Annotated in this window: 49 protein-coding genes and 1 riboswitch (1 of these 50 running past the window's edge); of the genes, 9 read left to right on the forward strand and 40 right to left on the reverse strand. The window is 69.9% G+C overall.

What is annotated here, in order from left to right; all coding sequences use genetic code 11:
• From DNK54_RS06045 to gatC, 6 genes are all read right to left on the reverse strand, one after another.
• A protein-coding gene (locus DNK54_RS06045) for an energy-coupling factor transporter transmembrane component T (RefSeq protein ID WP_110206065.1) crosses the window boundary here: on the reverse strand, positions 1-793 show its 5' portion. The gene continues 359 nt to the left of window position 1, outside the view; only the first 793 of its 1,152 coding nucleotides appear in the window; the start codon lies at positions 791-793; its stop codon lies off the left edge, out of view.
• Entirely contained in the window at positions 790-1,665 is an 876-nt protein-coding gene (locus DNK54_RS06050; RefSeq protein WP_110206066.1) for a hypothetical protein, read from the reverse strand. Before DNK54_RS06050 ends, DNK54_RS06045 begins: the two co-directional genes overlap by 4 nt.
• On the reverse strand, positions 1,662-3,275 hold the full coding sequence (locus DNK54_RS06055; protein ID WP_110206067.1) for a prenyltransferase/squalene oxidase repeat-containing protein: 1,614 nt from the start codon (positions 3,273-3,275) through the stop codon (positions 1,662-1,664). The genes DNK54_RS06050 and DNK54_RS06055 overlap by 4 nt, the downstream gene beginning before the upstream one ends.
• Positions 3,276-3,344: 69 nt before the next feature.
• Positions 3,345-3,462, reverse strand: a riboswitch (cobalamin riboswitch).
• A 150-nt stretch (positions 3,463-3,612) separates the two neighbouring features.
• A complete protein-coding gene (gene gatB / locus DNK54_RS06060; protein ID WP_110206068.1) occupies positions 3,613-5,124 on the reverse strand; it encodes an Asp-tRNA(Asn)/Glu-tRNA(Gln) amidotransferase subunit GatB in 1,512 nt (503 codons plus the stop codon).
• Entirely contained in the window at positions 5,121-6,689 is a 1,569-nt protein-coding gene (gatA, locus tag DNK54_RS06065; RefSeq protein ID WP_110206069.1) for an Asp-tRNA(Asn)/Glu-tRNA(Gln) amidotransferase subunit GatA, read from the reverse strand. Before gatA ends, gatB begins: the two co-directional genes overlap by 4 nt.
• A complete protein-coding gene (gene gatC, locus DNK54_RS06070) occupies positions 6,686-7,015 on the reverse strand; it encodes an Asp-tRNA(Asn)/Glu-tRNA(Gln) amidotransferase subunit GatC (RefSeq protein ID WP_110206070.1) in 330 nt (109 codons plus the stop codon). The genes gatA and gatC overlap by 4 nt, the downstream gene beginning before the upstream one ends.
• Before the next feature lie 100 nt (positions 7,016-7,115).
• Here gatC and ligA point away from each other — a divergent pair, with 100 nt between their 5' ends.
• Positions 7,116-9,227 (forward strand): NAD-dependent DNA ligase LigA, encoded by a 2,112-nt coding sequence (ligA, locus tag DNK54_RS06075; RefSeq protein ID WP_110206071.1) that lies wholly within the window; start codon positions 7,116-7,118, stop codon positions 9,225-9,227.
• 16 nt (positions 9,228-9,243) lie between these two features.
• Here ligA and DNK54_RS06080 read toward each other — a convergent pair whose 3' ends face one another.
• Positions 9,244-10,770: a DHA2 family efflux MFS transporter permease subunit gene (locus DNK54_RS06080; protein ID WP_338036273.1), complete on the reverse strand. Its 1,527-nt coding sequence runs from the start codon at positions 10,768-10,770 to the stop codon at positions 9,244-9,246.
• 110 nt (positions 10,771-10,880) lie between these two features.
• Between DNK54_RS06080 and DNK54_RS06085 the strand changes: the two genes are divergently transcribed.
• The 3 genes from DNK54_RS06085 to DNK54_RS06095 all read left to right on the forward strand — a co-directional run bounded on the left by DNK54_RS06085 (position 10,881) and on the right by DNK54_RS06095 (position 14,124).
• Positions 10,881-11,456, forward strand: a complete 576-nt coding sequence (locus DNK54_RS06085; RefSeq protein ID WP_239459951.1) for a TetR/AcrR family transcriptional regulator — start codon at positions 10,881-10,883, stop codon at positions 11,454-11,456.
• A gap of 32 nt (positions 11,457-11,488) precedes the next feature.
• Positions 11,489-13,096, forward strand: coding sequence for a DHA2 family efflux MFS transporter permease subunit (locus tag DNK54_RS06090; protein WP_110206072.1), 1,608 nt, complete (start codon positions 11,489-11,491; stop codon positions 13,094-13,096).
• 92 nt (positions 13,097-13,188) lie between these two features.
• A complete protein-coding gene (locus tag DNK54_RS06095; RefSeq protein WP_110206073.1) occupies positions 13,189-14,124 on the forward strand; it encodes an esterase/lipase family protein in 936 nt (311 codons plus the stop codon).
• A gap of 27 nt (positions 14,125-14,151) precedes the next feature.
• Here the strand turns inward: DNK54_RS06095 and DNK54_RS06100 are convergent, their stop codons facing one another.
• The 12 genes from DNK54_RS06100 to DNK54_RS06155 form a co-directional block, all read right to left on the reverse strand.
• Complete coding sequence (locus DNK54_RS06100; protein WP_239459952.1) at positions 14,152-15,171, reverse strand: methionine synthase; 1,020 nt, start codon at positions 15,169-15,171, stop codon at positions 14,152-14,154.
• Positions 15,168-16,271 carry a tRNA 2-thiouridine(34) synthase MnmA gene (gene mnmA, locus DNK54_RS06105; RefSeq protein WP_204164442.1) on the reverse strand — a complete coding sequence of 368 codons (1,104 nt, stop codon included), beginning with the start codon at positions 16,269-16,271 and terminating at the stop codon, positions 15,168-15,170. Before mnmA ends, DNK54_RS06100 begins: the two co-directional genes overlap by 4 nt.
• Complete coding sequence (locus DNK54_RS06110) at positions 16,268-17,458, reverse strand: cysteine desulfurase family protein (RefSeq protein ID WP_110206075.1); 1,191 nt, start codon at positions 17,456-17,458, stop codon at positions 16,268-16,270. The genes mnmA and DNK54_RS06110 overlap by 4 nt, the downstream gene beginning before the upstream one ends.
• Before the next feature lie 48 nt (positions 17,459-17,506).
• The gene (gene proB / locus DNK54_RS06115) at positions 17,507-18,631 is read right to left on the reverse strand and encodes a glutamate 5-kinase (protein ID WP_110206076.1); all 1,125 of its coding nucleotides are present in this window, start codon (positions 18,629-18,631) and stop codon (positions 17,507-17,509) included.
• Positions 18,628-20,190: a GTPase ObgE gene (obgE, locus tag DNK54_RS06120; protein ID WP_110206077.1), complete on the reverse strand. Its 1,563-nt coding sequence runs from the start codon at positions 20,188-20,190 to the stop codon at positions 18,628-18,630. The genes proB and obgE overlap by 4 nt, the downstream gene beginning before the upstream one ends.
• Before the next feature lie 97 nt (positions 20,191-20,287).
• The gene (gene rpmA, locus DNK54_RS06125) at positions 20,288-20,542 is read right to left on the reverse strand and encodes a 50S ribosomal protein L27 (protein ID WP_110206078.1); all 255 of its coding nucleotides are present in this window, start codon (positions 20,540-20,542) and stop codon (positions 20,288-20,290) included.
• A 69-nt stretch (positions 20,543-20,611) separates the two neighbouring features.
• Positions 20,612-20,920, reverse strand: a complete 309-nt coding sequence (gene rplU / locus DNK54_RS06130) for a 50S ribosomal protein L21 (RefSeq protein WP_110206447.1) — start codon at positions 20,918-20,920, stop codon at positions 20,612-20,614.
• Positions 20,921-21,104: 184 nt separating this feature from the next.
• Entirely contained in the window at positions 21,105-22,352 is a 1,248-nt protein-coding gene (metX, locus tag DNK54_RS06135) for a homoserine O-acetyltransferase MetX (RefSeq protein WP_420846361.1), read from the reverse strand.
• Positions 22,258-23,541: an O-acetylhomoserine aminocarboxypropyltransferase/cysteine synthase family protein gene (locus DNK54_RS06140; protein ID WP_110206449.1), complete on the reverse strand. Its 1,284-nt coding sequence runs from the start codon at positions 23,539-23,541 to the stop codon at positions 22,258-22,260. The genes metX and DNK54_RS06140 overlap by 95 nt, the downstream gene beginning before the upstream one ends.
• A 142-nt stretch (positions 23,542-23,683) precedes the next feature.
• Complete coding sequence (locus DNK54_RS06145) at positions 23,684-27,034, reverse strand: Rne/Rng family ribonuclease (RefSeq protein WP_110206079.1); 3,351 nt, start codon at positions 27,032-27,034, stop codon at positions 23,684-23,686.
• A 312-nt stretch (positions 27,035-27,346) separates the two neighbouring features.
• Positions 27,347-28,054, reverse strand: coding sequence for a TIGR03936 family radical SAM-associated protein (locus tag DNK54_RS06150; RefSeq protein ID WP_110206080.1), 708 nt, complete (start codon positions 28,052-28,054; stop codon positions 27,347-27,349).
• A 29-nt stretch (positions 28,055-28,083) separates the two neighbouring features.
• Entirely contained in the window at positions 28,084-29,265 is a 1,182-nt protein-coding gene (locus DNK54_RS06155; RefSeq protein WP_110206081.1) for a winged helix DNA-binding domain-containing protein, read from the reverse strand.
• A gap of 78 nt (positions 29,266-29,343) precedes the next feature.
• On the opposite strand from DNK54_RS06155, the gene DNK54_RS06160 reads away from it, so the two are divergent.
• From DNK54_RS06160 to DNK54_RS06170, 3 genes are read left to right on the forward strand one after another with little or no spacing between them, the layout of a single operon-like run.
• Positions 29,344-29,946, forward strand: a complete 603-nt coding sequence (locus DNK54_RS06160; protein ID WP_110206082.1) for a hypothetical protein — start codon at positions 29,344-29,346, stop codon at positions 29,944-29,946.
• 1 nt (position 29,947) lies between these two features.
• Positions 29,948-30,748 (forward strand): DUF4190 domain-containing protein, encoded by an 801-nt coding sequence (locus tag DNK54_RS06165; protein ID WP_110206083.1) that lies wholly within the window; start codon positions 29,948-29,950, stop codon positions 30,746-30,748.
• Between the two features lie 49 nt (positions 30,749-30,797).
• Positions 30,798-32,033, forward strand: a complete 1,236-nt coding sequence (locus tag DNK54_RS06170) for a CynX/NimT family MFS transporter (protein WP_239459954.1) — start codon at positions 30,798-30,800, stop codon at positions 32,031-32,033.
• 199 nt (positions 32,034-32,232) lie between these two features.
• Here the strand turns inward: DNK54_RS06170 and DNK54_RS06175 are convergent, their stop codons facing one another.
• Positions 32,233-34,266 (reverse strand): TIGR03960 family B12-binding radical SAM protein, encoded by a 2,034-nt coding sequence (locus tag DNK54_RS06175; RefSeq protein ID WP_110206085.1) that lies wholly within the window; start codon positions 34,264-34,266, stop codon positions 32,233-32,235.
• Positions 34,267-34,428: 162 nt separating this feature from the next.
• Between DNK54_RS06175 and DNK54_RS06180 the strand changes: the two genes are divergently transcribed.
• Positions 34,429-36,186, forward strand: a complete 1,758-nt coding sequence (locus DNK54_RS06180; RefSeq protein ID WP_204164443.1) for a hydroxysqualene dehydroxylase — start codon at positions 34,429-34,431, stop codon at positions 36,184-36,186.
• 21 nt (positions 36,187-36,207) lie between these two features.
• Here DNK54_RS06180 and rodA read toward each other — a convergent pair whose 3' ends face one another.
• The 13 genes from rodA to DNK54_RS06245 form a co-directional block, all read right to left on the reverse strand.
• Positions 36,208-37,386, reverse strand: a complete 1,179-nt coding sequence (gene rodA, locus DNK54_RS06185; protein WP_239459955.1) for a rod shape-determining protein RodA — start codon at positions 37,384-37,386, stop codon at positions 36,208-36,210.
• A complete protein-coding gene (gene mrdA, locus DNK54_RS06190) occupies positions 37,383-39,518 on the reverse strand; it encodes a penicillin-binding protein 2 (protein WP_110206086.1) in 2,136 nt (711 codons plus the stop codon). The genes rodA and mrdA overlap by 4 nt, the downstream gene beginning before the upstream one ends.
• 4 nt (positions 39,519-39,522) lie before the next feature.
• Positions 39,523-40,035 (reverse strand): rod shape-determining protein MreD, encoded by a 513-nt coding sequence (gene mreD / locus DNK54_RS06195; RefSeq protein WP_204164444.1) that lies wholly within the window; start codon positions 40,033-40,035, stop codon positions 39,523-39,525.
• A complete protein-coding gene (gene mreC, locus DNK54_RS06200) occupies positions 40,032-40,958 on the reverse strand; it encodes a rod shape-determining protein MreC (RefSeq protein WP_239459956.1) in 927 nt (308 codons plus the stop codon). The genes mreD and mreC overlap by 4 nt, the downstream gene beginning before the upstream one ends.
• Positions 40,958-41,986, reverse strand: coding sequence for a rod shape-determining protein (locus DNK54_RS06205; protein WP_110206087.1), 1,029 nt, complete (start codon positions 41,984-41,986; stop codon positions 40,958-40,960). The genes mreC and DNK54_RS06205 overlap by 1 nt, the downstream gene beginning before the upstream one ends.
• A gap of 126 nt (positions 41,987-42,112) precedes the next feature.
• Complete coding sequence (locus DNK54_RS06210) at positions 42,113-43,039, reverse strand: hypothetical protein (protein ID WP_110206088.1); 927 nt, start codon at positions 43,037-43,039, stop codon at positions 42,113-42,115.
• Between the two features lie 53 nt (positions 43,040-43,092).
• On the reverse strand, positions 43,093-43,500 hold the full coding sequence (gene ndk, locus DNK54_RS06215) for a nucleoside-diphosphate kinase (RefSeq protein ID WP_110206089.1): 408 nt from the start codon (positions 43,498-43,500) through the stop codon (positions 43,093-43,095).
• 117 nt (positions 43,501-43,617) lie between these two features.
• Positions 43,618-44,202, reverse strand: a complete 585-nt coding sequence (locus tag DNK54_RS06220) for a hypothetical protein (RefSeq protein WP_110206090.1) — start codon at positions 44,200-44,202, stop codon at positions 43,618-43,620.
• Positions 44,199-45,968, reverse strand: a complete 1,770-nt coding sequence (locus tag DNK54_RS06225; RefSeq protein WP_110206091.1) for an alpha/beta hydrolase — start codon at positions 45,966-45,968, stop codon at positions 44,199-44,201. Before DNK54_RS06225 ends, DNK54_RS06220 begins: the two co-directional genes overlap by 4 nt.
• On the reverse strand, positions 45,965-46,267 hold the full coding sequence (locus DNK54_RS06230) for a hypothetical protein (protein ID WP_110206092.1): 303 nt from the start codon (positions 46,265-46,267) through the stop codon (positions 45,965-45,967). Before DNK54_RS06230 ends, DNK54_RS06225 begins: the two co-directional genes overlap by 4 nt.
• Positions 46,267-46,761, reverse strand: coding sequence for a hypothetical protein (locus tag DNK54_RS06235; protein ID WP_110206093.1), 495 nt, complete (start codon positions 46,759-46,761; stop codon positions 46,267-46,269). The genes DNK54_RS06230 and DNK54_RS06235 overlap by 1 nt, the downstream gene beginning before the upstream one ends.
• 66 nt (positions 46,762-46,827) lie before the next feature.
• Positions 46,828-47,223: a DUF4233 domain-containing protein gene (locus DNK54_RS06240; RefSeq protein WP_239459957.1), complete on the reverse strand. Its 396-nt coding sequence runs from the start codon at positions 47,221-47,223 to the stop codon at positions 46,828-46,830.
• A complete protein-coding gene (locus DNK54_RS06245) occupies positions 47,220-48,596 on the reverse strand; it encodes a bifunctional folylpolyglutamate synthase/dihydrofolate synthase (protein ID WP_110206094.1) in 1,377 nt (458 codons plus the stop codon). The genes DNK54_RS06240 and DNK54_RS06245 overlap by 4 nt, the downstream gene beginning before the upstream one ends.
• A 75-nt stretch (positions 48,597-48,671) precedes the next feature.
• On the opposite strand from DNK54_RS06245, the gene valS reads away from it, so the two are divergent.
• A complete protein-coding gene (gene valS / locus DNK54_RS06250) occupies positions 48,672-51,329 on the forward strand; it encodes a valine--tRNA ligase (RefSeq protein ID WP_110206095.1) in 2,658 nt (885 codons plus the stop codon).
• Between the two features lie 145 nt (positions 51,330-51,474).
• Here the strand turns inward: valS and DNK54_RS06255 are convergent, their stop codons facing one another.
• The 7 genes from DNK54_RS06255 to DNK54_RS06285 all read right to left on the reverse strand — a co-directional run bounded on the left by DNK54_RS06255 (position 51,475) and on the right by DNK54_RS06285 (position 57,627).
• On the reverse strand, positions 51,475-52,227 hold the full coding sequence (locus DNK54_RS06255) for a hypothetical protein (RefSeq protein WP_110206096.1): 753 nt from the start codon (positions 52,225-52,227) through the stop codon (positions 51,475-51,477).
• Positions 52,228-52,365: 138 nt separating this feature from the next.
• A complete protein-coding gene (gene clpX, locus DNK54_RS06260; RefSeq protein ID WP_110206097.1) occupies positions 52,366-53,634 on the reverse strand; it encodes an ATP-dependent Clp protease ATP-binding subunit ClpX in 1,269 nt (422 codons plus the stop codon).
• Positions 53,635-53,717: 83 nt separating this feature from the next.
• Positions 53,718-54,323, reverse strand: a complete 606-nt coding sequence (locus tag DNK54_RS06265; protein WP_110206098.1) for an ATP-dependent Clp protease proteolytic subunit — start codon at positions 54,321-54,323, stop codon at positions 53,718-53,720.
• A gap of 3 nt (positions 54,324-54,326) precedes the next feature.
• Complete coding sequence (locus DNK54_RS06270; RefSeq protein ID WP_110206099.1) at positions 54,327-54,917, reverse strand: ATP-dependent Clp protease proteolytic subunit; 591 nt, start codon at positions 54,915-54,917, stop codon at positions 54,327-54,329.
• 70 nt (positions 54,918-54,987) lie between these two features.
• On the reverse strand, positions 54,988-55,464 hold the full coding sequence (locus tag DNK54_RS06275; protein ID WP_110206100.1) for an SRPBCC family protein: 477 nt from the start codon (positions 55,462-55,464) through the stop codon (positions 54,988-54,990).
• Between the two features lie 32 nt (positions 55,465-55,496).
• A complete protein-coding gene (locus DNK54_RS06280; protein ID WP_110206101.1) occupies positions 55,497-56,642 on the reverse strand; it encodes an esterase/lipase family protein in 1,146 nt (381 codons plus the stop codon).
• A 55-nt stretch (positions 56,643-56,697) separates the two neighbouring features.
• Positions 56,698-57,627, reverse strand: coding sequence for a hypothetical protein (locus DNK54_RS06285; RefSeq protein WP_110206102.1), 930 nt, complete (start codon positions 57,625-57,627; stop codon positions 56,698-56,700).
• Between the last annotated feature and the right edge of the window lie 44 nt (positions 57,628-57,671).

Consider the following 57,671-nt stretch of genomic DNA (forward strand, 5'->3'; position numbering starts at 1 on the left):
GCCACCAGGGCGACGTGCCGTCGAGGAAGCCGTAGACGCCCGCGCAGACGCCGAGCAACCCGGTCAGCATCACCGCGCCAGTGAGCCGTCGCTGTGCCGGTGGTGCAGCGCCGGGGCGCCCGTAGCCACGGGTATCCATGCCCGCCGCCAGCGCCAGCGAGCGCTCGAAGGCATCTTCCAGGACCGGCACCAGAAAGCGTCGAAGTCCGCGGATCCGGCCCGGCGGCCCGCCGCGCAGCTCCTGGGCGGCGCGAACCCGCTTGGCGCTGTCGGCCAACTGCGGCAGCACCGTCACGGCGACCACGAGCGCAGTGCCGATCTCGTAGAGCGCCGGAGGCAGGGACTTCATCAGCCGCTTGGGGTTGGCCAACGCGTTGGCCGCCCCGACGGCGACCACGATCATGCCCAGCCGCATCCCGTCGTACAACCCGGCCAACAGTGCCTCACGGGTCACCGGGCCGAGCAGGCTGATGCCCGCCGCCCAGTCCGGGAGCGGGATCTCCGGGAGATCGAGCAGGACGTGGCCGGCCGTTCCGCTGCCGAGTACCACTCGGAAGAGCGTCCGGGTGATCACGATGACCACGCCCAGCGCCAGGTAGAAACGGAACGCCCGCGCCCACACTCCATCACCCCGGCACGCCATGACCACGGCGCAGACCACAGCGCCCAGCAGCAACAACAGCAGCGGGTTGGTCGTGAACGTCGCCGCCGCGGCCAGCCCGATCGCCCACGCCCACCACGCGCCGGGATGGAGCTCTCGAGCCAGCCGTGGGCGCGCGACGCCCGCGCTCACCCTGCCCTGCGCCGTACGGCGACCGCACCACCCGCCGCACCGACCAGCACGACCGCGACGATCGGGATCCACAGCGGAAGTCCGTCGTCGCCGCCGTCGGCACCGTCGACGGTCCCACCCTCCGGCGGACCATCGGTGATCTCGTCGACCGTCGGTACGTCGCTGCTCGTGTCGTCGCTGGGTGCGGCGGAGCCCGACGGCTCACCCGAGGCGCTCTCCTCCGACGACGACTCCGTCGGCTCGGCCGACGTCGTGGACTCCGTGGGGGTTGCGGTCGACTCAGCCGCCGAAGGCGCGGTGGTGGAGGGCTTCGCCGGCTGTTGCGAGGCGCTCTTGGTCGGCTTCGGCGTCGGCTTCTTCGTCGGCTGCGGGGCCGGCGTGCTGCGCTTGGGTGTGACCCCCGGCGGCTTCGCGTTGCCGCTTCCCTCGTGCCAGGCGAAGGCCACGTAGCTGCCTTCGGGGACCCGGAGCTGCGTGACACCCCGGGTCGCGTAGGTCCACGTTCCGCTGGTGGGGCCGGCGTACCAGAGGGACCAGTACGCGTCGGCCGGCGGCGCGGAGGTGCAGGAGGCGTCAGCCGGCACCCCGGCGACCCGGCACACCATGCCGACCCCGGGACCGCGGTCGACGTAGCTGATCGCGAACCCGGCCTGGGTGAAGGCAGTGCTGGCGGTGCCGCCACCCGCACCGGAGGCGCATCCGGCCTGGATGCCTCCCTTGTCGCCGTAGTCGACGACGACCGTCACACCGGTGTTACCGGTGCAAGCGGCTGCTGCAGCTGGATGGCCGAACGAGCCGGGCAGTACGGCACCCACCGCCGCGGTCAGCAGGACCGCGGCGGTGGAGCCGAGCAGGCGACGGATCCGACTCATCGCACCCGGAAGGTCGTCGCACCCTTGCGGTTGGCGAACTGACCGGTCGCCTGGAGCTTGACCTTGCCGGCCTTCTTCGGAGCCTTCACCTTGGCCTTGAAGGTTCCCTTGGCGTTGGCAGTGCCCTTGGCGACAGCCTTCTTGCCCAGCTTCAGCTTGACCTTCTCGCCTGCGGCGAGGCCGGTGACCGTGACCTTGTTCTTCTTGCCCTTCTTGACGGCCGCCTTCGCCGCCTTGACCTTGAGCTTCGCCTTGCCGAGCACGGAGACGGTGGTCTCGGCGCTGTCATCGGCCGTGACCAGCGTCAGGGTGCGGACGCCGGTGCTGGCGGGCAGCGTCACCGTTGCCGTGCCGGGGCCCGTCGCGGTCACCGCGGCCTTGCCTCCGACCACGCAGACCCGCTCCCCGGCGGCCACGCCGGTCAGCGTGACCGCGGTGCGCGAGCCGCCGGCGAGATAGCCGTTCTTGCCCTGCACGCCGAGGGTGCCCTCGGCCGCGGGGGCCAGCGTCAGCAGCGGCAGCGCCTGCGCGGCGGAGCGGACGTAGATGCCACGCTCAAGGTCGCCGATGCCGTCCTGGGCGGCAGCGGTCAGGTCGTCGTCGTTGTAGGCGATCGCTCCGGCCTCGGCGCCCGTGCCGGGCTCGCAGGCGTCGATCCCGGTGAGCTGGTGCGCGCGCACCCAGATCGCGGCGCGGGTCGCCGCCTCGTCCTCACCCAACTCCGCGAGGACGCTGCCGGCCAGACCCGTCGAGTTGGCATTGGCGCCCTCGGTAGTGGCGCCTCCGCCGAACGAACCGTCGGTCTTCTGCAGATCCAGCAGGTAGTCGGTTCCCTCCTCGATCGCCGCGACCACGTCGGGGTCGGAGCTGTCGAGGGAGTCCAGCGCCTTGAGGGCGCCGGAGGTGGCGTCGGTGGTCGCTTCGGCGGGGTCGGTGCAGCCCGCGTCCTGGCTGTTGAAGTTGAGCCGGAAGCCCCCGTTGTCACACTGCTGGAGCAACAGGAAGTCGGTCACCGCGGCGGTGGCGGTGGAGTCGGTCGCACCAAGCCCGCGTACGGCGAAGCTCTGGCCGACCACGTTGGCGTAGTCACCGTAGGAGCTGTCGTCCGCGATCCTGCCGCTCGCGGTCACCCGGGCCTCGAGGGCCGCTACCAGGTCGACGCCGCCGAAGTCGCGGGGGTCTGCGCCGAGCTCGGTGGCCGCGGTCAGGGTCTTGGCGGTAGCGCCGGCGTAGTGGCCCACCTGGACGAAGTCGAACGGCTCGGTGAACCCGTACTCGTCGCCCTGGATGTAGCGGCCCGCTGCGACCTCGGCTGCCACCGCGTCACGGATCTCGGTGACTGTCGCGTCCTGGCCGCCCGCTGCCTTCAGCGCAAGCGCGACGTCGATCGACAGGCCCTGGTCGACGAACTCGGAGACCTGGCCGTTGAACTCGCTCTTGACGGTCACCAGACCGTCGACCGGCTGGGCGGCCAACCAGGTGGCCCCCAAGGCTGCGGGCCGGGCGTCGGTGGCCGCGTGCGCGGCGGTGATCGGAAGCGCCAGCGTCAGCCCGGCGGCGAGCGCGCCTGCTCCGGCGAGGGCGACTGCGCGACGTACCTGCGTCGTCAAGGTGTGTCCTTCCCGCTGCGATGAACGGGAGGGTTCGAGGCCCCTGCCCGCTGCACTCCACGACAGCGTTCGTCTAGGCGTCGCGAGGCAGGTGCTCCGGCTGTCCCCCCGACGAGCAGGAGGGTCACGGTTGCGGGTCAGCGCCGGAGTCTCACCGGCTTCCCCCACCAGACGACGTAGTCATCGAATTGTGTGCGCCGACCGTGCCGGCCGGCACCCCACGGTACCCCGGTTCGGACGGTCCCACCGAAACCGCCCGCTCACGGGACGCACCGAGGTGCGGCGCCTTATGCAGGGGCCGCACCTCGGCAACGTCACCGTGGTCGCTGTGCGATGGTCAGGCGAGCTTCTCCAGCACGAGCTCGCGGACCCGGCCGGCGTCGGCCTGGCCACGCATCTCCTTCATCACGGCACCGATGAGGGCGCCTGCTGCGGCGACCTTGCCGTCGCGGATCTTGTCGGCGATGTCGGGATTCTCAGCGATGGCCTTGTCGACCGCGGCCGAGAGCGCACCATCGTCGGAGACGATCTCCAGGCCGCGAGCCGCCACGATCTCCTCGGGCGTGCCCTCGCCGGCAAGCAGACCGTCGAAGACCTGGCGGGCCAGTTTGTCGTTGATCGTGCCACCCTCGACAAGCCTCTGCACCGCAGCGACCTGCGCAGGCGAGACGCCGAGCTCGGCGACGTCGACGCCGGTCTCGTTGGCTCGGCGGGCCAGCTCGGTCAGCCACCACTTGCGGGCCGCCTGCGGTGCGCTGCCTTCGGCGATGGTCTGCTCCACGAGGTCGAACGCACCCGCACCGACGGTGTCGCGCATCTCCAGGTCGGAGAAGCCCCACTCGGCCTGCAGACGTGCCCGACGCACCCACGGCAGCTCGGGCAGCGTGCCGCGCAGCTCCTCCACCCACTCCCGCGACGGCGCCACCGGCACCAGGTCAGGCTCCGGGAAGTAGCGGTAGTCCTCGGCGTCCGACTTCTCGCGGCCGCTGGTGGTGACACCCGTGTCCTCGTGCCAGTGCCGGGTCTCCTGCAGCACCTTCCCGCCCGCATCGAGGACGGAGGCGTGGCGCTGCATCTCGTAGCGCACCGCGCGCTCGACCGAACGCAGCGAGTTGACGTTCTTCGTCTCGCTGCGGGTGCCCAGCACGACCTCCCCGGCGGTCGAGCCCGCCGGGGCCTTCGGTGCCAGCGACAGGTTGACGTCGGCCCGGATCGAGCCCTGGTCCATCCGCGCGTCGGAGACACCCAGGGCGACGATCAGCTCGCGCAGGGCGGCGACGTAGGCCTTGGCGACCTCCGGTGCCCGCTCCCCTGCGCCGAGGATCGGCTTGGTGACAATCTCGATCAGGGGGATCCCGGCCCGGTTGTAGTCGATGAGCGAGTAGTCCGCGCCCTGGATCCGGCCGGTCGCACCGCCCACGTGGGTGGCCTTGCCGGTGTCCTCCTCCATGTGCGCGCGCTCGATCTCGACCCGGAACGTGTCACCGTCGACGTCCACGTCCAGGTAGCCCTCGAAGGCGATCGGCTCGTCGTACTGCGACGTCTGGAAGTTCTTCGGCATGTCGGGGTAGAAGTAGTTCTTCCGCGCGAACCGGCACCACTCGGCGATCTCGCAGTTGAGCGCGAGACCGATCCTGATCGCCGCCTCGACGCCCTTGGCGTTGACCACGGGCATCGCTCCGGGCAGGCCGAGGCAGGTCGGGCATACCTGGGTGTTGGGCTCGGCTCCGAAGGCGGTCGGGCAGCCGCAGAACATCTTGGAGTTGGTGTTGAGCTCGACATGCACCTCCAGACCCATGGCCGGGTCGTAGGAGGCAAGCACCTCGTCGAAGCTGGGCAGCGCGCTCATCGGGCGGCTCCTTCGGTCGCGGCGGACTCGAGCGAGGCGAGTGTCGGGTTCTGGGCCAGCAGCGGACCGCCCCACTTCTTCTCCAGCAGCGCCTCCAGCGCGCCGCCGACGCGGTAGAGCCGCGCGTCCTCGGTAGCGGGCGCGAGGATCTGGAAGCCGACGGGCAGGCCGTCCTCATCGGCCAGTCCGGCCGGCAGCGACATCCCGGGGACGCCGGCCAGGTTGGCCGGGATGGTGGCGAGGTCGTTGAGGTACATCGCCAGCGGGTCGTCGAGCTTCTCGCCCAGCTTGAACGCCGTGGTCGGCGCGGTCGGCGAGACCAGCACGTCGACCGACGCGAAGGCGGCCTCGAAGTCGCGGGAGATCAGCGTCCGCACCTTCTGGGCCTGGCCGTAGTAGGCGTCGTAGTAGCCGCTCGAGAGCGCATAGGTGCCGAGGATGATGCGGCGCTTCACCTCGTCGCCGAAGCCGGCGTCGCGGCTGGCTCGCATCACCTCCTCGGCACTCGGCGCGTCGACGCCCTCGGGCAGGACCCTCAGGCCGTAGCGCATCGCGTCGAACTTCGCGAGGTTGGAGGACGCCTCGCACGGCATCACCAGGTAGTAGGTGGCGAGCGCGTGCACGAAGCTCGGGCACGAGACCTCGACGACCTCGGCGCCCGCGCCGACCAGCAGCTCGACCGCCTCGTTGAAGCGCGCCAGGACGCCGGGCTGGTAGCCCTCGCCCGCCAGCTCCTGGATGACACCGACCTTGAGACCGGAGAGGTCACCGAGCGCGCCTTCCCGCGCAGCCGCAGCCAGCGCGGGCACCGGGGCGTCGATGCTGGTGGAGTCGAGCGGATCGTGCCCGCCGACCAGCTCGTGGAGCAGCGCCGCGTCGAGTACGGTGCGCGTGACCGGGCCGACCTGATCGAGCGAGTTCGCCATGGCCACGAGGCCGTAGCGGGAGAGAGCACCGTAGGTCGGCTTCACGCCGACCGTGCCGGTCACCGCGCCGGGCTGGCGGATCGAGCCACCGGTGTCGGTGCCGAGCGCCAGCGGCGCCTCGTACGCCGCCACTGCGGCCGCTGAGCCACCGCCGGAGCCGCCGGGGATCCGGTCGAGGGCCCACGGGTTGCGGGTCGGCCCGTAGGCGGAGTGCTCGGTGGAGGAGCCCATCGCGAACTCGTCCATGTTGGTCTTGCCCAGGATCGGCAGGCCTGCCGCCTTGAGCTTGCGCACGACAGTGGCGTCGTACGGCGGCACCCAGCCCTCGAGAATCTTCGACCCGCAGGTGGTCGGCAGTCCCGTGGTGGTGAGCACGTCCTTGACGGCGACCGGGACACCGTCGAGCTCGCTCAGCGGCTCTCCCGCGGCCCGGCGGGCGTCGGAAGCGGCGGCCTCGGCCAGCGCTCCTTCGGTATCGACGTGCAGGAAGGCGTGCACGCCCGCCTCGGCGTTGCCGTCGACGGCCGCGATCCGGTCGAGGTGTGCCTGCGTCAGCTCCACCGAAGTCACCTCACCGGCAGCCAGTGCCGCGGCCAGCTCCGCCGCGCTCTTGGTCAGCCATGCGCTCTGCGTGCTCACTGCTCGTCTCCCAGGATCCTCGGCACCATGAACCGCTGTTGCTCGCTCTGCGGCGCCATCGCCAGCGCCTGCTCCGCGTTGAGGCCCGGCACCGCGACGTCGTCGCGAAAGACGTTGGTCAGGGGCATCGGGTGCGAGGTCGGCGGTACGTCGTCACCCGCGACCGCGCTGATCGAACGCACGGAGTCGAGGATGACGGACAGCTGCGGGGCAAGGTGGTCGAGCTCAGCGTCGGAGAGATCGATCCGCGCCAGGTTGGCCAGGTGGGCCACCTCGTCGCGGGTGATCTGCGCCGACGCCTCGGCGTTCTCAGGCGTTTCGGGCATGGAGTGAATCCTAGTGCTGGGCTGCGACGCGCCGCCGAACGGCTGGCAAGGCTCGCTACTCCCCGGGGCTTCGTCGGAGCGGCACGGCAAACTAAGCACCATGAGCAACGAGGTCGAGTCCGCCATCCCGGAAGCCCGTGATCGGCACCAGCAGCTGACCGAGGAGATCGAGGACGCGCGCTGGCGCTACTACGTCCTCGACGACCCGACGCTCTCCGATGCCGACTTCGACCAGCGGATGCGGGAGCTGGAGAGGTTGGAAGAACAGCACCCGGAACTGCGTACCCCCGACTCCCCGACCCAGAAGGTCGGTGGCGCCGTCTCCACCGACTTCACCGCCGTCGACCACCTGCAGCGGATGGAGAGCCTCGACAACGCGTTCTCCTTCGAGGAGCTCGACGGCTGGTACGCACGACTTCTTCGCGACGGGCTCGACGCCCCGGCCCTGCTGTGCGAGTTGAAGGTCGACGGCCTCGCGATCAACCTGCTCTATCGCGACGGCCGCCTGGTCCGTGCGCTCACCCGCGGTGACGGCACCACGGGCGAGGACGTCACTCCCAACGTCAAGACCATCGCCTCCATCCCCCACCGCCTGAGCGGCACCGACGAGTTCCCGGTGCCCACGCTGGTGGAGGTGCGTGGCGAGGTGTTCCTCCCCGTCGCCGCCTTCGAACGACTCAACGAGTCGATGCTCGACGCCGGCAAGCCTGCCTTCGCCAACCCGCGCAACGCTGCCGCCGGCTCGCTGCGCCAGAAGAATCCCCGGGTCACCGCCTCGCGCGCGCTCGGCATGGTCTGCCACGGCATCGGCGCGCGCGAAGGCTTCGAGCCCGTCTCGCAGTCGGAGGCCTACCGGGCGCTCGCCGCCTGGGGGCTGCCGACCTCCGACCGCGTCGAGGTCGTTGCCGATCTTGCCGCGGCTCGCGCCTACATCGACCACCACGGCGAGCATCGGCACGACGTCGAGCACGAGATCGACGGCGTGGTGATCAAGGTCGACGACGTCACCTCCCAACGTCGTCTCGGCTCCACGAGCCGGGCTCCCCGCTGGGCGATCGCCTTCAAGTACCCGCCCGAGGAGGTGAACGCCAAGCTGCTCGACATCGGAGTGAACACCGGGCGCACGGGGCGGGTGACGCCGTACGGGATCATGGAGCCCACCAAGGTGGCCGGCTCCACGGTCGAGCGGGCAACCCTCCACAACGCCCACGAGGTACGCCGCAAGGACGTCCGGCCCGGCGACACGGTGATCCTCCGCAAGGCGGGCGATGTGATCCCGGAGATCCTCGGACCGGTGCTGGGCCTGCGTCCGGACGGGCTGCCGGAGTGGGAGATGCCGACCGTGTGCCCTTCGTGCGGCACCGGCCTGGTGGAGCAGAAGGAGGGCGACAAGGATCTGCGCTGCCCCAACCACCGCTCGTGCCCGGCACAGCTGCTCGACCGCGTCTTCCACGTGTCGGGGCGCGGGGCCTTCGACATCGAAGGGCTGGGCACGGAGGCCGCGGCAGCCCTCCTGGAGGCAGGCCCCGAGGTGCTGGTCGACGAGGGTGACATCTTCGACCTCACTGCCGAGAAGCTGCTCCGCACCAGCCTCTTCACCCGGGCCCCCAAGAAGGGCGAGGAGGGCCTCCAGCTGACCGCCAACGGCGAGAAGCTGCTCGCGAACCTGGCCGAGCGTCGCCAGGTGCCGCTCTGGCGCGTGGTCGTGGCACTCTCCATCCGCCACGTCGGTCCGACCGCGGCGCGCGCGCTGGCGACGGCCTTCGGGTCGATGGAGGCGATCAAGGAGGCCGACGAGCAGCGCCTCGCCGAGGTCGAGGGGGTCGGGCCGACGATCGCGGCCGCGGTGCGCGCCTGGTTCGACGACGTCGAAGGCGGCGCCGACTGGCACAACGCGATCATCGACAAGTGGGCCGCGGCCGGTGTGACGATGGCCGACGAGCGTGACGAGTCGGTGGCCCGCACGCTGGAGGGGCTCACCATCGTCGCCACCGGATCGTTGGTCAACTACACCCGTGACTCGGTCAAGGAGGCGATCATCAGCAGAGGCGGCAAGGCGTCCGGCTCGGTGTCGAAGAAGACCGACTTCGTCGTCGTCGGCGACAACGCCGGTTCCAAGGCAGACAAGGCAGCCGAGCTGGGCCTGCCGATCCTCGACGAGGAGGGCTTCGAGCGGCTCCTCGCGGGTGGACCGGAGGCCGTCGCGGACTGACTCCCCGCCGGAGGGCTCAGTCGACGACCGGGACCACTGGCGCCTTCCGTTCGTGGCTCGGCGCCTGGAAGAAGAGCACGGCGACCAGGCCCAGCAGCAGCACGGCGGCAGGCAGCAGCATCGATTGCGACATCGCCCGTGAGAAGCCGTCGTGCAGGAACTCCGGCAGCTGCTGGATCGGGCCGTCGCCCTGCGTCTTCACACCGGGTAGCTCCGCGGCCAGACGAGCCTGGATCAGCGCCGCGACACCCGCACTGCCGAGCACCGCGCCGACCTGACGCGTCGTGTTGTAGACCCCCGCGCCCGCACCGGCGGAGGCCATCGGCAGGTTGCGGGTGGCGGTCACGCTGAGCGGCGCCCAGAGGAACGCGCTCGAGGCACCCAGCAACGCCATCGCAGCCAGGATCTCCCAGGTCGCCGAGTCCGGGGTCATCACCCGGCTGATCCACCACAGTGCGAACGCCATGCCGGCGAACCCGCCCAGGGTGAGGGGGCGGGGGTGCAGCTGGTCGACGAGCTTGCCCACGACGGGCGCCAGGGCCCCCGAGACCACCGCCATCGGCACCAGCAGCAGTGCGGACTCGGTCGGAGAGAGGCCGCGCACCGCCTGTGCCCAGAACATGAACGGCAACGCCATCGCGGTCACCGCGAAGGAGACCGTGCTGATGCCGAGGTTGGCGAGCGAGAAGTTGCGGTCCGAGAAGAGCGCCAGGGGCACGAGCGGCTCGCGGGGGTTGCGGCTCTGCCAGAAGAGGAAAGCCGCGATGACCAGGATGCCGCCGACGATCAGGCCGGGGACCGAGACGACGGCGGCGAGGAACCCACTCAGGTCGAGGCCGTCGAAGCGACCCCAGTCGTTCTTCTCCCCCTCCTGGATGCCGAAGGTGAGCAGGAAGAGGCCGACCGCGCTGAGCGCCACGCCCGGCAGGTCGAAGCTGTGGTTGTGAGTGACCAGCCTCGGCACCCAGCGGAAAGCCAGCACCCCGCCGAGGATCCCGACCGGCACGTTGATGATGAAGATCCACTCCCAGCCCGGGCCGTCGACCAGGACGCCGCCCAGGATCGGGCCGACCAAGGTGGCCACACCGGCGGTCGCGCCCCACAGCGCCATTGCCTGCCCGCGACTGTGCGCAGGGAAGGTCCGGGTGATCACCGCCATCGTCTGGGGCGTCATCAGCGAGGCACCGACCCCCTGGAAGATGCGCGCCAGGATCAGCTGGTCGACGGTGCCGGTCAGTCCGCACCACAGACTGGAGAGCGTGAAGATGGTCAACCCCAGGAGGTAGACGTTCTTCGGACCGAACCGGTCACCGAGCCGACCGGTCACCGGCAGCGGGACGGCGTACGCCAGCAGATAGGCGCTGGTCACCCAGATCACCGAGTTCACGTCGGCGTCGAGCCCGTCCATGATCGCGGGCGTCGCCACCGAGACGATCGTGGAGTCGACGAGGATCATGAAGAAGCCGATCACCATCGCCCACAGCGCGGGCCAGGGCTGGTAGCCGTCGGGCAGGTCGGTCTGGGGCTGCGCAGTCGAACTCACGAGCGTTGAACCTACTCCCCACCTCCGACATTCCGTCTTTTGCGGATGCGCTCCGAGGAAGCTGGCGAGCGAAGTTGAATGAAACGAAACAGTTTCGTACCATCGAGTCCGTGACCGCCGAGCCGACCCGTCCCCGTGTCACCGGGGAGCGCGAGCGCGAGATCCTCGATGCCACGCTCAGCACCCTGCGGGAAGTGGGCTACGACCGGCTGACGATGGACGCCGTCGCCACCGCAGCCAGGGCCAGCAAGGCCACCTTGTATCGCCGGTGGGAGAACAAGGCCGCGCTCGTCCTGGACGCCCTGTTGCTCGACCGGCACGAGGAGCTCGAGCCCGAGGACACCGGCTCGCTGCGCACCGACCTCATCCGCTTCGGCTCTCGGGCCCTTACCGGACCCAAGCCCGTGGCCACGCTTGCTGCCGTGGTCACCGCCGTCCAGTGCGACCCTGGGTTCGCCGCCGCCTTCCGCCAGCACTTTCTCGGCCCCAAGGTGCGTGCCATGCATCTCATCTACGACCGGGCCCGCGAACGCGGCGAACTACGCGACGACGTGGATCTGCACGTGCTGGGCCCGGCCATGGCAGGGATCGTCCTGCACCGCACCTTCTTGATGGGTGAGACTCCGACCGAGGAGCTGATCACCCGGGTCGTCGACCAGATCATCGTGCCGGCCGCCTGCCGGTAATCCCGAACCAGACCTTCGACAGCGAGTCCTCCATGTCTGAATCCGTCCTGCCCCGCGACGAGCAAGCCCCCGCCCAGCGACACCTGGGCTGGGCCCTCGTGCTGATCTCCACCGCCCAGCTGATGGTGGTGCTCGACAGCACCATCGCCAACATCGCCCTCCCCCACATCAAGACCGACCTGCACTTCAGCGACGCCAATCTCCAGTGGATCGTCACCGGCTACGCGCTCGCCTTCGGCGGATTCCTGCTGTTGGGCGGCCGCCTGGGCGACCTCTACGGGAGGCGCCGGATCTTCATGACGGGCGTCACCGTCTTCGCCATCGCCTCGCTGCTCGGCGGCTTCGCCCAGAACGAGCTCATGCTGCTCGGCTCCCGCGGGCTCCAGGGTCTGGGCGCCGCCATGGCCAGTCCCGCTGCCTTGGCGCTCATCGCCACCACCTTCCCCGCCGGTCCGGCCCGCAGCCGAGCCTTCGCCGTGTACGCCGCGGTCTCGGGAGTCGGTGGCGCCGTCGGTCTGCTACTGGGCGGCTGGCTCACCGGCTCCGACCTCTCCGTCTTCGGCCACCACCTCTCCGGGTGGCGGCTGACCTTCCTCTTCAACGTGCCGATCGGCCTGGTCGCCGCGGCCATGGCCCCGCGCGTGCTGCCGGAGTCGGAGCGGCACACCGGTTGGCTCGACGTGCCGGGCGCCATCACCGCCACCCTCGGTCTGCTCTCCATCGTCTTCGGGCTCTCCCGCGCGGCCGAGGCGGACTACGGCTGGGACGCCCCCTCCACCTGGCTCTTCCTGGCTGTCGGTGTGGCTCTGCTGGTCGCCTTCCTGATGCTGGAGACGCGCCAGGAGCACCCACTGCTGCCGTTCCGGGTCTTCTCCAACCGGACCCGCGCCGCCAGCTTCGTCGCGATGATGTTCATGCCGGCCGCGATGTTCGCCACCTTCTACTTCTTGAGCCTCTTCATCCAGGACGTCGTCGGCTACAGCCCGCTCAAGACCGGCTTCGCCTTCCTGCCGTTCCCGCTCGGCATGGTCATCGCCGCCACCGCATCCTCGAAGCTGATCGGCCGCGTCGACCCGCGGTTCCTGGCGGGCCCCGGCACCCTGGTGGCCGCGTTCGCCATGTTCATGTACTCACGGATCACCGTCGACGACAGCCCCGCTCACCTCGCCAAGGTGGCCCTGGACGGTGGCCACCTCGGCGCCGACACGATCAACTACTGGACCGACCTGCTGCCCTGGATCTTCCTGATGGCGCTGGGCATGGGCTTCACCTTCATCCCCCTCACTCTCACGGCGGTCCACCACCTGCGGCTCGAGGACACCGGCATCGGCTCCGGCGTGCTCAACACGATGCAGCAGGTCGGCGGTGCGATCGGCCTGGCGACGCTGGCGACCGTCTCTATCCATGCGGCGACCGACTGGTTCTCCGGTCTCAAGCCCGCGCCCCAGGGGCAGGATCCCGCGCTGATCCACCGGTTCCAAGAGGTGGCCGGACAGGCCGCGTTCACCCAGGGAGCGACCACCGCCTTCCTGGCCGGGTCGGTGCTGGTGCTGATCGCCTCCGCCGTCGTGTGGAGCACTCTCAACGTCAAGCACACCGAGCTCGCGACGGACGGCCCCGGCGCCGCCGCGCCGCACTGATCCCACCCGCTGCTCCCTGACCGCCCGGCGTCACCTCGACGCCGGGCGGTCGTTCTCCCGGTGGAAGATCCACCACCTGGGGAGGGGAACCCATGCGCCGTGTCCTGAGCACCTTGATCGGTGTCCTGGCCCTGCTGACAGCGACCGTCGGCAGCCCGGTGGCGTCGTACGCCGCGGAGGAGCTGCCGGTCAACTACAACTTCCTCGGTGGCGCCGTCGCCGGCGGCATGCAGCTGAACTCGCATGCTCCCGGCACCAACGACTGGGCGTGCAAGCCGACGAAGCGGCATCCCCGGCCGGTCGTGCTCGTGCACGGCACGCTCGGGAACCGGAGCACGAACTGGCAGGCGTACGGGCCGCTGCTGAAGAACCACGGCTACTGCGTCTTCGCACTCACCTACGGTGTCACAGCGAAGATCCCGGGCGTGGACCTCTTCGGTGGGCTGGGAGACATCCGCGGCAGCGCCGAGGAGCTCGCCGGCTTCGTCGACAAGGTGCTGCGCCGTACCGGGGCCAAGAAGGTCGACATCATCGGTCACTCGCAAGGCACCTACATGCCGCAGTACTGGGTGAAGTTCCTCGGCGGTCGCAAACTGGTGCGCAACTACATCTCGCTCGCACCACTGTGGAAGGGCACGAAGGCCACCGACCTGCTGACCGCGGCGGCCGGCATCTTCGGCGCGGAAGGGTCCCTGCCCGTCTGCACGTCGTGCCCGCAGATGGGCTCCTCCTCGGCCTTCCTCAAGAGGCTGCGCAAGGGTGGCCTCGCGATCAAGGGCATCCGCTACACCAACATCATGTCGCGCTACGACGAGCTCGTGATCCCGTGGCACTCGGGCCGCGAACCAGGCATGAAGAACATCGTGCTGCAGGACGTCTGCAGGACCGACTACACCGAGCACTTCGAGATCGCCGCCGACCCGGTCGGCGCCCACCTCGCCCTCAACCGGCTCGATCCCAAGCACCCGGTCAAGGTGCCCTGCCCGGTCGTGCTGCCCTTCACCGGACCGGTCGGCCCGCTGAACTGACCAGCAGACGGGACTCGGCTTCGCCGGTCAGAAGGTGGCGGCGGCCTCGCGGCAGGCGGTGAGGCGGCGGCGTACGTCCGCGTGGTCGGGAGCACCCGAGGTGTCGACGCTGCCGGCGAGACCACAGGCCGGGGTGAGCACGACCCGGTCGGTGGGCTCGAGGCCGATCATGTCGAACATGCGGGAGACCGTCTCCACGACCTGCTTGGTCGAGACCTGCCCCGACGTCGGCGCGGCGCCGAGCAGCACCCGATCACCCGCCTCCACGGCCTCCGCCAGCTCATCGAGCCCTGTGGCCGCGAGGCGCGCCAGGTCGACCGCGATCCCCGCGGCGCCTGCACGGCGGAGCAGGGCGATCGGGGCGTCGGCGGCACAGCAGTGCACGATCGGCTCTGCGCCCGCCGCACGGACCGCGGCACACACCCAGCCCAGGGCGTCGGACGCCTCGGGCAGGTCGATGGTGCGGTGACGCCCGTAGCCCGAGGCGGTCGGCACCCGACCGGCGAGCACCGCAGGCAGCGCTGGCTCGTCGAGCTGGAGCAGCAGCTCGGTGGCGCCGGGAAGACGCCGCCGGAGGTCGCGCACGTGCTCGATGAGCCCCTCGGCCAGGGACTGGGCCAGCTCCCGTCGGGCACCGTGATCGGCAAGCACCTTGTCGCCGCGAGGCAGCTCCAAGGTGGCCGCCAGGGTCCAGGGGCCGATGACCTGCGCCTTGAAGGGCCCTTGGTAGCCGTCGGTCAGCTCCTCGACGACGTCGAGGTCACGGCCGAGCAACGACCGGGCGCGGCGCTCGTCCACGCCGGGCGCGTCGGTCAGCCGCCAGCCGGCCGGTTGCAGGTCGGTCGCGAGCCCGGCGAGCAGGGCGGCACCGCGGCCGGTCATCCCGGCTCCCGCGCCACGGCCGGGGAGCTCGGGCAGGTGTGGCAGGTCCGGCAGCTCGCCGAGAACGATCCGCGTGGCCTCGGTGAAGCTGCGGGCGTTCTCCTCCTCGGCAGCCAGCGGATCACCGCCCGGCATCGAACCGATGCCGGTCGCCGACAGCGTCACCGCAGCGCCTCGCTCCGGGCCGTCGCCGAGATCGTCGCCGAGCCCACGACGCGCGTCCCGTCGTAGATGACCGCGGCCTGCCCCGGTGCGATCCCCTCCGCCGGATCGACCAGCTCGATCTCGACGGTCTCGTCGATGACGCGGACGACGGCGCGGTGCTCCGCGCCGTGCGCACGCAGCTGGACGCTGCCCTCGAGCCGCTCCGGCACGGTTCCACACCAGCGAGCCTTGATGCCGCTGATCCGGTCGACGCGCAGCCGCTCCCGCGGGCCGACGGTCACGGTGCCGCTGACCGGCTCGATGTCGAGCACGAACCGCGGCTTGCCGTCCGCAGCGGGACGCCCGATCGCCAGCCCCCTGCGCTGGCCGATCGTGTACGCCGTCGTGCCGCCATGGCGGCCCAGCACCTCCCCGGTTGCCTGATCGACGATGTCGCCTCCGTCGTTGGGCAGCCGGTCTCCCAGCTTCTCGCGCAGCCACCCGGCGTTGTCGCCGTCGGCGATGAAGCAGATGTCGTGGGAGTCGGGCTTGTGGGCGACCATCAGCCCCCGGCGCTCGGCCTCGGCACGCACCTGCTGCTTGTGAGAGTCGCCGAGCGGGAAGAGCGAGTGGGCCAGCTGGTCCTGGGTGAGCACCCCGAGCACGTAGGACTGGTCCTTGCCGGGGTCCTCCGCGCGATGCAGCTCGAACAGCCCGTCAGCGCCGGTGCGCAGCTTCGCGTAGTGGCCGGTCGCCACCGCGTCGAAGCCCAGGGCGAGAGCACGGTCCAAGACAGCGGCGAACTTGATCTTCTCGTTGCAGCGCAGGCAGGGATTGGGCGTGCGCCCCGCCGCGTACTCCGCCATGAAGTCCTCGACCACATCGTCGTGGAAGCGGTCGCTCATGTCCCAGACGTAGAAAGGAATGCCGATCACGTCGGCCGCCCGCCGGGCGTCGTTGCTGTCCTCGATCGTGCAGCAGCCGCGGGCACCGCTGCGGTAGGACTTCGGGTTGCGCGAGAGGGCGAGGTGGATTCCGGTCACCTCGTGGCCCGCCTCGGCCGCTCGAGCCGCAGCCACTGCCGAGTCGACGCCGCCCGACATCGCGGCGAGGACCTTCACCGGAGCCCCCGCGGCTGCGCTGCGGCCCGGGCCCGCTCGACGGCCGGCCCGATCGCTGCCGCCAACCGCTCGACGTCGTGCGCGGTCGAGGTGTGCCCCAGCGTGAAGCGAAGCGAGCTGCGCGCCTCGGCCTCGGAGCATCCCATCGCCAGCAGCACGTGCGAGGCCTGCGGCACTCCGGCGTTGCAGGCCGAGCCGGTGGAGCACTCGATGCCCTGGGCGTCGAGGAGCATCAGCAGTGAGTCACCCTCGCAGCCGGGGAAACGCAGGTGGGCATGGCCCGGGAGCAGCTCGGCCGCCTGCCCACTCACCTGCACGTCGGGCACGGCCGCCAGGACGCGGCGTACCAGCTCCGTCCGAAGCTCGGCGAGGTGCGCTGCGCGCTTCTGCTGGTCGGCGACGGAGGCCTCCACCGCTCGGGCGAAGCCGGCGATGGCCGGAGCGTCGATCGTGCCGGAGCGCACATCGCGCTCCTGGCCGCCGCCGTGGACCAGCGGGACCACGGCGAGCTCCCGCCGGACGACGAGTGCGCCGACCCCGAAGGGACCGCCCACCTTGTGACCGGTGAGCGTCAGCGCATCGACCCCCGAGGCGGCGAACGCGACCGGCAGGATGCCGATCGCCTGCACCGCGTCGGTGTGCACCGGAATGCCGTGGCGGTGGGCGATCTCGACGACCTCGGCGACCGGCTGCACAGTGCCGACCTCGTTGTTGGCCCACATCACCGAGGCCAGGCTCACCGAGTCGGGATCAGCCTCGATCGAGGCCTCGAAGGCGTCCAGGTCGAGGCGTCCGCTGGCATCGACGGGCAACAGCTCGACCGCGGCACCGCGCTCCGCGAGCCAGTGCAGCGGGTCGAGCACGGCGTGGTGCTCGACCGCCGTCGTCAGGATCCGCGTGCGTACGGCGGCAGCGCCGTTGCGCGCCCAGTGCACGCCCTTCAGGGCGAGGTTGTCGGCCTCGGTGCCGCCGGAGGTGAAGACGACCTCGCCGGGGCGGCAGTCGAGAGACTGGGCGATCCGCTCCCGCGACTCCTCCACAACCCTCCGGGCGTCGCGGCCCGAGGCATGCAGCGATGAGGGATTGCCGACACGGCCGAGGAGGGCCGTCATCGTCTCGATGGCCTCCGGCAGCATCGGGGTGGTCGCGGCGTGGTCGAGGTACACCCGCTCAGGTGCGTCAGTCATTGCGGATCAAGAGTACGAGATCGGCCATGATCCCTCCGTCGCGGTAGGTCACAGCACGACCAGGCCGTCGCGGTGGACGACCTCGCGCTCGTACTCCTCCCCCAGCTCGGCGCGCAGCACCGAGGACGACTTGCCCGCCAGCTGGGGAATCTCGTCGGCGTCGAAGTTCACCAGACCTCGGGCGACCGGGGTGCCGTCCGGACCGACCAGGTCGACCGGGTCACCGGCGCTGAAGTCGCCCGACGCCCCGAGGAGCCCGGCCGCGAGCAGCGAGGCGCGGCGCTCGACCACGGCACGCACCGCGCCCGCATCGAGCAGCAGCTGGCCCTTCGGCTCGGTGGCGTGCCTGAGCCACAGCATCCGGGTGGGCCTCTTGCGGCCGGTCGGGTGGAAGAGCGTGCCGATCGGCTCCCCGGCAAGCGCCGCGGCGGCGTTGGCCGCCGAGGTGAGCACGACGGGGATGCCCGCGCCGGTGGCGATCTGCGCCGCCTCGACCTTGGTCGCCATCCCGCCGGTGCCGACGCCCGCGGCGCCGGCCGAGCCGATGCTCACTCCCGCCAGGTCGGCCTGCCCACGTACCTCGCTCAGCAGCGAGGTCCCGGGTCGAGCGGGGTTGCCGTCGTAGAGCCCGTCCACGTCGGAGAGCAGCACCAGCAGGTCGGCGTGCACCAGGTGAGCGACAAGCGCGGCGAGCCTGTCGTTGTCGCCGAAGCGGATCTCCGAGGTGGCGACCGTGTCGTTCTCGTTGACGATCGGCAGCACGCCGTACTCCAGCAGCTTCGCGAAGGTCTGGTAGGCGTTGCGGTAGTTGGCCCGCCGGGTGACGTCGTCGACGGTCAGCAGCACCTGCCCGGTCGTCAGGCCGTGCCGGGCAAGCTCCTCGGTGTAGCGATGCACCAGCAACCCTTGGCCCACCGAGGCCGCCGCCTGCTGGCCGGCCAGACTGCGCGGGCGCCGGCGCAGGCCGAGCGGAGCCAGCCCGGCCGCGATCGCGCCTGAGGAGACGAGCACCACCTCGGCACCGCGCGCGCGGACGCCGGCGATCACGTCGACCAGCGTCGCCACCCGCTCGGGGTCGATCCCACCCGCCGCCGTGGTGAGCGAGGACGAGCCCACCTTGATGACGACACGCCGGGCGCCGAGGACCTCGGGGCGGCGTACGACGGAGCTCATGTCTGGGAGTCCGGGTCGAACTCTTGCCAGTCCGGGTCGTCGGCGGAGCCGATCTCATAGGCGACCGGTCCGGCCGGGTCTCCGTCGTCGATGCGGCGGGCGACGTCGGCACGCGCCTCGTTCTCAGCACGCGACTCCATCGCGTCGTCGATGCGCCGCCTGCGCTCCGCGGCCGGGCGGTGCTCACCGAACCTCTGGTCCTCACCACGGCGCCCGAGCATCTCGACGCCGGCGTCGATCCCAGGCTTGAAGTCGAAGACCACCGCGTTGTTCGGGTCTCCGATCAGCACCGCATCGCCCTCCACAGCACCGATCTCGAGCAGCCTCGCCTCGACGCCGAGCCGGTTGAGGCGGTCGGCCAGGAAGCCCACGGCCTCGTCGTTGCTGAAGTCGGTCTGGCGCACCCAGCGCTCCGGCTTCACACCCCGGACCCGCCAGGCGCGCTGGCCGGCTCCGGCCCCGTCCGTGGTCTCGGTGATCGCGAACTCCGCGCCGCCGGCGACCGCCTCGGGGCGCAGCACGATGCGGGTTGCCTCCACCACCGGGCGTTCGGCGCGGGCGCCGGTGACGATCCGGGCCATCGCGAAGGTGAGCTCCTTGAGACCCTCGCCGGACGCCGCACTGACCTCGAACACCTCAAGCCCGCGCTCGCGCAGCTCGTCGATCACGAAGGAGGCGATGTCACGCCCGTCCGGCACGTCGATCTTGTTGAGGGCGACCAGCCGCGGCCGGTCCTCCAGACCGCCGTAGCGCTGCAGCTCGCCCTCGATGATGTCGAGATCCTCGACGGGATTGCGGCCGGGCTCGATGCTCGCCGTGTCGATCACATGCACCAGCGCCGCGCAGCGCTCGATGTGCCGCAGGAAGTCATGGCCGAGACCACGACCCTCAGCTGCGCCCTCGATCAGGCCCGGGACGTCGGCAACCGTGAAAGTCGTGTCTCCTGCACGCACCACGCCGAGGTTCGGCACGAGCGTGGTGAAGGGGTAGTCGGCGATCTTGGGTCGTGCCCGCGAGATCGCGGCGATCAGGGAGGACTTGCCGGCGCTCGGGAAGCCCACCAGGCCGATGTCGGCGACGACCTTGAGCTCAAGCACCACCTCGAGCTCGTCGCCGGGCTCGCCGAGGAGGGCGAAGCCCGGCGCCTTGCGCTTCGCCGAGGCGAGCGCCGCGTTGCCGAGACCACCACGGCCCCCCTGGGCGATGACCATCTCGGTGCCGGGCCCGACCAGGTCGGCGAGGACCTTGCCTTCGGCGTCGCTCACCACGGTGCCGTCAGGCACCGGGAGCACGAGATCGGAGCCGTGCCCGCCGTTGCGGTGGCCACCGGCCCCCTGGCCGCCGTTCTCGGCACGCCGACGCGGGCTGTGGTGGTAGTCGATGAGAGTGGTGACGTCGGGGTCGACCCGGAGGATCACCGAACCCCCTGGGCCGCCGTTGCCCCCGTCCGGGCCACCGAGCGGCTTGAACTTCTCGCGGTGCACGGAGGCCACGCCGTTGCCGCCACGGCCGGCGGCGATGCTCAGCCGGACCTGGTCGACGAAGGTGGGGACGGCCATAGGGGTTCCTTTCCGCGCGGCTCGTCACGAGCCGCAAAAAGCGAAGGCGCCCCTAGATCCTAGGGACGCCTTCGACGAAGCTGCTGAACGCGGAGGCTCAGGCCTCCGGGACGATGTTGACGACACGCCGACCGCGGCGGGTGCCGAACTCGACGGCGCCGGCAGCAAGGGCGAACAGGGTGTCGTCGCGACCTCGGCCCACGTTGACGCCCGGGTGGAACTGGGTGCCGCGCTGGCGGACCAGGATCTCGCCAGCGTTGACCGCCTGGCCACCGAAGCGCTTCACGCCCAGGCGCTTGGCGTTGGAGTCACGACCGTTCTTGGTGCTGGAAGCACCCTTCTTACTTGCCATGGTTGATGTCCTTCAGGATCGGATGAGGCTCAGGTCGGTAAGCCGACCGGATCGAGCGGTCGAGCTGGATCAGGCGGTGATCGCGGTGACCTTGACCTGGGTGTACTTCTGACGGTGACCCTGGCGCTTCTTGTAGCCGGTCTTGTTCTTGTACTTCTGGATCACGATCTTGGGACCCTTGGTGCCACCTAGGACCTCGACGGTGACGGAGGCGTTGCCGAGCGCCGAGGCGCTGGAGGTCACGGCCTCACCGTCGACCAGGAGCACCACCGGGAGCTCGACGGACTCGCCGACCGCGGTCTCCACCTTGTCGATCTCGATGACGTCGCCCACGGCAACCTTCTGCTGGGTGGCGCCTGCGCGCACGATCGCGTACACCGCGGTCTCCTTCGTCGTGTCCATCTAAAAGCCTGCTGTCTCCGGTGCTCGCCGACCGACTCTGTCGATCAGTCGGTCGGGGCCGACACGGAGTAGGCGTGCTGCTGCACACCGAGGGTCCATCTTACGGATCCACTACCCCGCACGCAAAACGACGGCCCGAGCGATGGCGTGAGGTAGGTCATCAGCGCACCTCCGCGCGTTCCACAACGGGCTGCGGCAGGTCCTCGACGAACGAGCGGATCGCATCGTGGTACCCCGGCGGTTCCAGCAGGAACGAATCGTGCCCGTGCACCGAGTGCAGTTCGTCGAAGTCGACCGCGACACCGAGGCGGCGCAGCTCGTCGACCATCCGTCGCGACTGCGCCGTGTCGAAGCGCCAGTCACTGTCGAAGGACAGCACCCGGAACCGGGTCGCGGTGCCACGCAACTGCGTCTCCGTATCCGGATCGGCGAAGGGGTCGAAGTAGTCCAGCAATCTCGAGAGATAGAGGTAGGAGAGCGCGTCGAAGCGATCGAGGAAGACGTTGCCCTGGTGCTGCAGGTAGTGCTCGACAGCGAAGTCCGGCGCCATGGTCATCTCGCCGGGCGCGGAATCCCGCTCGTGGCCGAACTTCTTCGCCAGCGCGGCGGCGGACACATAGGTGATGTGCGCCATCATCCGGGCCACCTTCTGGCCATGCGCGGGCACGACACCATGCTCGGCATAGCGACCGCCATGGAACTGAGGGTCGTTCATGATCGCCTCGCGCCCGACCGCGGAGAAGGCGATGTTCTCGGTGGTCAGTCGCGACGATGCCGCAACGACGACAGCACGTTCGATCTCCTCCGGAGCATCGATCGCCCACTGCAGCACCTGCATGCCGCCCAGCGAACCGCCAACCGCCGCGTGCAGCCGGTCGACCCCCAGGTGGCGCATCAGCGCCCGGTGCACGGTCACCAGGTCCGACATGTGCAGGAGCGGGAAGTCCATCGCGTACGCCGCCCCGGTGGCCGGATCGATCGAGAGGGGGCCCGTGGTGCCCGAGCAGCCACCAAGCAGGTTCGCGCTGATCACGAAGAAGCGCTCCGTGTCGATCGCCTTGCCGTGGCCGATCAGGTTGTCCCACCAGCCGCGCTTCTTCGCTCCGAGGTGGAGACCCGCGGCATGCGCATCACCGGTCAGGGCGTGGCAGATGAAGATCGCGTTGTCGCGCTCGGGTGAGAGTTCGCCGTAGGTCTCGTAGGCGACCTCGACGTGGCGCAGCACTCCGCCACCACGCAGTCGCAGCGGGTCGTCCTCTCCAAAGAGGACGACCCGCTGCGTCTCGACGTAGCCAGTCGCGATGGTGCTCAGCTCACTTGCTGGCGGCCAGCGCCTGGTCGAGGTCGGCGATGATGTCGTCGATGTGCTCGATGCCGATCGACAGGCGCACCATGTCCTCGGGCACACCCGCAGCCTCCAACTCCTCAGGAGTCAGCTGGCTGTGCGTCGTGGTGGCGTTGTGGATCGCCAGCGACTTGGCGTCGCCGATGTTGGCGAGGTGGCTGAAGAGGTTCAGCGCCTCGACGAACTTCTTGCCGCCCTCACGCCCCGCCTTGACCCCGAAGCTGACCAGGCCGCCGTACCCGCCCTTGAGCGTGCGGTCGGCGACCTCCTTGTAGGGGCTGTCAGCCAGACCCGGGTAGCTGACCCAGGCGACATCGTCGTGCTGGTTGAGGTACTCCGCCACCTTGAGGGCGTTCTCGCTGTGGCGCTCCATGCGCAGGTGCAAGGTCTCCAGCCCCTGGAGGAAGAGCCAGGAGTTCATCGGAGTCGTGGCCGCGCCCGTGTTGCGCAGCAGCACCGTGCGAGCCCGGATGATGTAGGCGAGGTTGCCGACGGCCTCGGTCCAGACCACCCCGTGGTAGGCGGCGTCGGGCTTGGTGAGGCCCGGGAACCGGTCGCTGTGCGCTGCCCAGTCGAAGTTCCCGGAGTCGACGATGATGCCGCCGATGGAGGTGCCATGGCCACCGATGTACTTGGTGGCCGCGTGCACGACGACGTCGGCGCCGAGCTCGAACGGCTTGCACAGCATCGGCGACGGAGCGGTGTTGTCGACGATGAGCGGCAGGCCCAGCGCGTGGGCGGCGTCGGCCCACGCTCGGATGTCGACCACGTTGATCTTCGGGTTGCCGAGGGTCTCACCGAAGACGAGCCGGGTGCGCTCGTCGACTGCGGCAGCCAGTTCCTCGGGCTTCTCCGGGTCGACGAAGCGCACCGTGATGCCGAACTGCGGCAGCGTGTGCGCGAAGAGGGCGTAGGTGCCGCCGTACAGGGTGGAGAGCGCGACGATGTTGTCGCCCGCGCCCGCCAGGTTGAGCACGGCGTACGTCGTCGCGGTCGACCCCGAGGCCACGGCGAGGGCACCCACACCGCCTTCGAGCTGCGTCATCCGCTGCTCGAACACGTCCTGAGTCGGGTTCATGATCCGGGTGTAGATGTTGCCGGGCTCGGCGAGCGCGAAGAGGTTGGCCGCGTGCTCGGTGTCGTTGAAGACGTAGGAGGTGGTCTGGTAGATCGGCACGGCCCGCGAGTTGGTCGCGGGGTCGGCCTGCTCCTGGCCGGCATGCACGGCAAGGGTCTCGGGACGGTAGGTCATGTTCACACTCTTCCTCATCGAAGGTGATCCAAAGTCGACTGACTTGATAGACATTACTAGCAGGGCCCAGCCGGGCCACGAACCGTCCACATTCTGACGTGGAGGAGACCCCTTTCCCGGGGTGTCCTCCACGTGAGACGGATCAGCGCTTGCGCGTGCCGCGCTTCTTGATCGGCACGTGCAGATCGGCGCCCTCGTCGGCCTTCTGCTCCGGCGTGACCGGATCGGTCGAGACCAGGTCCGCCGCGGCGGGCTCCGCCTTGCCACGTCGGCGCGATCGCGTCGTCACCTTGGGCGGCGCCGCAGCCGTCACCGGGGCAGCGACGGGCGTGCTCACCGTGAGCACCACGGGCTCGCCCTGTGTCGGGGTGATCACGCCGCTGCTGCGCGCGGAGCGGCGGGTCCGGGTCACTGTGCTGACCCGGGGCGCGGAGTCCGGAACGCCGTTCGACGGCTCGGCGGCAGCGGGCTCCGCAGCCTCCGGAGAGCGCTGCTTCGTGGCGCCCTGCTCGACCGGAGCACTCGCCGGCACCGGCGTCGTGTCGCGCGACGCCGCGACGCCTGCCACTGCGGCGAGCGGCTCCGCGGCCTCTGCCGCCGGCTGCTCGCTCGGCGTCTCCGCCGCGGGCGTCGGCTCCGGACGGCTCCAACCGGACGGCTCCGCGGCAGCGGGGCGCTCTGCCTTCGCAGCAGACCGCGCATCGGTGACCGGGGGCTCGTCGAGCGCCTCGGCCTCGGGGCGCGTGCTGCCGGCCAGGTCCTTGGGTGAGGGAGCGACCGGCTTCGGAGCCTGCTTGCCCTCAGGCTTGCTCTGCTCGGACTTCTGCTGGTCGGACTTCTGCTCGCCTCGGCCCTTGCCTCGGCGGCCGCCCCCGCGCCGGTTGTCGTCCTCGGAGCGACGCGGCTCGATCGGCATGTCGTGCACCACGAGACCGCGGCCCTGGCAGTGCTCGCAGTTCTCGCTGAACGCCTCCAGCAGACCGGTGCCGATCCGCTTGCGGGTCATCTGGACCAGGCCCAGGGAGGTCACCTCGGCGACCTGGTGGCGGGTCCGATCGCGGCCCAGGCACTCGACCAGCCGACGCAGCACCAGGTCGCGGTTGGACTCCAGCACCATGTCGATGAAGTCGACGACGATGATGCCGCCGATGTCGCGCAGCCGGAGCTGGCGCACGATCTCCTCGGCCGCCTCCAGGTTGTTCTTGGTGACCGTCTCCTCGAGGTTGCCTCCGGAACCGGTGAACTTGCCGGTGTTGACGTCGACGACCGTCATCGCCTCGGTGCGGTCGATGATCAGCGAGCCACCCGACGGCAGCCACACCTTGCGGTCCAGCCCCTTGGCGATCTGCTCGTCGATCCGGAAGACGGAGAACGAGTCCCCACCTTCGGTAGGCACGAACCGCTCGACACGGTCCAACAGGTCCGGCGCGACGTGCTCGACGTAACCGTGCACCGTCTCCCACGCCTCGTCACCCTCGACGACCAGCTTGCTGAAGTCCTCGGTGAAGAGGTCGCGCACGACCTTGAGGGTCAGGTCCGGCTCGCCGTACAGGAGCTTGGGCGCGCTGCCCTGGGTGGACTTCTTCTCGATGTCCTCCCAGCGTGCCTTGAGCCGCTCCACGTCGAGCGTGAGCTCGTCCTCCGACGCGCCCTCGGCCGCCGTACGCACGATCACGCCGGCAGAGTCGGGGACGATCTCCTTCAGCAGGCTCTTGAGTCGCGCCCGCTCCGTGTCGGGAAGCTTGCGGGAGATGCCCGAGGTCGTCCCGTCCGGCACGTAGACCAGGAAGCGGCCGGCCAGACTGATCTGGCTGGTCAGCCTGGCGCCCTTGTGGCCGATCGGGTCCTTGGTGACCTGCACCAGGACGGACTGGCCGCTGGAGAGGACAGACTCGATCTTGCGCGGCTGACCCTCCTTGTGCCCCAGCGCCGACCAGTTGACCTCGCCGGCGTACAGCACCGCGTTGCGACCCTTGCCGATGTCGACGAAGGCCGCCTCCATCGAGGGCAGCACGTTCTGGACGCGACCGACGTAGACGTTGCCGATCAGAGAGTTCTGCGACTCTCGAGAGACGTAGTGCTCCACGAGGACCTTGTCCTCGAGGACGCCGATCTGGGTGAGCTCGCCCTTCTGGCGCACCACCATGACCCGGTCCACCGACTCCCGGCGAGCCAGGAACTCGGCCTCACTCACGATCGGGGCCCGGCGGCGTCCGGCCTCGCGGCCCTCGCGGCGACGCTGCTTCTTCGCCTCCAGGCGCGTAGAGCCGGAGACGGCGGTGATCTGGTCCTCGGGCGAACGGGTCGCCCGAACCCGGGTCACCGTGTTGGCCGGGTCGTCGTTGGCCTCCCCGGAAGCCTCACCGGCCCGGCGACGGCGGCGGCGACGACGTGAGCCGCCCTCGCCCTGCTCCTCGTCGCTCGCGCCGTCGTCGTCGCTCTGACCCGATGCGCCGGTCGTGTCGGCTTCGGCCGCCTCGCCCTCCGCCTCGGCGTGCTCGCCGCCCTCGGCGTTGCCCTTGCGACGACGTCGGCCACCCCGACGGCGGCGACGACGGCCACCGCCCTGGCCAGACTCCTCGTCGTCGGTGGCGGAGTCGTTCTCCTCGCCGGTCTCAGCCGGCGCCGTCTCGGTGGGCTCAGTCTCGGTGGGCTCGGTCTGGGGCTGCGTCGTCTCCGCCTGCTCCGTGTCTCCCTGGCCGGGGGCGTCCTGCGCCTCCTCAGCGTCGACCGGCGCGGCCTCGTCGACAGCAGGCTCCTCGACCGCCGGAGCGGCCTTCTTGCGACTACGGGTCCGCTTCGGCTTCTCCGGTGCCTGGAAGAGCGGCACGGCGACGGCGGGCTCGGTGCCCTCGTCGTCGGCAGAAGCCGCCTCCGCTCCGGTGGGCGCTTCGGCGACCGCCGGGGCAGGCTCAGCGGCCTTGCGAGCACGGGTGCGGCGAGTGGCCGCCTTCTTGACCGGGGCAGGCTCCGCGGACGGCTCTGTCACGGCAGCCTGCTCGACGGCCCGGGTCTCCACCGACGGGTCGACTGGCTCTGCCACCGGGTCCGCTGGCTCTGCGACCGGGGCCACAGCCGCCTTCTTGGCGGTCTTGCGCGGCGCACGCTTGGCGGCCTTCTTCACCGGCGCCGGGTCGGCGACCTCGGGGGCGGCCTCGGGGGCAGCTGCCTCCCCGATCTCGGGAGCAGGCTCCTCCACCGACGCTTTCTTCGCCGCCGTCTTCTTGGCGGTGGTCTTCTTCGCCGCCGTCTTCTTGGCGGCGGTCTTCTTCGCCGCCGTCTTCTTCGCGGCCTTCTTCACCGGCTCCGCCGGCTCGCCCGTCTCGGCAGTTGCATCGTCGAGCAGCGAAGGCTGCTCGGGCTCCGGGGCAGCCTTCTTCGTGGTCTTGCGCGGCGCACGCTTGGCGGCCTTCTTGGCCGGTGCGGCATCGCTGGGCTCCGGGTTGCTCTCCGGGGTGTTCTCCGGACCGGCAGTGGGGTTCTCGTCGAGCATGGTCACGCTCCTCGGTGCGCCCAGAGGCGGCACCTGGTCACCGTCTCCCGACACAAGTGCCGGAGACGTCAAGCTTCAGGTGGCGACGAGCCCTCCGCGTCGCGTCACTGGTGCAACCGTGTCCACCCGCCGCGGTCGCAAGACCTTTGCGCTGCTGTCACCAGCGCAGGCCACGTCGCGGTCCGTTGGTCGCCGTCGTCACTCAGTGTGCCGAACCTGGCGGCCCGGCGAGAACGTCGTCGGGTCGGGGTGCCTGGCAAGCCACAGCACGACGACCTGTGGGGAGTATCGCACACCGCCGGCCGCAATCGGTCATTGCGAGAGCGGGTCGCCGACCGTGCCGTCGTCACCCAGGGGTCCTTGAGCAAGACGGGTGAGGAGCACTCGCTCCCCCAGCGCAGCCCCGCTCACCTCGCTGAGAGCGGTGAGGAGGTCGTCGGGGCGCACACTCGGCGTACCGTGTCGCAGCACCAGGTCCAGGCGAGTGCCGGAGCCGTCCTCAGCCACGGCCAGGGAGAGCACGGCGGCCCGACAGTCGAAGGTGCGCAGGCCCTTCTTCGTCATGCGTTGAACCTCGACCTCGTCACGGGCGAGGAACTCTGCGACCGCCGCACCGACCGTCTCCGCCGGCTGCGGCACATCGAGTCGCCAGTGACTTGCCTCAAGGCGGTCGGCCAACGATCCCGGACCTGCCTCGACCACGGTCAGGACGTCGAGTCCCTCCGGCATCACCTCCGCCAGCTGTCCGACGACCGCCGCTGGATCCAGCACCTCAGCAAGGGCGATCTCGAGGAACTCCGCCTCGCTTGCCGAGCCGGTCGGCGCCGCTCCGGCGTACGAGATCCGCGGGTGCGGGTTGAAGCCCGAGGAGTAGGCCATGGGCAGCCGGGCCCGGAAGACGGCGCGCTCGAAGGCACGACTGAAGTCTCGATGGCTGGTGAAGCGCATCCGGCCGCGCTTGGCGTAGCGGATCCGGAGTCGTTGGACGGGCGGGGCTTGCTGCTGGGGCTGTTCGCGCACGCCGGCACGATACCGGCGCGACGAGGTTCTCAGCGCCCCAGCGCGGCCCGCATGGCGTGGGAGACCCAGATCGAGTTGACCGGGACCCCCTCGCACCACGCCGCAATCCGCTCCCCCTCCGCCTCGAGTGCCCTGCGAGCAGACGCCGACACATCGCGCAGGTAGGAGATCCGGACGGACGCGTCGGGCTCCTGCACCCAACAGCCCACCGGTCGGCCGTCGACCCAGGCGGTCGAGCCGGCATTGCCCCGGCCGTCGAAGAGCGGCTCCTCCCACTCACCGAGCAGGAAGCCACGCCGCTTCCAGCCCATCACCGTGGGATCGAGCGGCGGCAGCAACGCCACCCAGGAGTCGCCCTCCGGCGTCTGCTCCAGGTCGTCGGGAAGCACCCAGCCGATGCTGCCGTCATCGAGCGAGACCTGGACAGCCGCCGCGTCGGCGAGCGCGCGGCGTACGGCTGCCTTGGTGGCGCCGAGCCACCACACGATGTCGTCCTCGGTGCCTGGCCCGAAGGTGCGCAGCCACCGCTCGACCAGGATCGCGTACCCGGTCGACTGGTCGATGCGCTCCAGCGGAGCGCCGAGCCAGGAGTCCATCGACGCCCAGGTCGGCTTGTTCAAGCGCCAATGGTGGGTCTGCCGGGCGCGCACCACGTCGCCGGCCGCACTGAGCACGGTCAGGACACGAGGCGCGACAGGCGCGTCGCCGCCGTACGGCTTGCCCGGCGCCATCTGGAGCACCCCCGCGACCTCGGGCACGGCTGCCCGCACCTCGGTTGCGGTGTGCTGTCGGCCATCGGCCAGGAAGTCGCGCACCGCCGCTTCGGCCTGGCGCAGCCAGCCGCTACCGTCGCGCGCGAGCTCACAGCGCTCGACGTCCTTGATCAGCGCCTTGCGCTGGACATCCGCGACCCGGATGCCTGCACTGCCGACCACGGCCGGCAACAACTCCCGCGGCACCGCGAAGAGCGTGCGGCGCATCGCGAGCTGGCGCACCAGGGAACGTCGCGTGTGCAGCATGTCGTCGATCTGCGCCACGGTCACGTCGCCGACCCGGGCCAGCAAAGCCAGATGGACGGTCCCGCTGTCAGTAGCGTGGAGGACCGTCATCGCCGAGGCAGCAAGGTCAGGATCAGCGTGGCGGGCGGCGGGATCCAGACCATGCCGCACCCGAATCCGCCGCAGGCGCTCCGCGTCCGAGATATGGGGCATGAGGGCCAGTGTGGCGGTGCGATCGTTGCCGGGCCAGCCCGGGTAGCCTGACCGCCACGACGCGCGGGAGGAGGGCAGATGGCACGTCACCGCGCCACTCCACCTCCTCGCCCCGAGGACGACCCTGCGAACCAGCCCCTCTGGCGGGGGCAGCTCGCGCCCGTCGAAGGTGCCGAGCCGGAGACCGCGCGCGTCCGTACGCCGCTCACCTGGCGCCATCCCTTCGTGCGCATTCTGGCCGGCTTCCTGGTGATCGGCCTGGTGACCGCGGGCGCGATCCTCTACAACCGCAGCCTGGTCGACGAGCCGCTAGCACTCGACGAGATCGAGGCAGGTATGTGCCTGACCAGCGCCGGCTTGCGCGCAGCGACCACGCGTGTCGACGACCTCCGCAGCGTCTCGTGCGATCAGGCACACGATGCGGAGGTGTTCGCGATCCTCCTGGCCGGCTCGGAGACGACTGAACTCGCCCAGGCTGGCAGGCGCTGCAGCGAGGCGCTGGCCGGTCGGGGTTCGAGCCTCGAGGAGATCACCCAAGCCGGGTTGGAGGTTCGACCGCTCGCGCCGGAGGGAGAGATTTCCGCGGATACCCGGGTGGCGTGTTTCCTACGCAGCAGGACAGGAGAGAAGATGACCGGCATGGTGGTGGCCAACACCACCGAACCGCACGCAGAGGACTGACATGAGCCAGCCACCTTCCTACCCCGGCTCCGGGGACAATCCCGAGAACCCGGGCGAGTACCCGCCGCCGCCGACCCACCAGAGCTACGGCTCGGGTCCATCGGGCCAGGAGCAGCCCGCCTACGGCCAGCAGCCGTCAGCTCCTTGGCAGCAACAGCAGCCAGGGCAGTTCGGCCAGTACCAGAACTGGCAGGGAGGCAACGACGCGAGCCGCCCCACGGACGGCGTCTCTATCGCAGCGTTCGTGCTCAGCCTCACCTGCTGCCTCTCGTTGATCGGCCTGATCCTCGGCTTCGTCGGCCTGAGCCGCACCAAGAACGACCAGCGCAAGGGCCGCTGGGCCGCCGTCACGGCGATTCCGGTCGGCATCATCGGCACGCTCATCCTGGGTGGCGCCATCGTCGGCATCGTCTGGTACGCGGGGAAGGTCGTCACCCCCGACAACGCCGAGGTCGGCCAGTGCGTCAACATCGAGGACGGCGACGACAACACGATCACGTTGATGAAGTCCGACTGCGGCGACGACCACGACGCCCAGATCTACGCGGTTGAGAAGCTCTCTGCCGAGGACGCCAAGGAGATCGACGACAACGGGGGCCGCGCGAGCGTCAACACCTGCCTGAGCGGCATGGAGAAGCTCAGCAAGTACAGCCCCGACGGCACCGGGCACCTCGATCTCGACGGCAAGCGAGCCACGATGGGCTGGGCCACCGAGGATCCGAAGGACCCCAAGGCCGGCGACACCGTGATCTGCTACTTCGAGGCCGACTCGGGCGATCTCAACAAGAGCTACGTGGACTGAGCAGACCCCGAAGCATGGCCCCGGGCGGGGTCGGGAGACGATGGATCTTGTGTCTGTTTCCCGGCCCCGCCCCGCTCTTTCTGCCCAGCGTCTGCTGGTCCTGGTCGGCATCCTGACCGTCTCGGTGAATCTGCGCCCTGCCGCCGTGAGCGTCGGACCGGTGCTGGAGGAGGTCACCGACGGCCTGGATATGTCGCACACCGTGGCCGGCGTCCTCACCTCGCTGCCGGTGCTGGCCTTCGCCGGCTTCGGTGCGCTCGCCCCCTGGGCCGCAGCGAGACTCGGGGTGCATCGCGTGACGCTCCTCGCGCTCGGATGCGTGGTGGCGGGCCTCGGCGGGCGCTCGCTGGTCGACTCCGCGGCGCCCTTCCTCCTCCTCACCATGGTGGCCCTCGCCGGCATGGCAGCGGCGAACGTGCTGTTGCCGTCGCTGATCAAGCTGCACTTCCCGAACCGCATCGGGCTGATGACGGCCGCCTACACGACCTCGCTGGCCATCGGCTTGACGGCCTCGCTGATGCTGACCGTCCCCATCAGCGACGCCTTCGGAGGCTGGCGCGCCGGTCTCGGTGTGTGGGCCGTCCTCGCCGCGGTGTCAGCCCTGCCCTGGCTCTCCCTGATCGTGCACGACAAGCACGTCGAGCGGGCCCGGCACGAGATCTCCCTGACCGACATCGCCCGCACCAGGCTCGGCTGGCTGATGGCCGTCTTCTTCGGCCTCCAGTCGCTGCAGGCGTACTCGATCTTCGGCTGGTTCGCGCAGCTGTGGCGTGACTCCGGCTACTCCCCCACGATGGCCGGCAACCTCGTCGGGGTCGTGGCCGCGGTCAGCATCCCGCTCTCGCTCTGGCTCCCGGCGGCGGCTGCACGTCGCACCGACCAGCGCGGGATCCTCCTCTGTGTGATGGCGTGCTACCCACTCGGCTACCTCGGCCTGATGGTCGCACCGCACTCCCTTGCCCTGCCCTGCGCGATCCTCGTCGGTATCGGCGCCTGCACCTTCCCGCTGGTGCTCACCATGATCGGCCTACGCACCCGCACCCCCGCCGGCACCGCCGCACTCTCCGGCTTCACCCAGTCCGTCGGCTACATCCTCGCCGCCGTCGGCCCCTTCACCATGGGCGCCCTGTACGACGCCACCGGCGGTTGGCAGGTCCCCCTCTGGTTCCTCGTCGCCCTCACCATCCCCCAGCTCTTCGTCGGCCTACGCGCCGCCCGCCCCGGCTTCGTCGAAGACCAACTGCCCCACCCGCCTCATGTTTCCCCGCCCGGGCGGGGAAACTGACACTTGGTGTGCGTAGCTACGCACACCAAGCAACCAATTTCCACGGCAGGTGGGACGCCTGAGGAGTCACGCGGGTACGTCGCTTCTGTCATCCTCCACGGCACAACTGGCGCACTGTGTCACCTTTTTGTGCGCTTGTAGGCCGTAGCTACACACACCAAGCGACTAGTTCCCCGCCCGGGCGGGGAACTAGTCGGTGTCAGACGACGGAAAGGGGGAGGAGCTTCTGGCCGGTGGGCCCGATCTGGATCTCGGTGCTCATCTCGGGGCAGACGCCGCAGTCGTAGCAGGGGGTCCAGCGGCAGTCCTCGATCTCGATGTCCTCACCGTCGGCAGCGGCGAGGGCGTCCTCCCAGTCGCCCCACAGCCAGTCCTTGTCGAGACCGGAGTCGAGGTGGTCCCAGGGCAGGATCTCGTCGTAGCCCCGCTCGCGGGTGGTGAACCACCACAGGTCGACGCCAGTGCCCTCGAGCGCGCGCTCGGCGGCCTGCTGCCAGCGCTCGAAGCTGAAGTGCTCGCTCCAGCCATCGAACCGGCCACCGTCGCGCCATACCTCCTCGATGATCCGGCCCACCCGCCGGTCACCCCGTGAGAGCAGGCCCTCGATCAGTCCCGGCTTGCCGTCGTGGTAGCGGAAGCCGATGGCGCGACCGAAGCGCTTGTCGTTGCGCACCTCGTCGCGGAGCTTGCGGAGCCGCTCGTCGGTGGTCTCGGGATCGAGCTGCGCGGCCCACTGGAACGGGGTGTGCGACTTCGGCACGAAGCCTCCGATGGAGACGGTGCAGCGGATGTCGTTGCGACCGGAGACCTCGCGTCCCTTGGCGATCACCTTCTTGGCGAGGTCGGCGATGCCCAGGACGTCCTCGTCGGTCTCGGTCGGCAGCCCACACATGAAGTAGAGCTTCACCTGCCGCCACCCGTGGGAGTACGCCGCCGCGACCGTGCGGATCAGATCCTCCTCGCTGACCATCTTGTTGATGACCTTGCGCATCCGCTCGGAGCCACCCTCGGGGGCGAAGGTGAGACCGGATCGGCGACCGTTGCGGGAGAACTCGTTGGCGAGCGAGATGTTGAAGGCGTCGACACGGGTGGAGGGCAGCGACAACGAGACGTTGGAGCCCTCGTAGCGGTCGGCCAGCCCCTTGGCGACGTCACCGATCTCGGTGTGGTCGGCGCTGGAGAGCGAGAGCAGTCCGACCTCCTCGAAGCCGGACTTGCGGATGCCGTTCTCGACCATGTCACCGATGGTGGTGATCGAGCGCTCCCGCACCGGGCGCGTGATCATGCCAGCCTGGCAGAAGCGGCAGCCACGGGTGCAGCCGCGGAAGATCTCCACCGAGAACCGCTCGTGGACGGTCTCCGCAAGCGGCACCAGCGGCTTGGCGGGGTAGGGCCACGCGTCGAGGTCCATCAGGGTGTGCTTGCGTACCCGTGCCGGAACACCGGCGAGCGCGGGCACCACGCCCGCGATCTCGCCGGTTGTCTCGTCGTAGCTGACGTCGTAGAACTTCGGCACGTAGACGCCCCCGGTGGCGGCGAGCCGGAAGAGCAGCTCGTCGCGCGGCGTACGACCACTCTCGAAGTGGCCGCCGTTGGCGGCGCTCTCCTGCTTCCACTCCCGCACGACTTCGGAGATCTTGAGCACGACCTCTTCGCCGTCGCCAGGGACGGCGGCGTCGATGAAGTCCGAGATCGGCTCCGGGTTGAAGGACGCGTGGCCGCCGGCGATCACGACCGGGTCGCCCTCACCGCGGTCCACGGCGTGGAGCGGGATCTGCGCCAGGTCGATGGCGTTGAGCAGGTTGGTGTAGCCGAGCTCGGTGGAGAAGCTGATGCCGAAGAGGTCGAAGGCACCGACCGGGCGGTGGGCGTCGACGGTGAACTGCGGGATCGGGCCCTGCTCGTCACCCTCGCGCATCACCTTCTCGAGGTCCGGCCACACCGAGTAGGTCCGTTCGGCCAGGATCCAGTCACGCTCGTTGAGCACCTCGTAGAGGATCTGCACACCCTGGTTGGGCAGTCCCACCTCGTAGGCATCGGGGTACATGAGCGCCCACCGCACGGTGGTGCCGCCGTCGGTATCGGCGCCACACTCCCAGGCCTTGACGGTGGAGTTGAGCTCGCCACCGACGTACTGGATCGGCTTCTGCACCGAGGCGAGGCGGGGTTCGAGGCGCGGGAAGACGGACTCCGGCTCGGACTGGACACGCTGGTCGGGACCTGTCGTGGTCACAGGGGGTCACACCTCGGCAATCGGGGAAACAAGGCCAAAGGAAAGGGTACGTCGCACGGCGCGGTGTTGCGGAACCGAAGCACCGCCCAACACATCCATAACCCAAACCATGACAGCATCGTTGTCACAGTGACTTTGTCGGCGAGCACGCGAGGAAGCCACGTGAGCAATGCACCCGTCCCTCCCCACCTCTCCCGTCGAGCGGTGCTCGGCAGCAGTGCCGCAGCCGGCCTGGCGCTGACCGCCGCTCCTGCGTTCGCACGCCGGCCGGGCCGCAAGGCCGTCGTACTGGGAGGCGGCATGGCCGGCCTCACCGCGGCCCACGAGCTGATCGAGCGCGGCTACCGGGTGACCGTCTTCGAACCCAGTGCCTGGGGCGGCAAGGCCCGGAGCATCCCGGTGCCCGGCACCGCCCGCGGAGGACGCCGCAACCTCCCCGGCGAACACGGTTTCCGCTTCTTTCCCGGCTTCTACCACCACGTCCCGAACTCGATGCGGCGGATCCCCTTCGGCAAGGGAACGGTCGGCGACCATCTGGCGGCCGCCACGACCGGCAAGTTCCTGCGCGCCAACGGCCGCGCCGACGGCTTCGTCTTCGGCATCGGTCCGGACCCGGAGCAGCTGCTCACCCCGGAGGGCTTGCGGCGCTACCTGATGGACACCCTCCGCGGATCGACGGTGCCTCCCCATGAGCTCGTCTGGTTCGTCGAGCGCCTCCTGGTCTTCCTGACCAGCTGCGACGAGCGCCGGATGGGCCAATGGGAGCACCGCAGCTGGTGGGACTTCATCGGCGCCTCCACGCGGTCGAAGGAGTACCAGACGGTGCTCGCCTCCGGCCTGACCGGCAGCCTGGTCGCGGCGCGCGCCGACCTCGCCAGCACCCGCACGATCGGGAACATGGGCGAGGCGTTCGTCCTCAACATGCTCAACCGCGGCAACGACGGGGAGCTCGACCGCGTGCTCGACCTGCCGACCAACGAGGCCTGGATCAACCCATGGATGAAGCACCTGCGCCAGCTCGGCGTCCGGTTCGTCCGCGGGCAGGCCCTGGAGCGGTACGTCGTCAAGGGAGGCCGCATCGAGGCCGCAGTGCTGCGCAGCGCGTCCGGCAAGCGCAAGCGCGTCGAGGCCGACTGGTTCGTCAGCGCCATGCCGGTGGAGCGGGCCCGGGAGACCCTGACCGCTCCAGTGCTGAAGCGTGCGCCGTCGCTGCGCCATCTCGACAAGCTGCGCCCCGACTGGATGGTGGGCATCCAGTACTTCCTCACCGAGCGCGTCGACCTGGCGCACGGCCACATCAGCTTCATCGACGCGCCGTGGGCGCTGACCGCCCTCACTCAGGCACAGTTCTGGGGCGGACGGAACCTGCCGAAGGACTACGGCGACGGCAAGGTCAAGGACATCCTGTCGGTAGACATCTCCAACTGGGATGCCCCCGGCATCGTCTACGGCAAGCCCGCCAAGCGGTGCACCCCGCAGCAGATCGCCACCGAGACCCTGGCGCAGATCCGTGCCCACGACACCGCCGGCGCGAAGCTCCCCGACCGGATCTTCCACTCCTGGTTCCTCGACCCAGGGGTGAAGTGGAACCCGCGCACCCGTCGCAACAGCAACGCGACGCCGCTCCTGATCAACACCGTCGGCTCCTGGCAGCACCGCCCGGAGGCCGTCACCGAGATCCCGAACCTCTTCATGTCGGGCGACTTCGTCCGCACCGACATCGACCTCGCCACCATGGAGGGGGCCAACGAGTCCGCACGGGCCGCCGTCAACGGCATCCTGGAGGAGCACGGGTCGAAGGCGGAACGGGTGCAGACCTTCACCCTCTACAACCCGCCGGAGTTCGAGCCGCTCAAGGCGATCGACCGGCAGCTCTACCGCGCGGGCCTGCCCAACGCCTTGGACCTCCCGCTGCTCTGACCGGGTGACGTGCCTAGGGCCCTAGCGGGAGACGAGGTGCCGGGTCGGCTCGGTGAAAGTCCCGGGCACTCCCGAGCTGGATCGCAGGTGGATGTTCTGCAGCAGACCGACGGCGAGCAAGACGGCGAACATCGAGGAGCCGCCGTACGACACGAGCGGGAGCGGGACGCCGGTCACCGGCATGATGCCCAGGCACATGCCGATGTTCTGGAACGCTTGGAAGCCCAGCCAGCAGGCGATGCCGGACGCCGCCACGCGACCGAACATGTCCTGTGCGTTGGCCGCGATCGCCAGCGCCCGCCAGACCACGAGTCCCAGCAGCAGGACCAGCAAGCCGGCACCGACCAGGCCGAGCTCCTCCCCCGCCACGGTGAAGATGAAGTCCGTCTGCTGCTCGGGCACGAACCCGGAGCGGGTCTGCGACCCGGAGAAGAGGTGCTGGCCGAAGATCCCACCGTTGCCGACGGCGATCCGGGCCTGCACCGTGTTGTAGCCGGCTCCAGCCGGGTCGAGATCCGGGTTCGTGAAAGCCATGAACCGGTCGATCTGGTACTCCTTGAGGAAGCCACCGAGCACCGCCGCTGTCGCGGCCACCACTCCCCCGAGCGCCAAGCCACCGAGCCAACGCCGCTGGACACCGGCAACCGCCAACACTCCGAAGACCGTCGCGGAGAGCACCAGCATGGTGCCGAGGTCGGGCTGGAGCATGATCAGCGCACCGGGCACCGCGGCGATCGCGAGCATCCCGATGACGTCGAGGACACCCGTACGCCGGCCCCACTCGGTGCGTTCGGCCGCCCACAGCGCCATCCCGGCCACCACCGCGAGCTTGGCGAACTCCGACGGTTGGATCGACATCCCGCCGACCATCAGCCAGGAGCGGGAGCCGTTGATGGTCGAGCCCATCACCAGCACCAGCACCAGCCCCGCGGCAGAGGCCAGGTAGAGCACCGGCGTGAGCAGCCGGAGCCAGCGATGGTCGGTGGCCAGCACCAGCACCATCAGCACCAGCCCGATCGCCACGTTGACCAGGTGCTTCTTGAGGAACGCCGTGCTGTCGCCTCCGGTCAGCAGGTCGCGGTTCGCCGTCGCCGACCAGACGAGCAGCGTGCCCAGCACCAACAGGGCGCCGGTGGCGGCCATCAGGATCCAGTCGAGCCCCGGCGTACGGCGTCGCGCCAGCTGGCTGACCCGGCTCACCGCTCCGCTCCGTCACGCTCGTTGCGGACCGGCGGGAGGATGGCGCCGTCCGGTGCGAAGACCGGAAGCTCCTTGCCGGCGACCACGCCGGGGATCGCTGCCTTCACGGGGCGCACCTGCTCGCCCTCGATGCCGTAGAGCGCCTCCCAGATCGCCCGGATCGCCGGACCCGAGGTGCCGGAGCCGGTGCCGCCCTGGCTGACCATCATCACCACGACGTAGTCGTCGCTGTAGGAGGCGACCCAGGAGGTCGACTGCTTGCCGTAGACCTCGGCCGATCCGGTCTTCGAGCGCACCTGCACCTGATCGAGCGGGAAGCCTCCCATCCGCCATGACATCGTGCCCTGCCGGGTGACGCCCTTGAGCGCGTTGTCGATGTAGGTCAGCACCGAGGCCGGGACCTTGACCCGGGCCTGCTTCTTCGGCGGGATCCGCTTGACGACCTTGCCGTCGGGATCCACGATCGCCTTGCCGATCCGGGGCTCGTAGAGCACGCCGCCGTTGACGAAGGCCGCGTAGGCCCGCGCGAGCTGGAGCGGCGTGACGATGGTGTCTCCCTGGCCGATCGCGAAGTTGACGGCGTCTCCTGCGCGGTAGGCGAAGCCCTCGACGCAGAACTCACGGGCGAAGCGGCGCAGGAAGTCGCTCGCATCGGCAGGCGGGTCATCGGCAACGCCGCAGTAGTAGTCCTTCTGCGACTCGTAGTAGGCGCGCTTCCACTTGCGGTCGGCGATCCGACCGGCGGCCTCGCCGGGGAGGTCGATGCCGGTCTTCTTGCCGAAGCCGAACATCTTGGCCTCGGCGACCAGCGGGTCCTGGGCGTGGACGTCGCTGACGTCGGAGCCGAGGCGGCGCCAGAAGTCATAGCCGATCCGGTAGAAGAACGTGTTGCACGAGACTTCGAGGGCCTTGTCGAAGCCGATCATCCCGTAGGCGCCGGACTCATAGTTCTTGAAGGCCCGGTTGCCGACCTGGAACGACGACGAGCAGGCCAGGCGGGTGTCGGGCGTGTAGCCGTGCGTCAGCGCACCGGCGGTCATCACCGGCTTCCAGGTGGAGCCGGGGGCGAACTGTCCCTGGCTGGCCCGCGAGAGCAGTGGCGTGCCTGCCTTGGCGGAGTAGAGCCGCGCCAGCTCGCTGGAGCTGATGCCCCCCACCCACACGTCGGGGTCGTAGGTCGGCTGGCTCGCCATCGCCACCACGCGCCCGGTCTGCGCCTCGAGCACGACGGCGGCGCCCGAGTCGGCGACGTAGTTGCGTCCGGTCACGGTGTCGCGGGTGGCCCGGGCGGTCTTGATCGTCTCGGCGAGCTGCTTCTCCACGACCGACTGCACCTTCGCGTCGAGCGAGGTGACGAGGGTGTCGCCGGGCCGGCCGCTGTCGACGCTGTGCTCGCGCAGGACCCGGCCCATCGAGTCGACCTCGACCCGCTGGTAGCCGGGCATGCCGCGCAGCCAGGCGTCGTACTCCTTCTCGACGCCGGCGCGGCCCACCCGGGATGCTCCGTTGACCGACGTGTCCTTCTCCGCCTCGGCGGCCTCCATCTCCCCTTCGGTGATGGGGCTGAGGTAGCCGAGCAGATGCGCCGCGTTGACCCCGAACGGACGCGGGTAGGTGCGCAGCGACTGCTGTTGGGCGACGACCGCCGGATAGTCCTCGGCCTGCTCCAGGATCCGCAGCGCAACGTCCTGGTCGACGTCGTCGGCGATCGGCACCGGCTGGTAGGGCGAGCCGTTCCAGCAGGTTCCGGCGACGCTGCCGGTGCGGCCGCAGTCGAGCAGCATCGCCCGGATCCGCTTCGGCTTCACCTCGACGGCACGCGACAGTCGTCGCAGCAGCGTGTCCGCCTCGTCGTCGGGGAGCTTGCCGAGGGTGGTCCGGTCGACCGAGACCACCCAGGAGCTGCGGTTGGCGACCAGGGGGCGGCCCTGGGCGTCGACGATCAGGCCCCGGTCGGGTTGCAGCACGATCTCCCGTACCGACTGGGAGGCAGCCCGAGCCTGGTAGGCCTCCCCACCCGCGACCTGGAGGTACCAGAGACGTGCGAAGAGCGTTCCGAAGAGGCTGAGCACCAGGCACTGGATGACGATGAGGCGCATCCGGCTTCGCCGTACGCCGTTCAGGGTCGGCATCGGATCACCACGCAGCCCGCGCCGGACTGAGGCGATGCAGGAGCACCACCAAGGCCGGTACGGCGATGCTCGCCACCAACACGTCCCAGGCCATGCCGACTCCGATCACCTGCAGCATCTCCAGGACCGGCACGGCGGCGTCGCGCAGCACCAGGCCCGAGAGCGCGAAGACCGAGGAGCCCACGAAGGAGCAGGCGAGCACGGTCAGCATGACCGAGCCCCAGGTCGGCCGGACATCCTGCCGGGCGCGCCCGGCGACGTACCCGGCAACGAGCAGGGCCAGGGCCCATCGGCCGGCGACGTGGTCGGCAGGCGGGGCGAGGTCGGCCAGCAGCCCGGCAGCGAAGCCGAGCACCGCGCCGAACTGCGCACCGTGCACGAGCCCTCCGGCTACGACCACCAGAAGTGCCAGGTTCGGCACCACGCCTTCCCACGCCAGGTGGGAGAAGACGCTCACCTGGAGCACCAGAGCCACCGCGACGAGCGCGGCGAGGATCAGGTTGCGGGTGGCGGTCACTTCTTCTCCGCCTGCAGTACGCCGCGGTCCGAGCGGGTGCCTCCCTTGACGACGACCCCGACCAGGTCGAGGGAGGTGAAGTCGACGAAGGGTCGCACGAGCGCGCGCCTACTGGTCTCACGGGGACTGCTGCTCACCGAGACCACCGTGCCGACCGGGACGCCGGCGACATAGGGACCAGCACCCTGACTGCCCCAGGTGGTGACGACGTCACCGGCGACGACCTGCGCCGCAGCGTCGACGAGGTCGAGCTCGAGGGTGCCGTCGTCACCGATCTCGCCGGTGCCCTTGAGGAAACCGATCTCCATGCTCGAGGTGACCCGCGAGCCGACCACGGACTGCTCGTCTGCCACCAGCAGCACCGTCGCCGTGGTGCGGGTGACGCGCAGCACGCGCCCCACCAGTCCGTCGCGGTTGACCACGGTGAGGTCGGGGGTGATGCCGGCGCTGCTGCCGGCGTCGATGGTGACGGTGCGGCTGAAGGACTGGCGTGGACCGATCGCGATCACCCGAGCCGGAACCAGCCGTCGGCCCGCGTCGGCCGCGCTCGTCGCCAGGTCGTCGTACTCCGCGAGGCGGTTCCGGTCGAGTCCGGCGGTGCGGTTCTCGGCCAGGAGCGCGGCGTTCTCCTTCTCCAGGCGCTCCACATCGTCACGTAGCGAGGTGCGGGTACGGAAGTAGTCGGGGATCACGGTCAGCGGCTCTACCGCTTGGTTGGCGACCGACTCGACCGGCCCGAGCACCTCGCCCACCACGCGCCGTGGCCCTTCGAGGGGCGAGTCGTCGCCGCCCACATGGTCGAGCGTCATCACGGTGGCGCAGGCGAGCAGCAGCGCGACGAGCAGGGGGCCGGAAGCGCGGTTGCGGTCCTCACCCGGCTCCCGCCGCATCCGGCGCTCGCGTCCCAGCGAGTCCCAGCCCATCAGAACCGCCGGTGGTCGGAGACGAGCACCTGCTGGAGGGCGTCGAACTCCTCGACGCACCGACCGGCTCCCAACGCGACCGACGACAGCGGGTCGTCGGCGATGTGCACCGGCATGCCGGTCTCGTGCCGGATCCGCTCGTCGAGGCCGCGCAGCAGTGCGCCGCCACCGGTGAGCACGATGCCGCGGTCCATGATGTCGCCGGCGAGCTCCGGCGGCGTCTGGTCGAGCGTGTGCCGCACCGCGTCGACGATGTTGTGCAGCGGCTCCTCCAACGCTTGGCGCACCTCGGCGCTGGAGACCATCACGGTGCGCGGCAGTCCGGAGACCATGTCGCGGCCCCGCACCTCCGCCTCGACCTCCTTGGCCAGCGGGAAGGCAGACCCGAGGGACATCTTGATCTCCTCGGCCGTGCGCTCCCCCAGCAGCAGGGAGTAGGTCTTCTTCATCCACGCGATGACGGCCTGGTCGAGGTCGTCGCCTGCGGTGCGGATCGACAGCGAGGTGACGATGCCGCCGAGCGAGATCACCGCGACCTCGGTCGTGCCGCCGCCGACGTCGACGACCATGTTGCCGGTGGCCTCGTGCACGGGCAGGCCGGCCCCGATCGCGGCCGCCATCGGCTCCTCGACGATGTAGACGCGGCGGGCGCCGGCCTGGTAGCCGGCCTCCTTCACCGCACGCTGCTCGACCGGTGTGATCCCGCTGGGCACGCAGACCACCAGCCGCGGCTTGGCCAGGTAGCGACGTCGGTGCACCTGCCGGATGAAGTGACGCAGCATCTGCTCACAGCCGTCGAAGTCGGCGATCACCCCGTCCTTGAGCGGCCGCAGCGCGGTGATGTTGTCGGGGGTGCGCCCGATCATCCGCTTCGCCTCGTGACCGACGGCCAGCACCTCGCCGGTGCCGGCGTTCATGGCGACGACCGAGGGTTCGTCGAGCAGCACTCCGCGGCCTCGGACGTAGACCAGCGTGTTGGCCGTGCCGAGGTCAACGGCCATGTCGCGACCGATGAAGCTGTTCGCCATGGGGTGAGCCCTTGCTCGTACGTGGTGGGGGAAGTGTGCGGCACCGCGGACGGACCGCACCACCACGAGGTTAGAAGCGGCGGAGCGAGGATTCGGTAGGACACGCCCGGGGCGCCGGCCGGACTCCTACCAGCCGCAACGATGCTCCGGTCCGGCGAGCACTGCCGACGCGTCCAGCCGCAGGACCGCCGGCACGGTGCGCTCGTGCGGATCGAGGTAGTAGCGCGCCCCCGACTCGCTCACCGTCCAGAGATCGGGGCCGACGAACTCCAGATCCTCGGCCCCGGGGACGAAGGCGAGCCGGCGGCCGTCCGGCGCATGCAGCTCGGCACAGTGCGTGCCGCTGCTGCTGAACCAGATGCCGCCCGGGCCCCGCGCCACGCCCTGCAGCCGTTGGGGCACCCGCTGCCACCGCCGCGGCTCGGGGAGCCGGGTGACGCCGGGGGCGAGCAGCTCGTCGATGCCGAACCACGCCATTCGCGCCGGTCCGTCGATCCGGAACCGGCCCAGGCCGATCCGGCCACGGTCGATCACGAGGGTGGAGCCGACGACCGGTGGCCGGTACCACCACACACGGAGCACCGGGTCGCTGCCGTCGAAGAGCCGGTCGGGGTCCAGCAGCCAGAGTCGCTGCGACTCGACGACCCAGAGCCCGTGCTCGTCCGCCTCCATGCCACCCGCGTGCCGGCACCAGGTCGGCACATCGCTGTAGACCGGCGCTTCCCAGCGCCGCAGCACTCCGAGGGTACGGCCGCTACGCGGGTCCAAGCCGACGATCTGGCAGGGCTGGTGGCGCGGAGCATCGCGAGAGCGCCGATAACCGCCGACCAGCACCCGGTCGCCCAACACCTCCAGGGACTGCGGGACGAACCAATCCTCGAGCGCGTCCACCCACCAGGCGGCGCAGACGGCCGGCGCGACGGCGTACTCCTCCAGCGCCTGGGGCCCGTACGTCGGCGCCCGCCCGCCGACATCGTCGGCGACCACTCCGTGGCACCGCTCCGAGGTCACGCCGGGCTGGCCGGCCTTCTCTGCCGGAGAGCACGCGGTCACCAGCAGGGTCCCGGCGGTCAGGACCGCCAGGACCGGCCGCAGTGCGGCTCGGGTCAGAGAGCGCCGAACCAGAGGGAGATCTCACGCTCGGCCGACTCGGGCGAATCCGAGCCGTGCACCAGGTTCTCGCGGTTGGAGAGCGAGAAGTCGCCTCGGATCGTGCCGGGCGCTGCCTTGCGGCCGTCGGTCGCGCCGTTGAGCGCGCGGACCACCTCGATCGCCTCGTCGCCCTCGAGCACCAGCACGACGAGCGGGCCCGAGGTAACGAACGCACGCAGCGGCGGGTAGAAGTCCCGCTCCACGTGCTCGGCATAGTGCTCGTCGGCCTTGGCGGCGTCGATGGTGCGCTGCTCCATCGCGACGATGGAGAGCCCCTTCGCCTCATACCGGGCCAGGAGGGTGCCGACCAGGCCCCGGCGTACGGCGTCGGGCTTGAGGATCACAAGGGTGCGCTGCGTCATGGCAGCAGCGTATCGACCTGCCCGCGCGCACCGGCGGACGGTGCACGATCCGGCGTCCGGCGCCAGGGGCGGAGGCTTCCCACGTGCCTGTCGCGGCTGACCCAGCGCCAGGAGCCGTCAGCGAGTCAGCCGAACGTCCGGCTCCCCCTCCTTGCGCTGCTCCCACTCCTCGCGCTGGCTCCGGGGGACGTCGACACAGGGCCCCTGGAAGCCGATCAGCAGGAACTCCTGGTCGGCGTACGCGGTCACGCTCACCTGAACCCCACCCTCCTCGGCCGAGCGGGTCAGCGGTCCGCTCCGCGTGCCCCCCTGCCCCGGAGCCGACGACTCCGGAGCCGGCTGCTCGACCTGCAACCCGGCCTCCCGCCAGGAGGCGACGACCGCATCGAGGCCCGCCGCACCGGGTGTCGTGGCGTCGATCCGTCCGCGGACGCCGTAGCGGAAGTTGCGGTGGCCCTGAGGGAAGACGCTGTCGCACCCCGACCACTGACCGGTCAGGAACGTGACCGTCCCGCCGACGGCAGCGGCCATCGACGGTGCCAGGTCGGCCGCGACGCGGCGTACGTCGGTGCGCTGGTGCTCCAGGGTCCGCCGGGCATCGTCCATGCCGTCCTCCTCGCCGGTCTCCGTACCGCAGGCGGCGAGAAGCACCGCCCACAGCGTCAGTATCGCGACCAGGGCACGGTGGCGCATCCGGATCACGGCTCCGTCTTCGGTGCCGTCGGATAGCGCCAGACCTCCGGGTCCCGCGGACTGTCGTACCAGGGGTCGTACTTGTGCTCGGCGCGCGTGACGTCGTCGTAGTGCCCGTTGATGATCTCGGCGATGTTGTGCAACGACTCGGTGTTGGGGTCGAAGTACTTGGAGTGGTCGTCGAACGGGTCGAGCGACGTGCCGCGATCCGTTGCCTCCGCCTGGAACCGAATGGCGCCGAAGTCGTCCTCGGCTGGGTCGCGCCCCAGCCCGAGCTCGATGTTGCCCTTGTTGATCCAGCCCTTGTCCCCCAGCCCGCCGACCGGATCCAGGCTGTTCGTGCCGACCCAGACGTGGTCGGATCCGACCCCGAGATCCGTCGCGTGCTCGGCGGCATCGCCCGGGCCGGGACTGCCGACCAGCACGATGTCGTCGACGTCGAGGCCGTGGTCGGTGGCGGCGTGACCGGTCGTGGTCGAGCCGTAGCTGTGCCCGACAGCGGTCAGGTGAGGCTGATCGCCCTCACGGATCGCCCGGATGCCATCGACCGTGTCAGCCAGGCGCTCGCCCCCGCGTTCGGCCATGTCCTCCTTCACGACCCCGGCGAAGTCCCAGCCGCCCTGGCCGTCACCTTCCCACGGGACGCTGTCTGGTGCGTCGTAGCCCATCCAGGCGAGGGTGGCGTTGGTCTGGCTCGGGTCGTCGTAGCGGGCTGCCGTGTAGATATCGGCGGCGTTGGTGGCTTGTCCCGGGATGCTGCCACCGTCGTTGGTCAGCCCCGGCACGACCACCGAGACGTTGTCAGCGGTGTCGATGTCACCGGCAGCGATCGCCACTCGGCCATCGCCATCGAAGGCGAGTGGGTCGTAGATGTACAGCTGAGCCAGGATCGGCTCACCGGTGACCGGATCGACCTGCTCGCGGATGTTCTCCAGCCCCTTCTCTGCGGCCTCGGCGTTGACCAGGTGCTCCTTCTCCGAGTCGGTGAGCACACCCCGCTCCTCCAACAGGCGAAGCGCCGCGAGATCCCGGTTCAGCGCAACGGTGTTGGCAGCGTCGCGATCGGCGGCCGGGATGCCGTCGAGGTTGCCGATCGAGCCCGGCGAGGCGGCGATGATCGCCTGGCGCTGCTCCTCGGTGAGTCCCTCCCACCACGCGTTGACCGCCGACGGCGACGCATCTGGCCCCGGCTTGGAGGCGAGTGCGCCGTCGGCGGGGTCGGGGACCCCCTCGTATCGCTTCATCACCTGGTCCCGCGTCTGCATCTCGCCGAAGGCCGCCACCATCGCGCTCTCCTCCTCGGAGACGTCGGTGACGAAGTCGGAGGCGTCGGTGTTGAACTCGACCGACCGCGTGTTCAGGGTGTCGCACTTGCCCTGGATCTCGGCGACTTGGTCCTCGGTCGCCGTGGCAGCAAGTCCCTTGACCTCGGCGATCGCGATGCTGAGCTGCAGCCTCCGCTCCTTGAGGTCGGAGTAGGTGGTCTCGTAGGTGGTCATCCGGGTCGCGTGCAGCGACACACGCTGCGAGACGCCGCGCAGCGCCAGCGACATCGCATCGGCCCGAGTGCCGAGAGCGGTGATGCCGGTGCGGTACTGGTCCGCGTCGGAGCCGATCCAGGTGGGCACGCGCGCACTGCCGGCCACGAAGGTGCCGAGGTCGTCCACCTGGGCGGAGGCGGCGAGCAGATCCGCGGCGAACCCCTCGATGAGAGCCGGGTCGCAGTCGAATTCAGGCAGCTTCACCGGCTCCGTGGGCAACCTGATCTCGGTCATCGGATCTCCTGAACGTAGGGATCGATGAGGCTGCGTTGCTGGACGTCGGCCGACTGGTCGGTGTTCAGCCAGTCGGTCATCGTCTCGCGGAGACCATCGGCCTGCGACTCGGCATCCGTCGCCAGCGTGGTGAGGTGGCCGTGCCAAGCGGTGCGGAACGTCTTCGCCGCCGTACGCACCGTCGGGGTGAAGCCGCCGGTTCCGCTGTCGGAGACCTGGCCGGCGGCGGCGGTGAGATCCAGATTCTGATCGTCCCAGTCCCGGGAGCGCTGGCCGACCTCCGGAGGAATGACCGCCATCAGCGCTCTCCGATCAGCTCGTCGGCGGCATCCCCGACATCGAGAGCACCGCCCGTCAAGGTGACCACCAGCACCTCGTGCGCCTCACCCCACGAGATCCGACAGCCCTGCAGCCCGCGTACGGCGTCGAGCACCGCCACGGGCCCCGCCGTGCGCCGGATCCGCCACGGCGACGTCGCTCCGGCCAAGAGCAGGTCGAGGGCGTCGAGTACCCTCGGACCGTCGGCCACCCGGGCGGAGCCACGGCCCACGCTCTCGACCACGCCGGGGCGCACTCCGCGACGAAGCTCGACCGGCACCACCAGCCCCGGCACTGCCGCGGTCAACGCCTCGGCGACCTCGACCAGCCCGGCACGCGTCGCGAGCACGTCGTCGACGCTCCCCGACGGCACGCCGCGCTCGGGCGGCAGCACGACCACGTCGACGTCGGGGTGCCGCCGTCGAAACGCCTCCCAGAACGGGTCGCCCGTGGACCCAGCGCGTCGGAATTCCATGTCCGACTCATCTCCCGCGGGCGTCGCCGCCAAACCGGCGCACCAAGACGGTCCGGTGTGGAGGGGCTACTCCTGCTCCGCCGCCCAGGCGTGCCAGGCCGCAGCCCGTTCCGTCTCGATCTTGCGACCGAGCAGATAGGCGGTCGCCCACAGGAGCGCGAAGAGGCCGCCGATGAAGAACATGATGGGCACCAGGAAGCCGAGGCAGACCGCACCGACCTGGAGCGCAGAACCGACGTGATAGGCCCACTCCGCCCGCAGCATCCCCGCCACGACGAAGCACCCCACCGCCAGGCCCAGGCCCAACACCAGCGCAGGCGCGACCGCCACATCGCCGAGGAAGATCATCACCGGGCTGCTCAACCCGAGCGCGATGGACTCCAGTGCGAGGACAGCGGCACACATGCCGCGCCGTGGCGACTTGCGAGCCTCGGCGGGCAGCTCCGCTGGCGCATCGTTCACGACATCCTCCGCTTCAGCATCGTCCGTGCCTCACCGACGGTGTAGACGGAACCGGTCACGAGCACACCGCCTGAGCCCAGCGCGTCGCCGTACGCCTCGCCGGCCTCGGCCAGCGTGGCGGCACGGTCGATGGCGTCCGCCAGGTCGTCGACGACCGTCACCCTGTCCGGCCCGTAGATCTCCTCCGCCCGGCGCCCCAGCTCGGCGGCGGTCATCGAGCGCGGTGTGGAGTTGCGGGTGCAGATGAGGTGGGTCAGCTCAGGCTCGAAGGCAGCGAGGACTCCATCGACGTCCTTGTCACCCATCACGCCGATCACGCCGATCAGCGGAGAGAACGAGAACGCCTCCGCGATCGTCGCCGCGGTCGCGGCGGCGCCGTGCGGGTTGTGCGCGGCGTCGAGGACGATCGTCGGGTTGCGCCTGATCACCTCGAAGCGACCCGGCGACGTGAACTGCGCGAAGGCGTCCCGGACCAGGTCGTCGGCCAGCGGCTCACCGCCGAGAAGGGCCTCGACGGAGGCCAGGGCCACCGCTGCGTTCTGGGCCTGGTGTGCACCGTGCAGCGGGAGGAAAAGGTCGTCATAGCGAGCATGAAGACCCTGGATGCTGACCACCTGACCACCGATGCCCGCGGTCCGTGCGACCACGCCGAACTCCATACCTTCGCGAGCCACCGTCGCTCCGACCTCCACTACCCGCTCGAGCAGCACGGCGGCGACCTCCGGGCTCTGCTCGGCGAGCACGACACGGGAGCCGGGCTTGATGATGCCCGCCTTCTCGCGCGCGATCAGGCGGAGGTCGTCACCCAGGTACTGGGCGTGGTCCATCGCCACCGGCAGCACCACGGCGACGTCGCCGTCCGCGACGTTGGTGGCGTCCCAGCCACCGCCCATGCCGACCTCGACGACGGCGACGTCCACCGGCGCGTCGGCGAAGGCCGCGAACGCCATGCCCACGACCGTCTCGAAGAAGGAGAGCGGGTGAGGCTGCTCGGCATCGACCAGCCAGGTGTACGGCGCCACGTCGTTGAAGGCGCGCACGAAGGCCTCGTCGTCGACCGGCTCACCGTCGATGCTGATCCGCTCGGTCATCCGCTCCACGTGCGGGCTGGTGAACCGGCCGGTGCGCAGGTCGAGGGCACGCAGCAGCGTGTCGATCATGCGTGAGGTCGAGGTCTTGCCGTTCGTCCCCGTCAGGTGCACCACCCGATAGGAGCGCTGCGGGTCACCCAGCAGCTCGACAAAGGCACGGATCCGGTCGAGCGACGGCTCCAGTCGGGTCTCCGGCCACCGGGAGAGGAGCGCGTCCTCGGCTTCGGAGAAGGTCTGCGCCGGTCGGGGCGACGGCGTACCGTCGTTCAGGTCATCGCTCATGGCCCACCCAGTCTAGGAGTCCCACATACCCCACTGGTTTGTCGGCCCACCCCGTCCCACACGTAACATGCGACCATGAGCGAGAACCCCACCGAGCCGACCGCTGCCGAGACGACGCAAGGCCCTGCCCGGACCGTCGTCGTACCGGAGAAGCCGGCACTCGAGGGTCTTGAGCAGAAGTGGGCCGAGCGCTGGAAGCAGCAGGCGACGTACGCCTTCGACCGCACCCAGCCGCGGGAGAACATCTACTCGATCGACACGCCTCCGCCGACGGTGAGCGGCAGCCTGCACGTGGGGCACGTCTTCTCCTACACCCACACGGACCTGATCGCCCGTTACCAGCGGATGACCGGCAAGTCCGTCTTCTACCCGATGGGCTGGGACGACAACGGCCTGCCCACCGAGCGTCGCGTGCAGAACTACTTCGGAGTGCGCTGCGACCCGAGCCTGCCCTACGAGGCCGACTTCACCCCGCCGGAGAAGCCGGACCCGAAGAAGCAGGTGCCGATCTCGCGGCCCAACTTCATCGAGCTCTGCGAACAGCTCGTCGAGGAGGACGAGAAGGCGTTCGAATCGCTCTGGCGCACGCTGGGCCTCTCGGTCGACTGGGACACGACCTACACCACCATCGGCAAGGATGCCCAGACCGCCAGCCAGCGTGCCTTCCTGCGCAACTACGCCCGCGGCGAGGCCTACCTGCAGGAGGCGCCGACCCTCTGGGACGTCACCTTCCAGACCGCAGTCGCTCAGGCCGAGCTGGAGGCGCGCGAGTACGCCGGCGCCTACCACCGGGTGGCCTTCCACCGGGTCTCGACGAGCTCGACCACCGAGGGGGCGAGCTCGACCACCGGAGACGCGATCTACATCGAGACGACCCGGCCGGAACTGATCCCGTCAGTCGTCGCACTCATCGCGCACCCCGACGACGAGCGGTACGCCGACCTGTTCGGCAGCACCGTCAGCTCGCCGATCTTCGGGGTCGAGGTCCCGGTGCTGGCCCACCCCGCCGCCGAGATGGACAAGGGCGCCGGCATCGCCATGTGCTGCACCTTCGGCGATCTCACCGACGTGCAGTGGTGGCGCGAGCTGCAGCTTCCGGTGCGGACGGTCATCGGCCGTGACGGCCGCTTCACCCGGGAGACCCCGGAGTGGCTCTCCGCCGAGGCTGCTGCCGCGCACTACGCCGATCTCGCCGGCAAGACCGCGTTCAGCGCCCGTGAGGCGATGGTCACGAAGCTCCGCGAGAGCGGCGACCTCGACGGCGACCCGAAGCCGACGCAGCGGATGACGAACTTCTTCGAGAAGGGCGACAAGCCGCTCGAGATCGTCTCCACGCGCCAGTGGTACATCCGCAACGGCGGCCGCGACACCGGGCTGCGCAAGGATCTCGTCGCCGAGGGCGAGCAGATCACCTGGGTGCCGGAGTACATGAAGCACCGCTATGACAACTGGGTCAACGGGCTCAACGGCGACTGGCTGATCTCGCGCCAGCGGTTCTTCGGCATCCCGTTCCCAGTCTGGTACCCACTCGACGCGGAGGGTGAGCCCGACTACGACCACCCGCTGCTGCCCACCGAGGCTGAGCTGCCCGTCGACCCGTCGACCGACGCCCCCCGCGGCTTCACCGAGGAGCAGCGGGGCAAGCCGGGCGGCTTCCTGGGCGACCCCGACGTCATGGACACGTGGGCCACCAGCTCTCTGACCCCTCAGATCGCCGGGGGCTGGGAGCGCGACCACGACCTGTTCGAGCGGGTCTTCCCGATGGACCTCGCGACCCAGGCCCACGACATCATCCGCACCTGGCTCTTCTCCCGCGTGGTGCGCGCGCACTTCGAGAACGGCCAGGTGCCCTGGTCGCACGCCCTCATCTCGGGTTTCGTGGTCGACCCCGACCGCAAGAAGATGTCGAAGTCCAAGGGCAACGTGGTCGTGCCGACCGAGATCCTCGACAAGTTCGGCGCCGACGCCGTCCGCTGGCGCGCTGCCATGGCCCGTCCCGGCCTCGACTCTCCGTTCGACGAGACCCAGATGAAGGTCGGGCGGCGGCTCGCCATGAAGGTGCTCAACGCCTCCAACTTCGTGTTGGGCCGCGTCGGCGCCACCGAGCTCAGTCCGGCAGCGGTCTCCGACCCGGTCGACTGCGCGCTCATGGGCCGGCTCGCCAAGGTCGTCACGGCTGCCACGGAAGCGTTCGACGCCTACGACTACACGACCGCCCTCGAGGTCACCGAGCGGTTCTTCTGGGAGTTCTGCGACGACTACCTCGAGCTGGTCAAGGAGCGCGCGTACGACGAGAACGGCGGGCTGCGCACCGAGTCCGCGCGGGCCACCCTGGTCACCGCTCTGCACACCGTGCTGCGGCTGTTGGCACCCTTCCTCCCCTACGTCACCGAGGAGGTGTGGTCGTGGTGGCAGGAGGGCTCCGTGCACACCGCCTCGTGGCCGCTGGCCACCGAGCTCGGCTCGGCCGCAGCGACCGACCCGTCCGGGCTGGAGGCGATCGCGGCCGCACTGGCCGGTATCCGAGGCGCAAAGTCTCAGGCCAAGGTGTCGATGAAGACGGAGGTCGCCCGCGCCGAGTTCAGCGGCACGTCGGCCGCACTGCGGGCGATCGCCGACGCCGAGGGCGACCTGCGCCGCGCCGGCAAGATCGTGGGCGACGTGGTGCTCTCCGAGCGCGAGGACGCCACCGAGGTCACCGTGACTGCGGAGCTGGTCCAGGCCGACGCATGAGGTGAGGGCCTTCCTCACGCAGAGGCCCGGCCCTGGGGGCCGCCACTCTCCTAGAGGTTCCGCCAGCCGGCGTTCCCCGCGCTGGCGGACCTCGTAGTAAAGGGCTCGACGGCCATCGGTCGTCGAGCCCTTCGCTTCCCTCCGCTCAGCGGCGGCCGCGGCCCCGGTGCTTGCCGTGGTCGTGACCGCGGTGCTTGCCGTGGTCGTGCCGAGAGGACCGGTCGCCTCGGGACCGACCGTCGCGGTTGCCCCGATCGTGGCCGGGGGGCTTGCGATGGTCACTGCCCCGGCTGCCTCGGTCATGCCCAGGGGGCGTGCGGTGATCGTGGCCGCCCCAGCCGCGGTCGTGCCCCGGTGGACGCCACTTGTTGTCGCCCCAACGGCTCCGGTCGTGACCCTTCTTGGAGTCCCAACCGTTCTTCTTGCCGTTGCGGTGGTCGTCGCGATCGCTGCCTAGCCCCGTGCCGGGCTTCGGGGCATCCTGGCGTCGCTTGGCAGCGAATGAGCGCGAGCTCTCGCTCATGTTGCCCTTGCCGCGCGAGGTACGGCTGGTCTTGCCTGCCTTGTTGGCCTTGCCGGACCGCTTGCCCGACGTGGACGCGGCGGAGCGCGCCCGACTGCCGTTCGGAGAGCCTGCGTGGCCACTCTCCTCAGCTCCCGCACCCGAGGAGTCGGCGTGCGGGACGATCGCCGGCAGCTGACCGCCGAGCAGCCCACGGAGCCGGTCCTGCGCGGTGACGGTCGCCGGGTCGGAGCCACGAGCCTGGATGAGGATCTCTCCGTCGCTCCGACTGGGATCCTCGGCCTGGGCCGTGTTCACGTTGGAGACGAGCAAGGTGCCCGCAACGAGCGCGAGCGTCGCGAACGCCGCCAAGGGCGCGCGTTGCTGCTGCTTCATGTCTCTCCCCGACTCCCGAACGTTGGCGATGGGGTCCAGTATCACCGCTCTCCCCCGGCAGGAGCGAATCCAACCGCGAAAAATGACCCGAACGGGCTATCTGGACCTGTCACCGGCCGGGCCGTCCCGGTCCGTGGGTCAGGCGGACTTCTTCTTCTTGGCGTCTTCTCGCGGGATCAAGGTCGGCGCCACGTCATCGGCCACGACCTCGCCGGTGACGACCACCTTGGCGATGTCGCCGCGGGAGGGGACGTCGTACATCACCTGGAGCAGCACCTCCTCGATGATCGCGCGCAGGCCACGAGCACCGGTGCCCCGCTCCATCGCCTTGTCGGCGATGGAGACGATGGCGTCGTCGGTGAACTCGAGCTCGACGCCGTCGATGTCGAAGAGCTTCTGGTACTGCTTCACCAGCGCGTTCTTGGGCTCGGTGAGGATCTGGACCAGCGCCTCACGGTCGAGCTGCGCCACGCTGGCGATCAGCGGCAAGCGGCCGATGAACTCGGGAATGAGGCCGAACTTGGTGAGATCTTCCGGCCGCACCCGCGAGAGCAGGTCCTCGGCGTCACGCTCGGCCTGACCACGGACCTCGGCCGTGAAGCCCAGCGTCTTCTTGCCGACCCGCTGTTCGATGATGTGGTCGAGGCCCGCGAAGGCACCACCCACGATGAAGAGGATGTTGGTGGTGTCGATCTGGATGAACTCCTGGTGCGGGTGCTTGCGCCCACCCTGAGGCGGCACCGACGCCGAGGTCCCCTCCAGGATCTTGAGCAGCGCCTGCTGCACGCCCTCGCCGGAGACATCGCGGGTGATCGACGGGTTCTCGGCCTTGCGGGCCACCTTGTCGATCTCGTCGATGTAGATGATGCCGGTCTCGGCCTTCTTCACGTCGTAGTCGGCGGCCTGGATCAGCTTGAGCAGGATGTTCTCGACATCCTCACCCACGTAGCCCGCCTCGGTCAGTGCGGTGGCGTCGGCGATGGCGAACGGCACGTTGAGCATCTTGGCGAGGGTCTGGGCGAGGTAGGTCTTGCCGCACCCCGTCGGGCCGATGACGAGGATGTTGGACTTCGCCACCTCGACGTGGTCCGGGCCCTTGGCGAGCGTCGCGCCCGCCTGCACACGCTTGTAGTGGTTGTAGACGGCCACAGCGAGCGACTTCTTCGCCTGCTCCTGGCCGATCACGTAGGAGTTGAGGAACTCGAAGATCTCCTTGGGCTTGGGGAGCTCCTCGAGGCCCACCTCGGAGCGCTCAGAGAGCTCCTCCTCGATGATCTCGTTGCAGAGGTCGATGCACTCGTCGCAGATGTAGACGCCGGGACCGGCGATCAACTTCTTGACCTGCTTCTGGCTCTTTCCGCAGAACGAGCACTTGAGCAGATCGCCCCCGTCACCAATGCGTGCCATCGGCGTCTTCCTTCCTCACTACCTTGTCGGTTGACGGTACCCCGTGTCCGCACCCGACGGGGGCACGGACACGGGGATCGGGCTCAGACGAGCGCCGCCGCCTTGCGAGACTCCATGACTGCGTCGATCAGGCCGTACTCGACGGCTTGATCAGCGGTGAGGATCTTGTCGCGCTCGATGTCGCGGCTCACCTCGGCGACGTCCTTGCCGCTGTGCTCGGCGAGCATCGTCTCCAGCAGGGTCCGCATCCGGATGATCTCGTTGGCCTGGATCTCCAGGTCGGAGATCTGGCCGCCCTGGCCCTCCGTGTAGGGCTGGTGGATGAGCACCCGGCTGTTGGGCAGTGCGAGCCGCTTGCCGGGCGTACCTGCCGCCAGCAGCACGGCGGCGGCGGAGGCGGCCTGCCCCAGGCACACGGTCTGCACGTCGGGCTTGATGAAGCGCATCGTGTCGTAGATCGCGGTGAGCGCGGTGAACGAGCCACCCGGGGAGTTGATGTAGATGGAGATGTCACGCTCGGTGTCCATCGACTCCAGACACAACAGCTGTGCCATCACCGCGTTGGCGATGTCGTCGCTGATGGGGGTCCCGAGGAAGATGATCCGCTCTTCGAAGAGCTTCGCGTAGGGGTCGATCCGGCGGATGCCGTAGGAGGTGCGCTCTTCCCACTGCGGGATGTAGTAGTTCATGCCTCAGGCGTCCTTCTGCTCGGCGGTCTCACGGGCGTTGGTGATGACCTTGTCGATCAGGCCGTACTCCTTCGCCTGCTGCGGGGTGAACCAACGGTCACGGTCGGAGTCGCGCTCGATCTCCTCCACCGAACGGCCGGTGTGGTGCGCGATCAGCTCACCGAGCTGCTTCTTGAGCAGCAGGCTCTGCTCAGCCTGGATCTTGATGTCGGAGGCGGAGCCGCCGATGCCGCCCGAAGGCTGGTGCATCATGATCCGCGCGTGCGGCAGGGCGAACCGCTTGCCCTGCGTGCCGGCGCAGAGCAGGAACTGGCCCATCGAGGCCGCCAGGCCCATGGCCACGGTGGCGACGTCGTTGGGGATGTAGTTCATGGTGTCGTAGATCGCCATGCCGGCGTCGACCGAGCCACCGGGCGAGTTGATGTGCAAGAAGATGTCGGCCTCGGGGTCCTCCGCCGAGAGCAGCAGCAACTGCGCACAGATCGCGTTGGCGTTCTGGTCACGCACCTCGGAGCCGAGGAAGACGATCCGTTCGCGCAACAACCGCTGATAGACGTTGTCGTCGAGGCCGTAGGACGGCAGTCCGCCGTTCATCTGAGGGCTGGGAATCTGGTTCACGACACCGACATTAGACGCCAGCCCCGGCAATTCCACGGGGATCCGGTCAGTGTTCGCCCACAGCAGATTCGACCTCGCCGCGGAGTCGCTCCAGGGTCTGGCGCATACCGTCCTCGAGCTCGTCGGCATGAGCAGCGACGCCACCGAGCAGCGCACCGGCGAAGAGGCCGCTCATCCGGGTCAGGCGACGCGGGACCGGGCGACGTACCTCAAGACGGGTGCCGGCGCCGTCCGCCTCCAGCCGGTAGATCCACCGGGCACCGCTCGTCACGGTGTCCCACACCAGCTCCTGAGCGGGCCGCACCACACGCACCACGTTGCGCGTCGGCCAGACGACCGGGCCACGGCGGTTGACGCCGAGGTAGCACTGCCCCACCCGCAGGCCGCCGCGCAGCAGCGGCTGCATCCGCACTGTCTCCGGACTCCAGCGCGCCATCCGACGGAAGTCCGTCAGCGCCGCCCAGACCTGCTCGGGCGACGCGGCGATCCGGGTCTCGGCGACCAGCTCGCGGTCTGCGGTCATCGACTCTCTCCTTCTCCTCGACGCCGCGGGGGTCACGCCGTCAGCCAGGACCGTAGCGCGTCGTGCACGGTGGGATGGTTGAGGAGGTCGAAGTGATCGGCCCGCGGGACGTGCACCCGATCGGCACGGGCGATCCCGCCCCTCCCCTCTCCGTGCGCGGAGGGCATCCGGACCAGCAGGTCGCCGAGGAATCGGCCGACCGGGTGCGCGGACGAGCGGGTGACCATGCCGGAGACCAGGCGGAACCGGATGTGGGGAGGGTCGGCGAGCTCAGGCAATCCGTCATCGAGGTCGCGTACGCCGACCGATCGGTGCTCCAGGATCCGGCCGATGGCAGCGGTCTCGGGCAGACGGCCCAGGAGCGCACTCCCCCGCGTGATCCCAGCGGCGAGCGGGGCGCCGAGGTGCGGCGTACCCAGGGTTACCACGTCGCTGACCAGATCGGTCCACGGATGCTCCCAAGGCGCCGCCACCGCGCAGGCCGCGCGCTGGATCAGCCCGCCCATCGAGTGCCCTACCAGCACGATGCGCTCGACCGGCACCGGCCAGGCGCCGACCAGCTCCTGGAGCAGCGCGGCGAGCACCACGCCGTTCTCCCGCACCGAAAGACCGGTGTTGGCGCGCAGCAGCACCGGCGTCCATCCCAGATCCTCCAACAGCTCGGGCGTGCTGCGGCCCCCTTCGGGGACGCGCCAACGCCAGCAGCGCTCGTCCTCGGAGAGACCGTGCAGGAGGACCGCGATCCGGCCGCGCGCCCCGGGGAAGGCCTCGGCCAGCTCGTCGAGCGGCACGTCGGCACCGCCCATGCGGACCGCTGTGCGGACCGCGAGCGGCGAGCCCTCGGTCACGAACCGGTCGCCGACCAGTCCGTTCAACGCGGAGCGCACGAACCGGCCGCGCGACCCGTGCTCGACCTCGGGGCCGACCCCCGCGTCCGCAGCGACCTTGAGCGACAACGAGGCGCCGCGGACGCCGACCCGCACCGAGGTGTGCACGATGCCAGCGATCGCGTCGTGGGTCCAGCGGGTCGCGGTGACCGGAAGCCCGAGCCGCGGCTCGAGGAGCGAGAAGGTGCGGGCCGCGACGGCACGGTGCGTCTCGCGGGCTGTGTCGGCCACGAGCTCCTCCGCCGCGACCGCCGCGAAGTGGTAGAGATCGAGCACGCGAGCCTCGGGCATAGGACATCTCCTCCAATTTGAGTGCACATATGTTCACTCAAATCGGAGAAGTTGGTCAAGCCAGCCAGCCGAGCAGCGCCCGCTGCACCTCGGGATGGTTGGTCAACGGCAACCGCGAATCCTCAACGTGCACCACGCTTGCCGTCGGAAAGAGCTGCTGAGCAGAGCGACGACGCAACCGGCTCCGATCCCGCCACCACAGCAACGAGCCCATCAACGATCCCACCGTGCTCCGCTCGAGGCGAGCAGGCCTGGTGATCACCACGTAGCGCGCCGCCGGAATCGGCTCGACGGCCTCCGCCACACGGTCGCTGGTCACGATGCCAGCCAGCTCCTCGTCGAGCTGACGGCCCATCGCGAGCGAACCGGCGGGCGGATCGACCAGCAGGTGCGGCGTACCCAACAAGACGACGTCGCTGACCAAGCCCTGCCAGGGCGTCGCGGACCACGACCGCACCGCGGCGGCGGCCCGGAGGGCGAGCCCTCCGTCACCGTGGGCGACGACCGCCACGCGCTGCACCGGCTCCGGCCAGTGGTCGACAAGCCGCTGCACCAGGGCACTCACCTCGGCTGCGCGGTCGACCTCCAGCGACGGGGGCGCGCAGCGGAGGTGGACCGGGGTCCAGTCCAGCAGCGACGCGAGCCGGGACGCATAGCTGCCGCCGGTCTGCTCCTGGGCAGCACTCCAACAGCCCTCGTCCTCGGCCGAGTCGGGCACCAGCACCAGGATGCGCGACGTCGCATGCGGGTAGGCGCCCAGGAGCCCCTCCTCACTGGGGAGGACGTCGCGGCCAGCACTACGCAACGCAGCCGACGTGCGGCTCTTGGCGACCGCACGTCCCAACGGGCCCGCGGTCAGCGCCAGTGGCGCCTGCTTCTGCACCAGGCGCCAGCCGAAGCCGGCGGTCGTGCGGACGAACGCCCAGCCGATGCGTACGGCGGCAGGCATGGCCGTCCGGTCGGCCTCGGGGGCTTCAGCACTCACGCGGAGGAGTCTCCCTGCCCGCGTCCACCCTGGCAAAGCGACAG

This window comes from Nocardioides daejeonensis (assembly GCF_003194585.1).
GTDB lineage: Bacteria > Actinomycetota > Actinomycetes > Propionibacteriales > Nocardioidaceae > Nocardioides > Nocardioides daejeonensis.

Bases quoted from the DNA above. Each gene is read 5' to 3' on its own strand.
- DNK54_RS06050 (WP_110206066.1), bottom strand. From the start codon at position 1,665: ATGAGTCGGATCCGTCGCCTGCTCGGCTCCACCGCCGCGGTCCTGCTG.
- gatB (WP_110206068.1), bottom strand. From the start codon at position 5,124: ATGAGCGCGCTGCCCAGCTTCGACGAGGTGCTTGCCTCCTACGACCCG.
- gatC (WP_110206070.1), bottom strand. From the start codon at position 7,015: ATGCCCGAAACGCCTGAGAACGCCGAGGCGTCGGCGCAGATCACCCGC.
- ligA (WP_110206071.1), top strand. From the start codon at position 7,116: ATGAGCAACGAGGTCGAGTCCGCCATCCCGGAAGCCCGTGATCGGCAC.
- DNK54_RS06090 (WP_110206072.1), top strand. From the start codon at position 11,489: ATGTCTGAATCCGTCCTGCCCCGCGACGAGCAAGCCCCCGCCCAGCGA.
- DNK54_RS06095 (WP_110206073.1), top strand. From the start codon at position 13,189: ATGCGCCGTGTCCTGAGCACCTTGATCGGTGTCCTGGCCCTGCTGACA.
- DNK54_RS06110 (WP_110206075.1), bottom strand. From the start codon at position 17,458: ATGACTGACGCACCTGAGCGGGTGTACCTCGACCACGCCGCGACCACC.
- proB (WP_110206076.1), bottom strand. From the start codon at position 18,631: ATGAGCTCCGTCGTACGCCGCCCCGAGGTCCTCGGCGCCCGGCGTGTC.
- obgE (WP_110206077.1), bottom strand. From the start codon at position 20,190: ATGGCCGTCCCCACCTTCGTCGACCAGGTCCGGCTGAGCATCGCCGCC.
- rpmA (WP_110206078.1), bottom strand. From the start codon at position 20,542: ATGGCAAGTAAGAAGGGTGCTTCCAGCACCAAGAACGGTCGTGACTCC.
- DNK54_RS06140 (WP_110206449.1), bottom strand. From the start codon at position 23,541: ATGACCTACCGTCCCGAGACCCTTGCCGTGCATGCCGGCCAGGAGCAG.
- DNK54_RS06145 (WP_110206079.1), bottom strand. From the start codon at position 27,034: ATGCTCGACGAGAACCCCACTGCCGGTCCGGAGAACACCCCGGAGAGC.
- DNK54_RS06155 (WP_110206081.1), bottom strand. From the start codon at position 29,265: ATGCCCCATATCTCGGACGCGGAGCGCCTGCGGCGGATTCGGGTGCGG.
- DNK54_RS06160 (WP_110206082.1), top strand. From the start codon at position 29,344: ATGGCACGTCACCGCGCCACTCCACCTCCTCGCCCCGAGGACGACCCT.
- DNK54_RS06165 (WP_110206083.1), top strand. From the start codon at position 29,948: ATGAGCCAGCCACCTTCCTACCCCGGCTCCGGGGACAATCCCGAGAAC.
- mrdA (WP_110206086.1), bottom strand. From the start codon at position 39,518: ATGCCGACCCTGAACGGCGTACGGCGAAGCCGGATGCGCCTCATCGTC.
- mreC (WP_239459956.1), bottom strand. From the start codon at position 40,958: ATGGGCTGGGACTCGCTGGGACGCGAGCGCCGGATGCGGCGGGAGCCG.
- DNK54_RS06205 (WP_110206087.1), bottom strand. From the start codon at position 41,986: ATGGCGAACAGCTTCATCGGTCGCGACATGGCCGTTGACCTCGGCACG.
- ndk (WP_110206089.1), bottom strand. From the start codon at position 43,500: ATGACGCAGCGCACCCTTGTGATCCTCAAGCCCGACGCCGTACGCCGG.
- DNK54_RS06225 (WP_110206091.1), bottom strand. From the start codon at position 45,968: ATGACCGAGATCAGGTTGCCCACGGAGCCGGTGAAGCTGCCTGAATTC.
- DNK54_RS06230 (WP_110206092.1), bottom strand. From the start codon at position 46,267: ATGGCGGTCATTCCTCCGGAGGTCGGCCAGCGCTCCCGGGACTGGGAC.
- DNK54_RS06235 (WP_110206093.1), bottom strand. From the start codon at position 46,761: ATGGAATTCCGACGCGCTGGGTCCACGGGCGACCCGTTCTGGGAGGCG.
- DNK54_RS06245 (WP_110206094.1), bottom strand. From the start codon at position 48,596: ATGAGCGATGACCTGAACGACGGTACGCCGTCGCCCCGACCGGCGCAG.
- valS (WP_110206095.1), top strand. From the start codon at position 48,672: ATGAGCGAGAACCCCACCGAGCCGACCGCTGCCGAGACGACGCAAGGC.
- DNK54_RS06255 (WP_110206096.1), bottom strand. From the start codon at position 52,227: ATGAAGCAGCAGCAACGCGCGCCCTTGGCGGCGTTCGCGACGCTCGCG.
- clpX (WP_110206097.1), bottom strand. From the start codon at position 53,634: ATGGCACGCATTGGTGACGGGGGCGATCTGCTCAAGTGCTCGTTCTGC.
- DNK54_RS06265 (WP_110206098.1), bottom strand. From the start codon at position 54,323: ATGAACTACTACATCCCGCAGTGGGAAGAGCGCACCTCCTACGGCATC.
- DNK54_RS06270 (WP_110206099.1), bottom strand. From the start codon at position 54,917: ATGAACGGCGGACTGCCGTCCTACGGCCTCGACGACAACGTCTATCAG.
- DNK54_RS06275 (WP_110206100.1), bottom strand. From the start codon at position 55,464: ATGACCGCAGACCGCGAGCTGGTCGCCGAGACCCGGATCGCCGCGTCG.
- DNK54_RS06280 (WP_110206101.1), bottom strand. From the start codon at position 56,642: ATGCCCGAGGCTCGCGTGCTCGATCTCTACCACTTCGCGGCGGTCGCG.